Annotated in this window: 55 protein-coding genes and 1 pseudogene (1 of these 56 running past the window's edge); 41 read left to right on the top strand and 15 right to left on the bottom strand. The window is 36.0% G+C overall.

Annotated elements, in window-relative coordinates:
- From BJ095_RS08155 to BJ095_RS08145, 3 genes are all read right to left on the bottom strand, one after another.
- A protein-coding gene (locus BJ095_RS08155; protein ID WP_107934728.1) for a type III polyketide synthase crosses the window boundary here: on the bottom strand, nucleotides 1–471 show its 5' portion. The gene continues 612 nt to the left of window position 1, outside the view; only the first 471 of its 1,083 coding nucleotides appear in the window; the start codon lies at nucleotides 469–471; its stop codon lies beyond the left edge, outside the window.
- 123 nt (nucleotides 472–594) lie between these two features.
- Complete coding sequence (locus BJ095_RS08150; protein ID WP_107934729.1) at nucleotides 595–1,269, bottom strand: hypothetical protein; 675 nt, start codon at nucleotides 1,267–1,269, stop codon at nucleotides 595–597.
- 140 nt (nucleotides 1,270–1,409) lie between these two features.
- Entirely contained in the window at nucleotides 1,410–2,168 is a 759-nt protein-coding gene (locus tag BJ095_RS08145; RefSeq protein ID WP_107934730.1) for a MerR family transcriptional regulator, read from the bottom strand.
- Between the two features lie 239 nt (nucleotides 2,169–2,407).
- Between BJ095_RS08145 and BJ095_RS08140 the strand changes: the two genes are divergently transcribed.
- The 5 genes from BJ095_RS08140 (at nucleotide 2,408) to BJ095_RS08120 (ending at nucleotide 7,229) form a co-directional block, all read left to right on the top strand.
- Entirely contained in the window at nucleotides 2,408–3,040 is a 633-nt protein-coding gene (locus BJ095_RS08140; RefSeq protein ID WP_107934731.1) for a TrkA C-terminal domain-containing protein, read from the top strand.
- A 186-nt stretch (nucleotides 3,041–3,226) separates the two neighbouring features.
- The gene (locus BJ095_RS08135) at nucleotides 3,227–4,426 is read left to right on the top strand and encodes a quaternary amine ABC transporter ATP-binding protein (protein WP_107934732.1); all 1,200 of its coding nucleotides are present in this window, start codon (nucleotides 3,227–3,229) and stop codon (nucleotides 4,424–4,426) included.
- Nucleotides 4,419–5,267: an ABC transporter permease gene (locus tag BJ095_RS19170; protein ID WP_107934733.1), complete on the top strand. Its 849-nt coding sequence runs from the start codon at nucleotides 4,419–4,421 to the stop codon at nucleotides 5,265–5,267. The genes BJ095_RS08135 and BJ095_RS19170 overlap by 8 nt, the downstream gene beginning before the upstream one ends.
- A gap of 21 nt (nucleotides 5,268–5,288) precedes the next feature.
- A complete protein-coding gene (locus BJ095_RS19165) occupies nucleotides 5,289–6,200 on the top strand; it encodes a glycine betaine ABC transporter substrate-binding protein (RefSeq protein WP_404427238.1) in 912 nt (303 codons plus the stop codon).
- Between the two features lie 114 nt (nucleotides 6,201–6,314).
- The gene (locus BJ095_RS08120) at nucleotides 6,315–7,229 is read left to right on the top strand and encodes a glycine betaine ABC transporter substrate-binding protein (RefSeq protein WP_181418001.1); all 915 of its coding nucleotides are present in this window, start codon (nucleotides 6,315–6,317) and stop codon (nucleotides 7,227–7,229) included.
- 46 nt (nucleotides 7,230–7,275) lie between these two features.
- Here BJ095_RS08120 and BJ095_RS08115 read toward each other — a convergent pair whose 3' ends face one another.
- Complete coding sequence (locus BJ095_RS08115) at nucleotides 7,276–8,262, bottom strand: YeiH family protein (protein ID WP_107934734.1); 987 nt, start codon at nucleotides 8,260–8,262, stop codon at nucleotides 7,276–7,278.
- 123 nt (nucleotides 8,263–8,385) lie between these two features.
- Nucleotides 8,386–8,835 (bottom strand): hypothetical protein, encoded by a 450-nt coding sequence (locus tag BJ095_RS08110; RefSeq protein WP_107934735.1) that lies wholly within the window; start codon nucleotides 8,833–8,835, stop codon nucleotides 8,386–8,388.
- A gap of 415 nt (nucleotides 8,836–9,250) precedes the next feature.
- Between BJ095_RS08110 and BJ095_RS08105 the strand changes: the two genes are divergently transcribed.
- From BJ095_RS08105 to BJ095_RS08050, 12 genes are all read left to right on the top strand, one after another.
- Nucleotides 9,251–10,096: a manganese catalase family protein gene (locus tag BJ095_RS08105; RefSeq protein ID WP_107934736.1), complete on the top strand. Its 846-nt coding sequence runs from the start codon at nucleotides 9,251–9,253 to the stop codon at nucleotides 10,094–10,096.
- Nucleotides 10,097–10,427: 331 nt separating this feature from the next.
- Nucleotides 10,428–11,087 (top strand): nuclease-related domain-containing protein, encoded by a 660-nt coding sequence (locus tag BJ095_RS08100; RefSeq protein WP_235867617.1) that lies wholly within the window; start codon nucleotides 10,428–10,430, stop codon nucleotides 11,085–11,087.
- A gap of 206 nt (nucleotides 11,088–11,293) precedes the next feature.
- Nucleotides 11,294–12,550, top strand: coding sequence for an MFS transporter (locus tag BJ095_RS08095; RefSeq protein ID WP_107934738.1), 1,257 nt, complete (start codon nucleotides 11,294–11,296; stop codon nucleotides 12,548–12,550).
- 60 nt (nucleotides 12,551–12,610) lie between these two features.
- On the top strand, nucleotides 12,611–13,453 hold the full coding sequence (locus tag BJ095_RS08090) for a putative RNA methyltransferase (RefSeq protein ID WP_107934739.1): 843 nt from the start codon (nucleotides 12,611–12,613) through the stop codon (nucleotides 13,451–13,453).
- A gap of 42 nt (nucleotides 13,454–13,495) precedes the next feature.
- The gene (locus BJ095_RS08085; RefSeq protein ID WP_107934740.1) at nucleotides 13,496–14,092 is read left to right on the top strand and encodes a lysophospholipid acyltransferase family protein; all 597 of its coding nucleotides are present in this window, start codon (nucleotides 13,496–13,498) and stop codon (nucleotides 14,090–14,092) included.
- A gap of 174 nt (nucleotides 14,093–14,266) precedes the next feature.
- Nucleotides 14,267–15,121 carry a KPN_02809 family neutral zinc metallopeptidase gene (ypfJ, locus tag BJ095_RS08080; protein WP_107934741.1) on the top strand — a complete coding sequence of 285 codons (855 nt, stop codon included), beginning with the start codon at nucleotides 14,267–14,269 and terminating at the stop codon, nucleotides 15,119–15,121.
- 153 nt (nucleotides 15,122–15,274) lie between these two features.
- Complete coding sequence (locus tag BJ095_RS08075; RefSeq protein WP_107934742.1) at nucleotides 15,275–15,994, top strand: YebC/PmpR family DNA-binding transcriptional regulator; 720 nt, start codon at nucleotides 15,275–15,277, stop codon at nucleotides 15,992–15,994.
- A gap of 207 nt (nucleotides 15,995–16,201) precedes the next feature.
- Entirely contained in the window at nucleotides 16,202–17,950 is a 1,749-nt protein-coding gene (locus BJ095_RS08070; RefSeq protein WP_107934795.1) for a methyl-accepting chemotaxis protein, read from the top strand.
- Nucleotides 17,951–18,204: 254 nt separating this feature from the next.
- Nucleotides 18,205–19,902, top strand: coding sequence for a M3 family oligoendopeptidase (locus tag BJ095_RS08065; protein ID WP_107934743.1), 1,698 nt, complete (start codon nucleotides 18,205–18,207; stop codon nucleotides 19,900–19,902).
- A gap of 191 nt (nucleotides 19,903–20,093) precedes the next feature.
- Nucleotides 20,094–21,173 (top strand): AI-2E family transporter, encoded by a 1,080-nt coding sequence (locus tag BJ095_RS08060; protein WP_107934744.1) that lies wholly within the window; start codon nucleotides 20,094–20,096, stop codon nucleotides 21,171–21,173.
- Between the two features lie 120 nt (nucleotides 21,174–21,293).
- Nucleotides 21,294–21,752 carry a hypothetical protein gene (locus BJ095_RS08055; protein ID WP_107934745.1) on the top strand — a complete coding sequence of 153 codons (459 nt, stop codon included), beginning with the start codon at nucleotides 21,294–21,296 and terminating at the stop codon, nucleotides 21,750–21,752.
- 12 nt (nucleotides 21,753–21,764) lie between these two features.
- Nucleotides 21,765–21,944, top strand: a complete 180-nt coding sequence (locus tag BJ095_RS08050) for a hypothetical protein (protein WP_107934746.1) — start codon at nucleotides 21,765–21,767, stop codon at nucleotides 21,942–21,944.
- Nucleotides 21,945–21,986: 42 nt separating this feature from the next.
- On the opposite strand, the gene BJ095_RS08045 is transcribed toward BJ095_RS08050, so the two are convergent.
- From BJ095_RS08045 to BJ095_RS08035, 3 genes are all read right to left on the bottom strand, one after another.
- Entirely contained in the window at nucleotides 21,987–23,003 is a 1,017-nt protein-coding gene (locus BJ095_RS08045) for an inorganic phosphate transporter (protein ID WP_107934747.1), read from the bottom strand.
- A gap of 18 nt (nucleotides 23,004–23,021) precedes the next feature.
- On the bottom strand, nucleotides 23,022–23,642 hold the full coding sequence (locus BJ095_RS08040) for a DUF47 domain-containing protein (RefSeq protein ID WP_107934748.1): 621 nt from the start codon (nucleotides 23,640–23,642) through the stop codon (nucleotides 23,022–23,024).
- 245 nt (nucleotides 23,643–23,887) lie between these two features.
- On the bottom strand, nucleotides 23,888–25,054 hold the full coding sequence (locus tag BJ095_RS08035; protein ID WP_107934749.1) for a class I SAM-dependent methyltransferase: 1,167 nt from the start codon (nucleotides 25,052–25,054) through the stop codon (nucleotides 23,888–23,890).
- A 276-nt stretch (nucleotides 25,055–25,330) separates the two neighbouring features.
- Between BJ095_RS08035 and putP the strand changes: the two genes are divergently transcribed.
- From putP to zupT, 11 genes are all read left to right on the top strand, one after another.
- Nucleotides 25,331–26,821 (top strand): sodium/proline symporter PutP, encoded by a 1,491-nt coding sequence (gene putP, locus BJ095_RS08030; protein WP_107934750.1) that lies wholly within the window; start codon nucleotides 25,331–25,333, stop codon nucleotides 26,819–26,821.
- A gap of 226 nt (nucleotides 26,822–27,047) precedes the next feature.
- Nucleotides 27,048–28,334, top strand: a complete 1,287-nt coding sequence (gene hflX, locus BJ095_RS08025; protein WP_181417999.1) for a GTPase HflX — start codon at nucleotides 27,048–27,050, stop codon at nucleotides 28,332–28,334.
- 286 nt (nucleotides 28,335–28,620) lie between these two features.
- Entirely contained in the window at nucleotides 28,621–30,108 is a 1,488-nt protein-coding gene (locus BJ095_RS08020; RefSeq protein ID WP_107934751.1) for a peptide MFS transporter, read from the top strand.
- Between the two features lie 121 nt (nucleotides 30,109–30,229).
- Complete coding sequence (locus BJ095_RS08015) at nucleotides 30,230–31,084, top strand: DUF6612 family protein (protein ID WP_107934752.1); 855 nt, start codon at nucleotides 30,230–30,232, stop codon at nucleotides 31,082–31,084.
- Nucleotides 31,085–31,278: 194 nt separating this feature from the next.
- Nucleotides 31,279–32,235: an ABC transporter permease gene (locus BJ095_RS08010; RefSeq protein ID WP_107934753.1), complete on the top strand. Its 957-nt coding sequence runs from the start codon at nucleotides 31,279–31,281 to the stop codon at nucleotides 32,233–32,235.
- The gene (locus tag BJ095_RS08005; protein ID WP_107934754.1) at nucleotides 32,222–33,178 is read left to right on the top strand and encodes an iron chelate uptake ABC transporter family permease subunit; all 957 of its coding nucleotides are present in this window, start codon (nucleotides 32,222–32,224) and stop codon (nucleotides 33,176–33,178) included. Before BJ095_RS08010 ends, BJ095_RS08005 begins: the two co-directional genes overlap by 14 nt.
- Nucleotides 33,175–33,942 (top strand): iron ABC transporter ATP-binding protein, encoded by a 768-nt coding sequence (locus tag BJ095_RS08000; RefSeq protein WP_107934755.1) that lies wholly within the window; start codon nucleotides 33,175–33,177, stop codon nucleotides 33,940–33,942. Before BJ095_RS08005 ends, BJ095_RS08000 begins: the two co-directional genes overlap by 4 nt.
- Nucleotides 33,943–34,130: 188 nt before the next feature.
- Nucleotides 34,131–35,171, top strand: a complete 1,041-nt coding sequence (locus BJ095_RS07995; RefSeq protein ID WP_107934756.1) for a siderophore ABC transporter substrate-binding protein — start codon at nucleotides 34,131–34,133, stop codon at nucleotides 35,169–35,171.
- A gap of 66 nt (nucleotides 35,172–35,237) precedes the next feature.
- Entirely contained in the window at nucleotides 35,238–35,570 is a 333-nt protein-coding gene (locus BJ095_RS07990) for an antibiotic biosynthesis monooxygenase family protein (protein ID WP_107934757.1), read from the top strand.
- 161 nt (nucleotides 35,571–35,731) lie between these two features.
- Nucleotides 35,732–36,349 carry a phosphatase PAP2 family protein gene (locus tag BJ095_RS07985; RefSeq protein ID WP_107934758.1) on the top strand — a complete coding sequence of 206 codons (618 nt, stop codon included), beginning with the start codon at nucleotides 35,732–35,734 and terminating at the stop codon, nucleotides 36,347–36,349.
- A 178-nt stretch (nucleotides 36,350–36,527) separates the two neighbouring features.
- Complete coding sequence (zupT, locus tag BJ095_RS07980; RefSeq protein ID WP_107934759.1) at nucleotides 36,528–37,346, top strand: zinc transporter ZupT; 819 nt, start codon at nucleotides 36,528–36,530, stop codon at nucleotides 37,344–37,346.
- A 111-nt stretch (nucleotides 37,347–37,457) separates the two neighbouring features.
- Here zupT and BJ095_RS07975 read toward each other — a convergent pair whose 3' ends face one another.
- The 3 genes from BJ095_RS07975 to thrC form a co-directional block, all read right to left on the bottom strand.
- On the bottom strand, nucleotides 37,458–38,099 hold the full coding sequence (locus BJ095_RS07975; protein WP_107934760.1) for an NAD(P)-dependent oxidoreductase: 642 nt from the start codon (nucleotides 38,097–38,099) through the stop codon (nucleotides 37,458–37,460).
- Nucleotides 38,100–38,264: 165 nt separating this feature from the next.
- Nucleotides 38,265–39,182 (bottom strand): homoserine kinase, encoded by a 918-nt coding sequence (thrB, locus tag BJ095_RS07970; protein ID WP_107934761.1) that lies wholly within the window; start codon nucleotides 39,180–39,182, stop codon nucleotides 38,265–38,267.
- Nucleotides 39,179–40,231, bottom strand: coding sequence for a threonine synthase (thrC, locus tag BJ095_RS07965; protein ID WP_107934762.1), 1,053 nt, complete (start codon nucleotides 40,229–40,231; stop codon nucleotides 39,179–39,181). Before thrC ends, thrB begins: the two co-directional genes overlap by 4 nt.
- A 198-nt stretch (nucleotides 40,232–40,429) precedes the next feature.
- Between thrC and BJ095_RS07960 the strand changes: the two genes are divergently transcribed.
- The 3 genes from BJ095_RS07960 (at nucleotide 40,430) to BJ095_RS07950 (ending at nucleotide 43,973) form a co-directional block, all read left to right on the top strand.
- On the top strand, nucleotides 40,430–41,659 hold the full coding sequence (locus tag BJ095_RS07960; RefSeq protein ID WP_107934763.1) for an MFS transporter: 1,230 nt from the start codon (nucleotides 40,430–40,432) through the stop codon (nucleotides 41,657–41,659).
- Between the two features lie 254 nt (nucleotides 41,660–41,913).
- Entirely contained in the window at nucleotides 41,914–42,768 is an 855-nt protein-coding gene (locus BJ095_RS07955) for a MurR/RpiR family transcriptional regulator (RefSeq protein ID WP_107934764.1), read from the top strand.
- A 281-nt stretch (nucleotides 42,769–43,049) separates the two neighbouring features.
- Nucleotides 43,050–43,973, top strand: a complete 924-nt coding sequence (locus tag BJ095_RS07950; RefSeq protein WP_107934765.1) for a manganese-dependent inorganic pyrophosphatase — start codon at nucleotides 43,050–43,052, stop codon at nucleotides 43,971–43,973.
- 268 nt (nucleotides 43,974–44,241) lie between these two features.
- Here BJ095_RS07950 and BJ095_RS07945 read toward each other — a convergent pair whose 3' ends face one another.
- On the bottom strand, nucleotides 44,242–45,621 hold the full coding sequence (locus BJ095_RS07945) for an FAD-dependent oxidoreductase (RefSeq protein WP_107934766.1): 1,380 nt from the start codon (nucleotides 45,619–45,621) through the stop codon (nucleotides 44,242–44,244).
- Between the two features lie 197 nt (nucleotides 45,622–45,818).
- Between BJ095_RS07945 and BJ095_RS07940 the strand changes: the two genes are divergently transcribed.
- The 10 genes from BJ095_RS07940 (at nucleotide 45,819) to BJ095_RS18995 (ending at nucleotide 53,521) form a co-directional block, all read left to right on the top strand.
- Nucleotides 45,819–46,523 carry a DsbA family oxidoreductase gene (locus BJ095_RS07940; RefSeq protein ID WP_107934767.1) on the top strand — a complete coding sequence of 235 codons (705 nt, stop codon included), beginning with the start codon at nucleotides 45,819–45,821 and terminating at the stop codon, nucleotides 46,521–46,523.
- A 153-nt stretch (nucleotides 46,524–46,676) separates the two neighbouring features.
- The gene (locus BJ095_RS07935) at nucleotides 46,677–47,315 is read left to right on the top strand and encodes an FMN-dependent NADH-azoreductase (protein WP_107934768.1); all 639 of its coding nucleotides are present in this window, start codon (nucleotides 46,677–46,679) and stop codon (nucleotides 47,313–47,315) included.
- A 454-nt stretch (nucleotides 47,316–47,769) separates the two neighbouring features.
- Nucleotides 47,770–48,690 (top strand): UDP-N-acetylmuramate dehydrogenase, encoded by a 921-nt coding sequence (murB, locus tag BJ095_RS07930; RefSeq protein ID WP_107934769.1) that lies wholly within the window; start codon nucleotides 47,770–47,772, stop codon nucleotides 48,688–48,690.
- 84 nt (nucleotides 48,691–48,774) lie between these two features.
- Nucleotides 48,775–49,536: an exodeoxyribonuclease III gene (locus BJ095_RS07925; RefSeq protein WP_107934770.1), complete on the top strand. Its 762-nt coding sequence runs from the start codon at nucleotides 48,775–48,777 to the stop codon at nucleotides 49,534–49,536.
- A gap of 25 nt (nucleotides 49,537–49,561) precedes the next feature.
- Nucleotides 49,562–49,846: a late competence development ComFB family protein gene (locus BJ095_RS07920; RefSeq protein WP_107934771.1), complete on the top strand. Its 285-nt coding sequence runs from the start codon at nucleotides 49,562–49,564 to the stop codon at nucleotides 49,844–49,846.
- Nucleotides 49,847–49,999: 153 nt separating this feature from the next.
- Complete coding sequence (mntR, locus tag BJ095_RS07915; protein ID WP_107934772.1) at nucleotides 50,000–50,410, top strand: transcriptional regulator MntR; 411 nt, start codon at nucleotides 50,000–50,002, stop codon at nucleotides 50,408–50,410.
- Between the two features lie 38 nt (nucleotides 50,411–50,448).
- Complete coding sequence (locus tag BJ095_RS07910; protein WP_107934773.1) at nucleotides 50,449–51,303, top strand: CvfB family protein; 855 nt, start codon at nucleotides 50,449–50,451, stop codon at nucleotides 51,301–51,303.
- A gap of 161 nt (nucleotides 51,304–51,464) precedes the next feature.
- Nucleotides 51,465–52,379: a DUF1002 domain-containing protein gene (locus BJ095_RS07905; RefSeq protein WP_107934797.1), complete on the top strand. Its 915-nt coding sequence runs from the start codon at nucleotides 51,465–51,467 to the stop codon at nucleotides 52,377–52,379.
- A 93-nt stretch (nucleotides 52,380–52,472) separates the two neighbouring features.
- Nucleotides 52,473–52,754: a GNAT family N-acetyltransferase gene (locus BJ095_RS07900; protein ID WP_107934774.1), complete on the top strand. Its 282-nt coding sequence runs from the start codon at nucleotides 52,473–52,475 to the stop codon at nucleotides 52,752–52,754.
- A gap of 476 nt (nucleotides 52,755–53,230) precedes the next feature.
- Nucleotides 53,231–53,521: a hypothetical protein gene (locus BJ095_RS18995; protein ID WP_181417998.1), complete on the top strand. Its 291-nt coding sequence runs from the start codon at nucleotides 53,231–53,233 to the stop codon at nucleotides 53,519–53,521.
- Nucleotides 53,522–53,562: 41 nt separating this feature from the next.
- Here BJ095_RS18995 and BJ095_RS07890 read toward each other — a convergent pair whose 3' ends face one another.
- The 3 genes and pseudogenes from BJ095_RS07890 to BJ095_RS07880 all read right to left on the bottom strand — a co-directional run.
- Complete coding sequence (locus BJ095_RS07890) at nucleotides 53,563–55,371, bottom strand: LTA synthase family protein (protein ID WP_107934775.1); 1,809 nt, start codon at nucleotides 55,369–55,371, stop codon at nucleotides 53,563–53,565.
- Between the two features lie 191 nt (nucleotides 55,372–55,562).
- Nucleotides 55,563–57,083, bottom strand: coding sequence for a succinate CoA transferase (locus tag BJ095_RS07885; RefSeq protein ID WP_107934776.1), 1,521 nt, complete (start codon nucleotides 57,081–57,083; stop codon nucleotides 55,563–55,565).
- A 346-nt stretch (nucleotides 57,084–57,429) separates the two neighbouring features.
- A pseudogene (locus BJ095_RS07880) lies at nucleotides 57,430–57,576 on the bottom strand (LytTR family DNA-binding domain-containing protein); the annotation flags it as partial.
- Nucleotides 57,577–57,671: the final 95 nt, after the last annotated feature.

Genomic DNA, 57,671 nt, shown 5'->3' with positions numbered 1-57,671 from the left:
GTAATCAAATGCTCGACTGATCCCTGCAGCCCCTCCAGCACAACCAAGCCCCCAAATAGGTATACGCTTCATGCGATCTGAAAATTCTAGTTTGTTCATGATACGTGCGTCGATGCTTGGGGTGGAAATACCTGTACTGGATACAAATATAAATGCATCAATATCTTTCGTAGGAATGGTCTGCTCTAAAAAATGTGTATTTGAAAGACAGGCTTCGATGACTTTTACCCCATATTCAACAGCTAATTCAATATACAAATTATTACGTTCCTCAAAAGTATGCTGCTCTTTATGCCATTCTAAAGGAACACAAAAGTGACGCTGTTTTATTTCCCCGTTTGCAAATACCTTCAATAAACGCTCAAGTTGAGGGATTTTATCGGTAAAAAGCTCTTTTGTAAGCTGTTCAATGTTTTCTTGGTTTAATGTATGTGGAGGTTTGTATGTACTAATCGATGAAATTTTTGGCATAGTAAAACTCCTTTTTATAAGTATCTTCCCCTGGAGCATGCTAAATATGCACAATTTGCAAAGGAACTATAAAAGGGGATAATTAAAGGAGTTTGATTGGTGAATCAAACTCCTCACGTGCTATTAATCTGAAGTTTTTTTTGTTTCATTTAAAGTTAATGTTTTTAAAAGCAGCTCTAAATAGAGTAAGAAATAATCGATACAATCCTTCACAAGCTCGGAATATGCATAGAAGTCCGCATTCTTTTGGTAATGTAAATAATCATTTTTTAAAACCTCGAGCAACTTTTTAGAAAAAAGGTGAATATTAGTGGAATGAAATTGTTCAAGACAAGCAATAACATTGCAAAATAAAATAATATCCTCTGAATCAGGATGCTCCAAAATAGCAATATCCTTAAGTAAAATTTCTAGTGATTTGATATAACCGAAAAAGGCAAGGTCATAATAGCCCAAGAGCTCACAGTTAGTAGACTGAGTATATAGGTTTTGAAACTTATTGGATGTATTGTTAATTAATGAGCTCTCATTAAAGCTATACTTTGGAATGGATATCAGAAATTTTTGATTAGTAGTAGCTTCAAGTCGATCATCATTAAAGATAAAATAATCTTTTTTACATGAAGGGCAAGTTAAAGAAATGACACTTAATTTAAAGCTATTATTTTCAAATAAATACGTATTTTCTGTTGTAGGATGAATATCTAAATTGCAATGTGGACATTTATTTATAACTATGTATTCCTTATCGTCATGGTCATATTGTATTTTCTTTAGCTTTTTCTCATGTTTTTGCATTGTAAGATATTGCTCCTTTATAAGGCAGTTAAGTGTCTTTGGAATCGATTCATCTTTAGTATGAGCAATATAATCGGTAATTTTGCATATGAAGGGGAAATAAAAAAGAGGCAAGCAATTGCTTCCCTCTGTATAGCTAATTATTTATCTACATAGTTAATAATCGCATCTCTTAAAAACTCTGTAGCGCCCTTTGCCACCTTGTCGTAATATGCTTTAAAGCGTTCGTCGGCAACGTACATTTCTGCAAGCCCTTTGTGTGCTTCTTTTGAGTAGGAAGCCCATGAGAAGGTTAACCATTCTTTGTGTTTTTCAGCAAGTTCCTGTGCTATTTCTGAAGTTGGGTCACCAGTTGCGATAGCTTTAGGTAGCAAATCGAATATTTCATTTCCGAGCTTTTCCATTGCAGCATAATCTTCCTTAGACATCCCTCGAAGTTTTGCATTAGACTCATCGACAGTTTTGTCTCCGTATTTTTCACGTATTTCTTCACCATACTTCACTTCATTCTCGGCAATTAGGCTCTCTTTGAAGGCCTTGAATTTTTCTTCATTACTCATTACAATCTCTCCTTTTTGATGAGCAATTGTTTTGTCAATTGTCTCGATTAATTTATCTAGGCGGGCTCGTTTTTGGATAAGCTTATTTTGATGGTCCAATAGCGCGGAGAATTGATCAAAGCTAGACTCATTCATGATTTGAATAATAGTCCCTAGATCTACCTCTAATTCGCGTAAAAATAAAATTTGCTGTAATCGATCGATTTCCTTTTGACCATAAATACGATAGCCTGAGCTATTGATTCTAGATGGTTTTAATAGATTGATTTCATCGTAATAACGAAGAGTTCGACTACTTATGCCAGCTAATTTTGCTAATTTACTAATTGTGTACTCCATTGAAATCCCTCCTGATGGATTTATCATAAAGTGTAACGTAACGTGAAGGTCAAGAGTTAAAAAAATATTTTAAGGACGGTTGCTTTACCTCGGAGAAAATCATTAACTAGTCGGATTTAAAACGTGTTTACCTTTTACCAATAAAATAATAATAGCGAGATGTTGACACATGCTTTAATATAATCATATTGAAGAATACAAGCGATATTAATTTTGCCGTTTGAAAGGTAGTCACAATAATGGAAAATAAGAAGGTCCAAGTAAAGCAGCCGAAATACCAAAAGATAGCTGCCGATATAGCATCAAGAATTGTTGAAAAGAAATACTTGGTTGGAGAAAAAATCTATGCACGATCTTCCTTAGCAAGTCAATATAATGTATCCTCGGAAACAGCTAGAAGAGCAATTGCTGTTCTGCAGGATCTGGAAATTGTAGAGGCAACAAAGGGCAGTGGGGTAATGATTAAATCCTATGAAAAGGCTGCACAATTTGTCCATCAGTTTTTAGAGGTACAATCTGTTTATCAAGTCCAGCTAGAGATGCTAGAAAGTATTAAAAGACAAAAAAGTGAGCTAGAGGTTTTACAGGAAACAACAGAGCGATTGGTTAGTAGAACGGAAAGGTTTAAATCTGTTAATCCCTTCGTTCCATTTCAAGTAGAGATTCATGAGGAAACTCCATATATAACGCAAACCATTGGAAGCATTAATTTTTGGCAAAATACGATGGCAACGATTGTAGGAATTCGACGAGGAGTAGAGCTGATTATTTCTCCTGGACCGTATGCTACATTAGAACAAAATGATGTCATTTATTTCATTGGCAATGATGAATGCATAGAGCGAGTTCAAAAATTTTTATATCCGAAATGATTAGGGCATAGATACCGTTTAGGCGGTGTCTAAAGCCCTTTTTTTATTGAGAATAGGTATATCTCTACTACCAGATTCATAGAATGCTAAGTTGACATAAGTAACAACCTTTTGTTAGGATGAAGTTGTTGCTTTGTTGTAATCTAGTAAAATACAGATTTGAGAATTATAGGAAAGGAGAACTGTATGACGAAAATAAAAGTTGAAAATGTTACGAAAATTTTCGGTAAGCATATTAATAGTGCGCTTAAGCTTGTCGAACAGAAAAAAAATAAAACAGAGATTTTAAAGCAAACAGGAGCTACAATCGGTGTTAATGATGCTAGCTTTTCTGTCAATGAAGGTGAAATCTTTGTAATTATGGGACTTTCAGGTAGTGGTAAGTCAACATTAGTACGTCTACTAAATCATCTCATTGAACCAACCAGCGGAAGTATCTACATAGATGGTGAAAACATCTCCAAAATGAATAAACAACAGCTCAGAACAATTAGACGCGAAAAAATGAGCATGGTGTTTCAAAACTTCGGTTTATTTCCACAACGAACAGTCCTTGCTAATACCGAATATGGATTAGAAGTGCGCGGTATCCCTAAAGAAGAGAGAACAAAAAAAGCTGAGCAAGCATTAGAAAATGCAGGGTTATTACCATATAAAGATCAGTTCCCAAGCCAATTATCAGGGGGAATGCAGCAGCGTGTAGGATTAGCGCGTGCCTTAGCAAATGACCCGGATATATTGTTAATGGATGAGGCTTTTTCTGCACTTGACCCATTAATTCGAAAAGATATGCAGGACGAATTATTAGACTTACAACAAAAAGTAAGAAAAACCATTATATTCATTACACATGATTTAAATGAGGCTTTGCGTATCGGTGACCGTATTGCACTAATGAAGGATGGAAAAATCATTCAAATTGGTACAGGTGAAGAGATTCTTACAAATCCTGCAAACGATTATGTTAAAACATTCCTTGAGGATGTAGACCGTTCAAAGGTATTAACAGTAGAAAATGCAATGATTCGCCCAATTTCAGTGAATGTTGAAATGGACGGACCAAAAGTAGCGTTAAAACGTATGCGAGATGAAGAGGTTAGTGTATTGCTTGCGGTTGATAAAAGGAGAGAATTTAAAGGCTATATCACGGCAGACGATGCATTGGAGGCTTCAAAGCGTGGGGAAAAAGATGTGAATGGTATTTTAAAAGCCGACATGCCTGTAGTTCCTCCAGATATGTTAATCCAAGATGTGTTAGGTGTTATTTCAGAATCACCAACTCCGTTAGCTGTTGTTAACGAAAATAAATTAGTTGGTGTATTAATTAGAGGCGTAGTCATCCAATCTCTTGCTTCGAATACAGAGGAGGTGACTCGTGATGAGTAAAATATTAGATCGTATTCCGAGTCTGCCTGTTGCAGATTCAGTGGAATCAGTGATGGATTGGTTAACTGGTAATCTATCATCATTATTTAGCTTTATACAATCTGGTGGTAAGAATGCTATGAACCTTATTACAGATATGCTGGTTGCTATTCCACCGGTTGTATTTATTTTAGTGATTGCCCTTATTGCATTTATAGCAACGAAAAAGAAGCTTGGTTTAGCCATCTTCTCAATCGTAGGTCTGTTATTTATATATAACCAAGGCTTATGGGAACAACTGATGAACACAATAACACTTGTTATTTTTTCAAGTATTATTGCAATCATCATCGGGATTCCAGTAGGGATATTAATGTCAAAAAGTGCTGTTGCAGAAAATGTTATTAAACCGATATTAGACTTTATGCAAACAATGCCAGGGTTTGTTTACTTAATACCTGCGGTTGCTTTCTTCGGTATCGGTGTTGTACCAGGTGTGTTTGCCTCTGTCATCTTCGCACTACCGCCAACAGTTCGTTTTACAAACTTAGGTATACGACAAGTACCAAAAGAGTTAGTGGAAGCAGCTGATTCCTATGGTAGTACTGGCTGGCAAAAACTATTCAAGGTTGAGCTACCATTAGCTAAATCAACAATAATGGCTGGTATTAACCAAACTGTGCTGCTATCTCTATCTATGGTGGTAATCGCATCAATGATTGGTGCACCTGGTTTAGGGCGAGAAGTGTTATCTGCTTTGCAACGTGCTCAAGTAGGTAATGGTTTTGTTGCAGGACTTAGTCTTGTAATCTTTGCTATTATTGTTGACCGTTTAACGCAAAGCTTCAATAAAAAGAAATAAAAAATAGAAAGGAAGATTCGGGTGGATTTTAAAAGATTAAAAATGATGGGTTTAGCCCTAGGTATGGGTGCAATGCTTGCAGCGTGCAGTGGTACAGATGAAGGGGAAACTTCAACTGAAAACACAGGAGATTCAAACGGCTCTACAGCAACTGAGGAATCTAAAGAAATCAATTTAGCTTATGTTGAGTGGGATACTGAAGTTGCTTCTACACATGTAGTAGGAAAAGTACTAGAAGACTTAGGCTATGACGTAACTTTAACTCCATTAGATAACGCTATTATGTGGGAAGCTGTATCAAAAGGGGAAGCAGATGCAATGGTAGCTGGTTGGTTGCCAAATACACATGCTTCACAATATGCAGAATACAAAGATGGTCTAGTAGAGTTAGGTGAAAACTTAACTGGTGCTAAAATTGGCTTAGTTGTTCCTTCTTATATGGATGTGAATTCAATCGAAGAACTAACTGAAGAAGCAGACATGACAATAACGGGTATTGAACCTGGAGCAGGTGTTATGGGAGCAGCAGAACAAGCTATCGCAGAATATGAAAACCTAAGTGATTGGGAATTATTACCTTCATCTTCGGGTGCGATGACTGTAGCCTTAGGTCAAGCTTTTGAGAATGAAGAAGAAGTTATTGTAACAGGCTGGTCACCACACTGGAAGTTCTCATCTTATGATTTAAAATACTTAGAAGATCCTAAAGGTGTATTTGGTGGGGAAGAGACGATCAATACATTTGCTCGCCTTGGATTAGAAGAAGAATCACCAGAAGCTTATAAAGTACTTGATGCTTTCAATTGGACAACAGAAGATATTGAAGCAGTAATGCTTGATATTAACTCTGGCACTAGTCCAAAAGAGGCTGCTGAAAAATGGATTAATGACAATGCAGACAAAGTTGCTGAATGGACTGAAGGCGTAGAATAATTCTAAAGCTGGAGTACATTTAGTATGTGCATTGCAAAAAGTTGCTAAATTTTTTACAAAAGAAGGAGTTATCTTATACTGGATAACTCCTTTATATATAAAGGGGTTGTAATTTTGGTTAAATTAAAAACAATGGGTATTACATTTGGTTTATCAGCTTCGTTATTATTAGCTGCTTGTGGTAGTGATGAAGGAAATCAGGATAATGGGAATAACGCTGGAGAAACTGCTAGTATAGGTGAACAAATCGATTATACGATTACTGGAATTGAACCAGGGGCAGGAACAACAGAGTTAGCCCGTGATACTTTAGAGGAATATGAGAACTTAGAGGGTTGGAACCTTCTAGAAAGTTCAACTGCAGGCATGCTAGGTGCATTAGAAGAAGCCGTTAAAAATGAAGAACCAATTATTATTACTGGCTGGACTCCGCACTGGATGTTCACTGCATATGATTTGAAATTTCTAGAAGACTCCAAAGGCACATTCGGTGGCAGTGAAAATGTAAACACAATCGTAAGAAAAGGTTTAGAAGAGGATATGCCAAGTGCCTATACAATTCTTGACCGCTTTTACTGGGAACCTAAAGATATGGAAGCTGTAATGTTTGACGCACAAGAAGTGCCATTTGAAGAAGCGGCGACGAAATGGATAGAAGAAAATGCCGACAAAGTAGCAGAATGGGTTGAAGGTGTTGAGAAAGTAGATGGCGATGAAATTGAATTAGTTTCAACACCGTGGGATACAGAAAGAGCGTCAGGCTATGTTGTGAAGGCAGTATTAGAACAACAGGGTTATAATGTAACGTTGACACCAGTAGATCCTGCGGTTATGTTCCAAGCAATTGCTACGGGTGAAGGAGATGCCTCTGTTGCACCGTGGTTGCCTTCAACACATGCGTCCTTTTACGAGAAGCATAAGGAGGATTTAGTAGACTTAGGTGAAAACTTAAAAGGTACAGAAATTGGTTTGGTTGTCCCATCGTATATGGATATCGATTCAATCGAGGATTTGCAGCCTAAAGAGTAAAAATAAAGAGGAGAATTCCCGTAATCAGGGAGTTCTCCTTTTCGCGTTATAGAATTATCCACACAAAGACACTTAAAGCAACAGATGTCAAAATTAGAGTAAGAATAGGCTTTAATGCATTTTTACCAAATTTCTTTAAATCTACCGACATTCCTAATGCCGCCATTGCTACAGTTAATAAAAAGGTAGCAGCCTGAGCAACCTGGCTTTGGAACGAAAGCGACATCCAACCATTTTGTAAGGAGATTGTTCCGATAATAGAAAGGGCGATAAATCCTAATATAAAGTATGGAAACGATGCTTTTTTCTTGGATTCTTTATTTTGGAATGAAAGAAACACTATGATCAAGATGGTTACGGGAAAAAGTAAGAGTACTCTACTTAATTTGCTTAGTATTGCTGGTGTTAAAGAATCATCACCAAAGGAAGCACCGGCAAGAAGCGCTTGAGCAATCTCGTGTAGACTAAAACCAACCCATTGTCCATATAAATCGGGGGTCATATTGGTTATAGAAGCTATGAGAGGGGCAACTAATGCGAATATTGTTCCTAGCCATGCAATCATTCCAATTGCTATCGCTGTATCTTCTTCATCTGAATCAAGAATAGAGGAAACTGCTCCAATTGCTGCTGCACCGCAAATTCCAGTACCAGAAGCAAGTAAAAGCAAAAGTTTATAATCTACCCCTAACATTTTACCAATGAGAAATGTCATGAAAAGGGTAAATATAATAACGAGTGCCGCTCGGAAAATAAGGGGAAAGCCTTCATCAACAATCAATTTAATATTTAAACGAATACCATAGAGAATAATCGCAATCCGTAATATGATTTTGGCGGAGAAGTGAATCCCGCTACGCAAATTTTCAGGGTACTGAAAAACATTTCGATAAATAACAGAAATTAATATAGCGATTGCTAAAGGACCTATCAATGAAAGAAAAGGTAATAGACTTAAGCTATAGGCCAAAGCTGTAATGAAAAACATCGATAAAATTCCTATATAAAATCCAGCTGTTTTGTAAATCGTCATATATTAGCCTCACTTTCAACTGCTAGGATAATATGTAGTTATTATATATGTAGTCATTTATATTTCAAAACGCTAATTATTAAAGTAAGGTGATGAATGGGCCTTTAATTCATCACCTTACTCTTATTTATCTATTTTATCGTATCCGATTACCGTCCAAATTCCAGAGGCATCCTGGTTAACAAGTCTTTTTAAATAAACGAATTTGATGATAGTATCGGTATCATTAACTTCTACCACAGCCGTATCCTTTGTACTGTGCAAAAGCTTTATATTTCCTTCTTCTATCGGATATTCCCCTTCAATCCCCTTAGGCGATAGCTGTAAACTCACAAATACTTGTGTGGTTAATACGGGATCGATTCTCCACGGTGAGTGGCCTTCATCTACACTTTTTTGGGCAGTCTCTTCTTTCTTTAAATCATATGGTACCTCTACTTGTGGATTGATATCGTATTCTTTTGCTTGAACAGGGAAGATGATGTTGTTATATACATCAACACTTTCAAGCTCAACTATCAACTGAGTCGATTCGAGAAATGCAGGAATGGCATTTTCTTCTATAATGTCCACAGTAAAAACCTCCGTCTTTAAATAGGTATGTTAAGACATTACCGTTATTATTTACAAAAGATAATATTTTACACTAAAAAGGAATAATAAATTTTAGATGTCAAAAACTCTTTTAAGGTTAGTGGCGGCAATTTATTTTTCTAGTGATTAGATATTTGTTAAGTATGTTATCAATTAGCCGATTTATTCTTCTATATTCAAATTTTCAGGAGTAGATTTGTTAGTAATTTGTGGGAAAGTAAATGGGAAACTCCATATTATATATGTCTTAATGGAAGCTTATTTTAAAAAGTAGATATTTTTAAAATTCAATTCCTCATGTAAACATTCCTCCAAATGGACATTTAACCCAGAATAGTTATCAAATTAAACATACCTTACTTTTAGGTTTGAAAAGGGAGAGTGAATTTGAAGAATGTTTTATCATGTGAAGGAATTACAATATCATGCAAAGCCTGATAGACCAGATCCAGTCTTTGCAAGAATGCTTCAAGAGGTTTTAGGTGGACAATGGGGAGAAATCTCTGTTGCTTTACAATACTTATTCCAAGGCTGGAATGTAAGAGGAAATGAAAAGTACCGTGATTTATTACTTGATACGGGTACAGAAGAGCTTGCACATATTGAAATGCTTGCTACGATGATTGCTCGTTTACTTGAGGATGCGCCGCTTCCAACTTTAGAGGCAGCTGCAAAGGATCCAATCATCAATGCAATTCTTGGAGGAATGAATCCTCAGCATATTATTGTTTCAGGTCTTGGCGCAATGCCAGCTGATAGTAATGGGAATAGATGGACAGCAGATTATATTGTAGCAAGTGGAAATTTACTTGCGGATTTTCGTATGAATTTAACTGCAGAATCCCAAGGACGCCTTCAAGTAGCAAGACTTTATGAAATGACAGATGATCGAGGCGTAAAGGATATGCTTGCGTGGTTACTAGCACGTGATACAATGCATCAAAATCAATGGTTAGCTGCTATTAAGGAGCTGGAGGAAAAAGAAAATATCATTGTTCCAAGTACATTCCCTAGAGAATTAGAGCATCGTGAAGTATCTCATGTGTTATTTAATACATCAGCAGGCAATGCAAGTGCTAAAGGACGTTGGGCTCATGGTCCGAGCCTTGATGGTGAAGGGGAATTCAAGTATGTTGAAAATCCCGAGCCTTATGCTAGAAAGCCAAAATTAAAACCAGCCCCACCGAGCCTTCATAATACACCACCGGAAGATCCAAAGCCGAAGTCAAAACGTAAATAGTAATAAAAGAAGCTCTATTAAAAATGAGCTTCTTTTTATTGCAGAAAAATCGACGTAATTTCCCAGGAAATCTGTTTCTTTTTATAAAATCGACTTAAACCAATACTCTCTTTACGTAATCACCATTTATATGTGAAATTGTGCTCTTATTATGCCTTTGGAATCGTGTCTACCCAACTCATATAATTCACCTATAGAGAAATAATAAAACAAGATTATTGAATTTGGCTATTTAGTGCTTTCTTTGGGCAGCTTTTTATGTCATGTTAATAAATAAAGAACTTTGATAGAATGAAATGACGATTAAGTAATAGGGGGAAATTTTGTGGCAATGCTTGTCCTTTTCTTCATAGTATTCATAGGGATACTGTTCGCGGTAAGTATTTATGTATATGATAATAGTCAGTTTAGCAAAATCACTGGCCATTCATTTATATCTGTACAGACGAATAAAGAAGTTAGATTTCTATATAAATTAGCTAAAAACTTGAAAAAAGTAGATGGAGATAATCAGCTATTATTCAATATTGACCTTCCACAGAGTGAGTGGAAAATCGATTGTATTTTTCTTCATGAGTCTGGCATTTATGTCATCAATGCTAAATATTCTAGCGGGTGGATTTATGGGGATGACCAGGATATTAAATGGGCACAGGCACTAGAAAACGGTAAAATGAATAAATTTCCTAATCCAATTATTGAGAATAAACTAAAGATACAAGAAGTAAAAAAGGCAATTCCAGAAGTAAGAGAAGACCTATATCAATCATTGGTTGTCTTTAATAATGATTGCTCCTTTAAAAAAATTGAGCTGCATTCTGAGGATGTAGATGTACTGAAAATAGATGAACTAAAAGCCTTTTTTGAAAACCGAATAGACTCTGCTTTAACAAAGAATGAGATTATCTCAATCCACTCAAAGATAGAGCCTTATATGGTTAAAAAGCAGCCTAAAGAAAAAGCGGCATTAAAGGACGAAACCTTAAGCTAAACGAAAAAGGGATTATCTCTATAAGGGATAGTCTTTTTTTATTGATTTTCTCATGGAATGACTAAATAAGGTAAAACCTGATGATTTTAATTCCATGGATACCTCCTTTTTTGAACAAAAAATTTACCTGCATAAAAATGTGAATGTTCTATTAATATGGAAATCTACCATGTACAATATAGAAAAAGTATTTAAGGGTGGGGGAAATGCGGAAATTCCATTATAGCTGGGTCATTCTGGCTGTTACGTTTATAGCGATTATTGTAGCTGGTATTATCAGGTCATCCTCGGGGATATTTCTAGATCCTTTTGAGTCGGAGTTTGGCTGGGGAAGACCTACGATTTCCTTTGCATTTGCGGTTTGCCTATTTTTATATGGCTTCTCGGGACCGTTTATGGCAGCATTTGTTGAGGTGTTTGGATTAAAGCGAATGATGCTTTTTTCTATGGTCATTCTTTCAGTTGGTCTTGGTTTAACGTTTGTAATGACAACTGAATGGCAATTGATATTAATCTGGGGAATTATGTTGGGAATCGGTTCAGGATTATTCTTAACGGTTTTAAGCACTCAGGTAGCGAATCGCTGGTTTGTAAAAAGACGTGGGCTAGCTGTAGGTATTTTAACTGCTGCAACGGCTACAGGACAGTTAATATTGCTTCCGGTATTAGCAAACTTTGTGGAAAATTATTCGTGGCGTTCTGCTATTTTATTAATATTTGTGTTAAGTGTTTTAATGTTACTTGTCATAGGGATCTTTATGAAAAGCTGGCCAAGGGATATCGGACTTGCCCCATATGGACAAGAGGCAATGCAGGTGGAAGAGGCACAGACATCTCAAACTCGCAACCCCTTTAAAATGGCCATTTCTTCATTATTAGAAGGAATAAGAGTAAAAGAGTTTTGGCTTCTAGCAGGTAGCTTCTTTATATGTGGCCTTTCGACTAGTGGGTTAATCGGAACCCATTTTATATCCTATTGTATCAGCTTTGGTATTCCGTTAGTTACTGCCGCTGCCATGTTATCCTTTATGGGTGTGTTTGACCTAATCGGAACAACGATTTCAGGCTGGTTATCAGACCGTTATGATAATCGATGGTTATTATTTTGGTATTACACATTACGTGGCATATCACTTCTCTTTTTACCCTTTGCACTAGCTGAAGGTTCATACACCTGGCTTGTTATTTTTTCAATCTTTTATGGGTTAGATTGGATTGCGACTGTCCCACCGACAATTGGCTTAACAAGGCAGAAATTTGGAATTGAAAAAAGTGCGATGATGTATGGATGGATTACGGCAAGTCATCAGGTTGGAGCAGGAGTGGCAGCTTATACGGGAGGTATAGTATTTAATGTCTTCGGTTCGTATATGTGGGCTTTCCTATTAGCTGGTGGTTTTTGTTTGTTAGCAAGTCTATTTGTTATTTTACTTAAAAAACATAATCCAAAAGAACTTGTTTAGTTTTTCAATCTCTGTGAATAGATGATATGATACTTACAGCAAACAAAAAGGAGTATGAGTGTGGGAAAGGTATCAAAAAGAGTTGCAAGTATTTTATATATGAAAGAACATGAAACACTTTTTTCCTGTCCTCTATGTAAAGAAAGTATGCATGTTACAGAAGATGGTCACGTAACATGTGGCAATCGTCATTCATTTGATATTGCAAAACAAGGCTATGTGAATTTCATGATTAAACCTGCTACATCGATGTATAGTAAAAGTTTATTTGAATCACGTCAGGAAATAATTAATAGTGGTCTATATAATCCACTGCAACAAACAATAGCAAAGCATATTGGAAGCGAAGTACGAACGATATTAGATACAGGCTGTGGAGAGGGTTCTCATCTAGAGAGAATTGGCAATCTATTAACACAGGACATTGTAGCTGTAGGAATTGATATCTCAAAAGAAGGGATCCAGTCAGCTGCGAAATTTTATGAGCAAAAAATCTGGTGTGTAGGAGATTTAGCGAATAGTCCCTACAAGAAGCAATCGATTGACTGTATCCTAAATATCTTGTCGCCTGCTAATTACGAGGAGTTTAGCAGGCTGTTAAAGCCAAAAGGTAAGGTTATTAAAGTGGTGCCTCAATCTGATTATTTGAAGGAAATTCGTAAACAAGCCTTTGCTAATTCCGAAAAAGAGAGTTATTCAAATGAACAGACAGTACAGCGGTTTAAAGAGCATTTTACGAATGTGTTGCAGGAACGTATTACATACACAATGCCACTTGAGCCAATGCTAGTACCAAAGCTTCTTGAAATGACGCCTCTTGGCTGGCATTTAGAAGAAGGCATTTCGTTAACTGAAATTACGATTGATTTGGACGTATTAGTAGGCGAGCTATCAAAAGTATAAATCAAGAAAAAACAAATAGTATATAAAGGTAGGAATGTAACGGTGTTATATGATTTTGCTGCAAGATTAGTTAAGGTATTTTTAACTTTAAATGGTTCAAAGGCGAAGATATATGGGAAAGAACATTTACCAAAAGAGGGCGGCTATATTATTGCTTGTACTCATAATGGATATGTGGATATTTTGAATTTAGGCGTTTCTTTATTGCCTCGTCATATTCATTTTATGGCGAAAAAGCAGCTGTTTGATATGAAGCTGCTTGGTCCACTAGTTTCTAATTTAAATGCATTTCCTGTAGACAGAGAAAATCCAGGACCTAGTGTTATCAAAATTCCGAGACAGCTGATTAAAGAAGGAAAAGTTGTCGGGATATTCCCTAGTGGAACGCGTTCAACGGAAAACACAGAGTTAAAGCAAGGTGCGATTACGATTGCTCAGCTATCAAAGGGACAAATTGTTCCGGCCGCTTACGTAGGCCCTAGAAATGTTGGCGAAGTAATGAAACGACAAAAAGGCTATTTAATTTATGGTGAGCCCTTCACAGTTGGGGCTGGAAAAGAAGCTCGTGAAGAAGCAACACAGCATCTGGAGAAGGAATTACTTCGTTTAACAGAAGAGTTGAAAGCAAAAACTAAATAAAGAAACTAACACTTTCCTTTGGGAGAGTGTTTTTTTTTAGGGAATTTTTCCGGTAGCAATTGATGTAAGGGGTGGCTTGGTTAACTGATTGAGGACTCTTTCGCCTTAAATGTACTGTGCTACTAAAAAACAGGGTAATACTAAAGTAAATGATACATTTTTTGGAGGAGAGCTATGGAGACAAAAGGCAGAAGAAAAAGCAGTAATGTAGAGGATCGTCGAGGGATGAGCAAGGGTGCTATAGGTGGCGGAATTGGAGGTGTAGGGATTATTATCGCTATTATCTTCACGCTATTTAATGGAGGAGACGCTGGGGATGTATTAAATCAAATAAATCCAGGACAAATTCAAAGTGGAAGCAATACAGAATATGTGCCGACTGCTGAGGAAGAAGAGCTGGCGGAATTTGTTTCTGTTGTGCTAGCTGATACGGAGGATGTTTGGCAGCAGTTATTTCAGGAGCAAGGCTTAACCTATGAAAACCCGAGCCTTGTATTGTTTACAGATAGCGTCCAATCTGGTTGTGGTGTTGCTGGTGCAGCGGTTGGTCCCTTTTACTGTCCAGCTGACCACAAACTATATATCGATTTAAGCTTTTACCAGGAGCTTAAGAACCGCTTTGGTGCGCCAGGAGATTTTGCAATGGCTTATGTAGTAGCCCATGAAGTAGGTCACCATGTACAAACATTATTAGGTACCTCCCAGCAGGTGCATGCTTTAAATGAGAAGGTCAGTCAGGAAGAGTACAATGCACAAACTGTAAGACTAGAGCTGCAAGCAGATTACTATGCAGGTGTATGGGCAAATCATGTACAGGATGCCGGTTATTTAGAGGCTGGTGATGTTAATGAGGCACTGACTGCAGCAAATGCAATCGGGGACGATACTCTTCAAATGGAAGCTCAAGGTTATATAGTACCAGAAAGCTTTACCCATGGTACGAGTGAGCAACGAGTAAGATGGTTTAAAAAAGGATTTGATAGTGGCACAATTGAGGGAGGAGATACGTTCAATGCAAGGGAGTTATAGTTCTTCCTTAAAACTTTATTTCACTACGAGCCATCTTTCACCTTTTTCTTTAATAATAGAATAGTGTATAATATTACAGTCGCATTTACTTTATAGGGTTTGCTTTTAAACCTTCATTTATATTTAACAATAACGGAAAAGAGAGTGAAATTAATGGGTCGTAAATGGAATAACATTAAAGATAAGAAAGCCGAAAAAGACAAAAATACTAGTCGTATTTACGCTAAATTCGGTACTGAAATTTATGTAGCAGCTAAAAAAGGCGAACCAGATCCAGAGTCAAACTCAGCATTAAAGTTTGTTCTAGAACGTGCTAAAACTTACAACGTACCAAAGCATATTATCGACAAAGCAATCGATAAAGCAAAAGGTGCCGGTGGAGAAGACTTTGACGAATTACGTTATGAAGGCTTTGGTGTAGGCGGAACAATGGTTATCGTTGACGCTTTAACAAACAATGTAAACCGCACTGCTTCAGACGTTCGTGCTGCTTTTGGTAAAAACGGAGGAAACATGGGTGTATCAGGATCTGTTACGTATATGTTCGACTCAACTGCTGTGTTTGGTATCGAAGGAAAAACTGCTGATGAAGTATTGGAAATCCTTCTAGAGGCTGATCTTGATGCACGTGATGTTTTTGAAGAAGAAGACAATGTTATCGTTTACGCTGAACCAGATCAATTCCATGCAACACAAGAAGCATTCAAAGCTGCAGGAATCACAGTGTTTACAGTTGCCGAGCTAACAATGCTACCTCAAACAGAAGTAGCGTTATCTGGAGATGATGCAGCTAAATTCGAAAAAATGATCGACGCTTTAGAGGATTTAGAGGACGTTCAGCGCGTGTATCATAATGCTGACTTAGGCGAGTAATAATACGAAATAATATGTAATAACCCAGTAGTTTTCAATTGCTACTGGGTTTTTCTTATTAATCTTGAATGGTACAAAAGTTCTAAAACGGATAAACTCCTCTTGATTATATTAATGAAAAATAAGAAAAAAGACATTTAAAAATTCAAAAGATGTCATTTTTTGTCGATATATAAGATTAGAAGTTTATAAAGGAGTGAATAGATGATGAAGAAGGAAAAAAAGCTATCAAGGCAAATACTTTCCATCATTGTGATTATATTTATTTTCCTATTAGGAATGTATGTTTTTACAATGAACTACAACTCCAAGGAATCTGTTAAGGCAACTATTGGAGACCGAACGATTGAAATTGCAGAGAACATGCTCAATTTCATAGATGAAGAACAATATCAAGAGCTTGCAGATAACCCTGTGGAAAGCGAGTTGTATTGGGAGCTAAGAGAGCAGCTAAATGAACTGCGTGAAATAAACGGCGTGCTATATGCTTATACATATGCAGTGCCAAAAGAAGGCGAAGAGGTTACGTTTTTAGTAGATGGTATGCCGGCAAATGATACTGAAAATGCGGCTGCCATAGGGGATACATCTGTTTCTACAACCTATGAGCATCTTCAAAAGGTTATTAAAAACGGTTCCTTCTATTCGGATTTACTAAGCAGTGACTATGGAGAATACATTTCTGGAACAATTCCTATGAAGGATGCAAGTGGAGAGGTAGTTGCATTTTTAGGAGTAGATATCGATGCTTCTTATGTTGATGAAGTAAGCTCTGCCGTTGCAATGGATATTGTACCGAAAGTAAGTATCATTTTCTTACTTATTGTTTTAGTTGGCTTGTTCATAACATATCGCTATGTAAATAAATCCTTAAAACCATTAAATGTACTAAAGGACGCTTCTGAGCAGCTTGCTGAAGGTGATTTGAAAGGTGTAAACGATACACTTTCATCATTAAATTTAAAGAGTAATAATGAAATAGCTATCTTCTCAAAAACATTCTCAAATGCGCTGAATAGCTTGTCAAATTCGTTATTAAACATTCATACGAAATCTAAAAACCTGGAACAAGCAGTAGCAGATATAGATTTGACGGCTACAGAGGTGGCAAATTCTAATAATATCATTGCTTCAAGTATTATAGAAATTGCCTCAAGTAGTGACCAACAGGAGGCAAGTAATAACGAAGTTACCCTGGCTATGAATGAAATGTCGGTAGGAATTCAACGCTTAGCGGATTCAACATCAGATATGGCTGAAGCTTCAACTGATATGACAAATTTAGTTGAGACAAGTGTTGACCATGCAAAACGTGTAGTCTCCCAAATTCAAAATGTAGAGACATCTGTGTTACATACAGAAGGGTATGTACGCGAAATGAGTGATAAATTCAAGTCTATCAAAGACATGGTATCTGTCATTACAAGTATTGCAGATCAAACTAATCTTTTAGCTTTAAATGCTGCGATTGAAGCTGCACGTGCAGGAGAAGCAGGTAAAGGCTTCGCTGTAGTAGCTGATGAAGTGCGAAAGCTTGCAGAAATGTCTAGAAACTCTGCAGACGAAATTCAAACATATCTTGAAAACTTCTTATTAATTAGTGAAAAAGCTTTAGTAGAGATGGATAACAGCACAGAAGAAGTAAAAGCTGGTAATCAATCCGTTATAGAAATCGGAGAAAAGTTAAGTCAAATCTTAACGGTAGTGGTTGATGTGAATGCTAAAATTCAGGATGATTCTGCAGTAATTGAAGAAATGTCTGCAAGCTCTGAAGAAATTCTAGCTTCAACTGAGGAAATGCAAAAATTAGTTATCAACACTACAAGCCAAACGAAAGAAGTGGCAGGCTCTTCAGATGTTCAAGTAGAGATGGTCCATAAATTAGAGGATGTTGTTCAGCTACTTGATACAACTTCTAAAGAAATGATTGAAGAAATTAGTAAGTTTAAATTTTGAAATTAGAAGCACATTCACCGAGATTGGTGGATGTGCTTTTTTTGATAGAGTGTGACAATGAAAGCTAGTGGTGGTTTGCAAGAAGCGATACCCAGGACAACAAAGAGTTTAAATGCATAATTTACCCCAAAATCTTAAACTCTAAACTATTAAATTACAAAACAATTATCAGAATAGTTGCTCTTTTGGTAAAAATCGTTAATAATAGAATGGTAAACTTCGAATTGCTAAATATGGAGAGGTGTGTAAGAAAAATGGTAACTTTTAAAGATTATGAATATAATAGACCAAACTTAGACGAAGTAAAGGATAAAGTTAGAGCATTAATTGAACAATTTAAAAATGCAGATTCTGTTGAAGCACAAAGTGAAGTAATCGAGAAAATCAATAATTATCGCAACGACTATTCAACACAAGCAAATCTTGTATATATTCGAGCTTCAATCGATACAAATGACGAGTTTTATCAGAAGGAACGAGATGTTTTAGATGAAATCGATCCACAATTTGAGGAGCTTCTTTTTGAATACTATACTGAGCTAGTTAAAACACCTCATAGAAGTCAGTTAGAAGAAAAATGGGGAACACAATTATTTGCTTTAGCTGAGAACCAAATTAAAGCATTCTCTCCTGAAATCATCGAGTTAATGCAGCAGGAAAATAAGCTGGTTTCTGAATATAGCAAGCTTGTAGCGTCTGCACAAATTGAGTTTGATGGCAAAACATTAACTCTTGCTCAGTTAACTCCATATGGAGAGTCAACTGATCGCAATGTACGTAAAGAGGCTATGGAAGCTCGCTTTAACTTCTTTAGTGAACATGGTGCAAAGTTTGACGACATTTACGATCAGCTTGTAAAACTTCGCCATAAAATTGCAACAACATTAGGCTACAAGAATTATGTTGAATTAGGCTACGTTAATATGAACCGTATTGACTATAATGCAGAAATGGTTGCAAACTTTAGAGACCAAGTGCAAAAGCTAATTGTGCCACTTGCAACGAAACTATATGAACGCCAAGCAAAACGTATTGGTGTGAGTGACTTTAAATATTATGATGAGGGGTTAAACTTCTTAACTGGCAATGCTAAGCCACAAGGTAGCCCGGAGTGGATCGTAGCGAACGGTAAAAAAATGTATGAAGAGCTTTCACCTGAAACAGGAGAGTTTTTCAACTATATGATTGACCGTGAACTAATGGATTTAGAAGCGAAGAAAGGGAAAGAAAGTGGTGGCTATTGCACATTCATCGATAATTATGATTCACCATTTATCTTCTCTAACTTTAATGGTACTTCTGGTGATATTGACGTACTGACACATGAAGCAGGACATGCATTCCAGGTGTACTCTAGCCGCAATATCGGAATTCCTGAATATCTGTGGCCGACATATGAGTCAGCTGAAATTCACTCTATGAGTATGGAATTCTTCACATGGCCATGGATGGAATTATTCTTTAAAGAAGAAACAGAGAAATACAAATTCTCTCACTTAGCTAGTGGATTATTATTCTTACCTTATGGGGTTGCAGTAGATGAGTTCCAGCATGTAGTTTATGAACATCCTGAAATGACACCTGCAGAGCGTAAGCAAGCGTGGAAAGAAATCGAAAACAAATACTTGCCACATCGTGATTACGATGGCTACGAATATTTAGAGGCGGGCGGCTTCTGGCAACGCCAAGCACATATTTATGCAAGTCCATTCTATTACATCGATTATACACTTGCTCAAGTTTGTGCATTCCAATTCTGGAAGCGTTCAAGAGAAGACTTTGATTCTGCATGGAAGGACTATCTTCACCTTTGTGAATTAGGTGGTTCTATGCCATTTACTAAGTTAGCTAAAGAAGCTGGTTTAATTTCACCATTTGATGATGGCTGTGTAGAATCAGTAATTGGAGCTATTGAAGAATATTTAAACTCTGTAGATGATTCAAGCTTATAATATGAAAAACTCTCGGGATATTCCGAGAGTTTTTTTATGTGATAGGATATAATAAAAAATAGAATGAATTCTCTAAATTAGAAAAATATAGATAAGCAGCTCTATATACATAGAAGAAAATTAAAATTAGTCTATCATGGATGAATAGGAAATAATTATCAATGCAACAATATGGAAAGAGGTGATGTTTGGTGACAAAAAAAGTCTGGTTCCAAGTAGGAATTGGTATGATTATTGCGCTATTAATAATTAAATATATAGTTGAAATTCATTGGATATTTAATCCGCTTTATATTATTATCAAAACGATTTTTATCCCCTTATTATTAGGTGGAGTTCTATATTATATTTCTGAGCCATTACAGAGACTAATGGAAAAGAAGGGTGCTCCTAGATGGGCAAGTATGTTAACGATAGTCTTATTGTTGGCGGGAATTGTTACAGGGATTTTGCTGATGATAGGTAATCCAATCTCCCAACAGGTTAATAATTTAGTGAAGAATGCACCAACTATAGAAGACAATATTATGGATGCTGCAAATTTTGTATTCGATAATAAAGAAAATCTTCCACCACAGGTTGAAGAATTTGTAGATTCTGTTTCAAGCTCGATTCAAAATATAATGATGACGGGTAGTAAATACATTGTAAGCATAGTCAGTGGAACAGTAACAGCGACCTTTACATTGATTCTAGTCCCATTTTTCTTTATATACATGCTGAAGGACCATGAAAAATTTGCACCCAATATTTATAATATCTTTACAGGAGAAAAGCGTACTTGGGTAAAAGAAACATTAGCTGATATTGATAATGTTCTAAGAAATTATGTACAGGGCCAGGTGCTTATCAGTCTTATCCTTGCGACGATGATGTATTTGGGGTACATGATAATTGAATTGGAATATGCATTATTACTAGCGCTGTTTGCTTTCTTTATGAACATGATTCCATTTATAGGGCCGTGGATTTCTTTAGCTCCTGCACTTGTCATTGCGATTATCCAGGACCCAATATTGGTAGTATGGGTAGCTGTTATTACACTCGTTGCCCAACAGATAGAAAGTAACTTAATCACACCAAATATTATGGGGAAATCCTTAGATGTCCATCCATTAACGGTAATTACAATTGTATTGGCGGCAGGAAACATCGGAGGCTTTTTATTCATCATCATTGCAATCCCGACCTATGCTGTTATTAAAGCCATTGTAATTAATATATATGAAGAACGAAAAAAGATTAAAGAGGCTGCAAACAAAACAGTTTAATAAGAATGAAACGAATTGCAGTATACCTATTAAGGTGTACTGTATTTCATTTTAGTGTATTGTAGAACTAGTAAAGTAAAGATCGTCACTATTAGAAGCATAAAGGAGTTCATTATATACATGTTAACATTTGAACAAAAACAAGCAATTATCGAATCATTCCCAGAGCTAACAAAAAAAGAAATATCCATGAAGAGAGTAAACTATCATTTTGAAGAAAGTTTATATGAAAAAACAATTGTAGTTGAAAAGTTACATCCTAATGGAAATGGTTTTGTATATATAGGGGATTTATTAAAATACGAAAAAGTGGCAAATGACAAAGGATTAGTCAATATAAGAGACTTTAGTGAGGCGGAATTGCGTGAAATCATTCGTGACGCAATTGATTTTTTATCGGAAGACCGAGATATACCAGTTGTCGAGAAATGGACATCCCGTGAAGGGGTTACATTAGAGCTAAGACATCATCAAAGGGACTGGAATATTTATTTCCAAGAAAATTTAGAAGAGACTTTTGGTGCTCGCGAAGAAGCGGTAGCATATTTACTAGAAGAAGGATTTAAGCTGAAAAAATAAAGGAGTAGCTTTATGAATGGAAAAAAGGTAGCAATATACTTTGTGGGATTCATTATCTTGGTTTGTGTATTAATTGTCGTAGCAATGCAAATATTCTTTAAGACATATGAGCCTAAAACGAATAATGAGGAAGACTCAGTTTCAATTAAGATCCCTGAAAGTGAAGGGACTCAACATTTAGATATAGCATAAATAATAAAAACCAAACGAAAATTAATTCGTTTGGTTTTTTACTTAAAAGAACAGATTTAAAACTAAGAAAATAATTCCCGCCATTACAGCTGAAATTGGCATAGTAATTAACCAAGTTAGAACGATTTTACGTGCAACGCCCCATTTAACGCCTTTAACACGCTGTGCAGAACCTACACCCATAATTGCTGAAGAAATTACATGAGTTGTGGAAACTGGTAAATGGATAACTGTCGCCCCGAAAATAATGGAAGCTGATGCTAAGTCAGCTGCCACACCATTTACTGGACGAATCTTCATAATTTTACCACCGACAGTTTTGATGATTTTATAACCACCGATTGAAGTTCCAAGCCCCATTGCGATAGCACAGGCAACTCGTACCCAATCTTGAACCTCATCTGTTGTTTGTAAACCGGCTGCAATCAATGCCATAGTAATAATCCCCATTGCTTTTTGAGCATCATTTGTACCATGGGTAAAGGATTGGATTGCCGCAGTAACAATTTGCACTGAACGGAAGCCTTTGTTCGTTCGGTAAAGATTTAGATTTTTAAACAGTACTTTGAATATCGACATAAATAAAAATCCGATGGCTAAGGCTAAAAATGGTGAAGCGATTAACCCGATTAAGATATTCGTAAATCCACCATAATTTAAAATGCTAAACCCAGCTGCAGCAATAGCAGCACCAGCAATTGAGCCGATTAATGTATGAGAAGAACTTGATGGAATACCGAAGTACCATGTAAGTAAGTTCCAAGTAATAGCAGACAGTAACGCCGCTAAAATAACGATAGTTCCAGTTGTATCATCGGCAGTAGCATTTAATGCGAATGGGTCAACAATATCCTTGGCGATTGCCTTAGCTACACCAACAAAAGTAATTGCCCCAATAAAATTCATAACAGCAGCTAATAATACAGCAACGCGTGGTGGCAATGCACGAGTAGAAACAGAAGTAGCAATTGCATTTGCTGTATCATGGAAACCGTTAATAAAGTCGAATGCTAAAGCAAAGATTACGACTAATATTGTTAGTATTAATATAGTATCCATTTATAAATTCTCCTGATCTTACGCGTTACGCATAATAATTGTTTCTAATGTGTTTGCAACATCTTGACATGAGTCTGCAATTTCTTCAAGCTGGTCGTAGATATCACGCATTTTAATTAAACGAATAGGATCCTTTTCATTTAAGAATAATTGCTTTGTTGATGAACGAGAAATTTCATCGCATTCACGCTCATAATCCTTGATAAGGATAATATGCTTACGCATTGCAATTAAATCCTTCTTGTTTAAAAGGTCAGTAGCCGCAACAATTTCATCTGCACTTCTTGAAATGTATTCAAAGAATTTTCTCATTGAATCATCAATTTCAGTGAATGAGAACATTTCAAAGTGTGCTACACAATGCTCTGCTCCATCTAAAACGTCATCCATTTTATTAGCTAATGCTAAAATGTCTTCACGCTCAATAGGAGTCATGAACGATTTATTTAACATGACGATTAACTCATGAATTAAATGGTCACCATCAGTTTCATATTTTTTCATTTTAACGCTTAGCTCTTTTAAATCAGCAACTGATTCAATTTTGAAGTCTCTAGCGTAATGTACAGCTTCTCTCATATTTTCTGCGATCTTGTGTAAAGATAAGAAAAATGGATCTGGTTTTCTTGAACTAAACATGGAATTGCCCCCTGATATACGTGTGATTAAAAAAGTTAAATTAAACCTAAATCATCATAACAAACTATTTGCAAAATCAGTACAAAAATTTAACGCGAAGTCTATAAAATTTACATTGCCGTAATATTACCTAGTGTTCAATTGTATTATTTGTAAAATAAAGGAAAATGAAAGGAGGTAAGTATATTTTGAATAAGAAACTTCTTATTTAATATACTTACCCATTTATTTTATTTTATGAAGGATTATTTCTTTAAATAATCTTTCAGCTCATTTTCTAAAAAAGGCTTTGCAGATAAGAACTGTGTAAAGGCATGATATCTTTCTAGTTGAGCAGTAGATGGCTTTTTACCAGTAAAATATGCACGAATTAAAATGTTCTTGGGTGTATGCTCAATATCGATAAATTCTAAAATTTGAGTAGAATAGCCAACAAGTGTTAGCAGCTCGGCTCTTATGGAGTCAGTAGCTAAAGAAGCAAATCGTTCTTTTATTAAGCCATGCTGAGTCATAATTTCCAAGGCTGGCGACTCCAGCTGACGATTCAGCTCATGCTGACAACAAGGCACACTTAGAATAACTTTTGCTCCCCATTTAACTGCACGTGCTAAGGCCATATCAGTTGCAACATCACAGGCATGCAAAGTCACGACCATATCTACTGAATTCTCATCATTATAATCATTGATATCTCCAACTAAAAATTCAAGTTGCTCATAATTTAAGTCCTGAGCAATCTGGTTACATTCCTCGATAACTTCCTTTTTCAAATCTAGCCCAGTAACTCGGATATCTAATCCCTTTTCAATCTTCAAATAGTGGTAAAGTGCAAAGGTTAAATAAGATTTACCTGAACCAAAATCGAGTATTCTTATTTGTCGATTTTTTGGTAAATGCTCTAACGAGTCATGGATGAATTCAACAAACCGATTGATTTGTCGGAACTTATCGTACTTTTGCTTTTTAACTTTTCCCTCTTCTGTTTGCACACCCAGGCGAATCAAAAATGGGTAAGGAGTAGATTCGTCTAAAAGATATTGCTTTTTTCGATTGTGAGAGAAATTGATTTCTTTAGCCTCGTTTAGCTTTTCGGTTTTCCATAAAACCTTATTTTTTTTGGATAATTGAATATGGATATTTTGATTTTTAAATTGTGCATGTATTTGACGGAATTGTGGTAATAATATATCGAAGGAATCCGAGAAATGCTCGAGTATAACATTTTCGTGCTTTAAGATTCGCTCATATTGATATTCAATTTGAATATGATACACACCCTTAAGCTCGAGAGGCTTCAGTTTTACACGCTTCAAATCATTTGACTTTTGTCGTGGTTGACTAATTGTGGCGTTTATAAGTTCCTTACTATTTATAAGATTTAAAAATTCTGTTTTCATTTGATCGAAATCCATAGGTATCAGCCTTTTCTAATAAATTGTTGGCATTAGTTTAACATAGCTGCGTTTGTAAGTGTTAAATTCTCACTTCAGTGATTGCTTCATTATTAGGAGCGAAATGACGATGGGGGATTGAAATATTATTTTTTTCTAAATTATTAAATACTTTAAAACGGAAATATGTTAAATTAGATTCAACGAAATAGAGTTATTTCTTAATAATAACTTTAATTTACTTCATTAACAGACTCTATTAAAAAAATACATAATTATAAATTAGGGGGATTAGGGATGTCAGATCAAGCGTTTCAATTGTTGGCAATTGTGATTTACTTGCTTGCTATGATTATTATTGGATGGTTTGCGTATAGAAGAACGAAAAGTTTAAACGATTATATGTTAGGTGGACGAGATTTAGGTCCAGCTGTCACTGCGTTAAGTGCAGGGGCTGCGGATATGTCCGGCTGGTTACTCATGGGGTTACCGGGGGCAATTTATGCAACGGGTTTAGTTGAGGCATGGATTGCAATCGGCTTAACAGTGGGTGCTTGGTTAAACTGGTATTTTGTTGCACCACGTTTACGTGTGTACACACAAATTTCGAAGGACTCTATTACAATACCGAGTTTTTTAGATAATCGCCTACGTGATAATACAAAGTTAATCCGTATTGCAGCGGGTATTGTTATATTAGTTTTCTTCACTTTCTATGTATCATCAGGGATGGTATCTGGAGGGAAGTTCTTCCAAAGCTCATTTGGATTTGACTATCACACAGGATTGATTCTTGTAAGTGTTGTTACGGTTGGTTATACATTATTTGGCGGCTTCTTAGCCGTTAGTTATACTGACTTTTTACAGGGTCTAATCATGTTTTTAGCTTTAATATTAGTACCGATTGTCGGGATCTTCTTTACAGGTGGTATTGGTGAAACAGTTGATACTATTACAGCGATGAAACCGGAACACTTTAATTTATTTGCTTCAACTGCAACTGTTGCAGGTGTTATTTCATCTGTTGCTTGGGGGCTTGGTTATTTTGGACAACCCCATATTATCGTTCGATTTATGGCTATTAAATCTGTAAAAGAGACAAAGCAAGCTCGTCGTATTGGTATTGGTTGGATGATTTTAAGCTTAATAGGTGCAACATTAACGGCACTTATCGGGTATGCTTATTTCCAGCAAAACGGTCTAACACTGGATGATCCTGAAACAGTATTTATCGTAATGGGTCAAATCTTGTTCCACCCATTCATTGCAGGGATTATGCTTGCTGCTATCCTAGCTGCGATTATGAGTACGATTTCTTCTCAGCTAATCGTAACTTCTTCAGCATTAATCGAGGATATGTACAGAGCATTATTTAAAAAAGAAGCATCAGATAAGCATTATGTTACTGCAGGGCGAATTGCTGTTCTTATTGTTGCAATTGTCGCAGCTATATTAGGATGGAATCCAGAGAACTCTATTTTAGACTTGGTAGGGTTTGCGTGGGCTGGTTTTGGTGCTGCCTTTGGACCAACGATTTTACTTGCTTTATATTGGAAGAAGCTTACGAATATAGGGGCATTAGTAGGGATGGTTGCCGGAGCTGTAGTAGCCTTTGTATGGGGACAAAGCGAGACACTATCAGGAATGCTTTATGAAATCGTACCTGGCTTCATTATAAACTTAATCTTAACAGTCATCATTAGTTTATTGACTTATAAACATAACGCTGAAATTGAAAAAGAATTTGATGATACGTTAGAGCTATTGAAATCAGACAAAGAAAAGTAAAAATTGTGTCTCAAAAGTTGAATGATGACTTTTGAGGCATTTTTTATAGTGAAGTGTTGAATGACTTGATTTAGGGAAGAAGCGTAATTGAAATGGATTTTAAGCATATACTATATGATACGATAGATTGAAATCTATAATGGATATATTACATCCAAAGAAAAAGAAGGATATTGAACGCTTATTACTATAGATAAGCTGTGTTTTCAAACGGGGAGGTATATTAGTGACAAATTTGCAAGAAGTGGAAACAATCATTGAAAGAGCAATTTTAGTAGGTGTCAATTTACAAAACGATCGCAATTTTGCCTATTCAATGGAAGAATTAGAAAGCTTAGCAGAAGCACTAGAGGTTGAAGTAATCGGAAATGTCATTCAAAATTTAGAAAGGGTAAATCCTTCTCACTATGTAGGAACAGGTAAAATCATCGAAATTAAAAATTTTGTTGATGAGTCTGAAGCAAACCTTGTTATTTTTAATGATGAACTATCACCTTCTCAAATTCGCAACCTAGAGCGTGATTTAGAATGTAAGGTAATTGATCGTACGATGCTGATCCTTGATATTTTTGATCGACGGGCAAATACGAGAGAGGCGCAAATGCAGGTAGAGTTAGCTCAGCTGCAATATATGTTGCCTCGACTAGTTGGGCTACATGCTTCACTATCACGTCAAGGTGGTGGTACAGGTGGAGGATTTAGAAACCGTGGTGCTGGGGAAACAAAATTAGAATTAGATAGACGAAAAATTGAAGACCAAATCGCCAAATTGCGTAAGGATCTTGAGGTTGTAAAAAATATTAGGGAAACGCAAAGAAAGCAACGACGTAAAAATGAGGTGCCAGTTGTATCCCTTGTTGGTTATACAAACGCTGGGAAATCCACAATCATGAATCGTCTTCTTAAGAAAATCGGACAAGAGGACAATAAACAGGTATTTGAAAAGGATATGCTGTTTGCGACACTTGATACATCTGTTCGTAATATCGAATTACCTGATAAAAAGACTTTTTTACTAACAGATACTGTTGGATTTGTAAGTAAGCTTCCTCACCATCTAGTTAAAGCCTTCCGTTCCACTTTAGAAGAAGCGAGAGATGCTGACCTTTTATTACATGTGGTGGATGTATCAAATGAACAACATCCATTTATGATGGATGTTACGAACAAAACATTAAGTGAGGTTGATGTTGAGGGAGTTCCTACCATTTATGTTTATAACAAATCTGATTTAGCAAATGTGAAGTACCCATTAGTGAGTGGAGATAATATTTGGATTTCAGCACAAGAAGATGAAGGATTAGATGAACTAATCGAATTGATTCGTCAGCATGTCTTTTCAGACTATGTGGAGTGTGAAATGCTCATTCCATTCGATCGAGGGGATGTTGTATCGTACCTGAATTCAAATGCGCAAGTAAAGGATACAGAATATGAAGAGCTAGGGACAAAGCTTCTAGTGGAACTGAAAGATGTTGATTTGAAAAAATATGAGCAATATGTAATAAAATAAGCAGAGTGGGTAACGATGAATATATCGTTACCTTTTTTGATTTTCTAAAAGCTTGAGGGATTATTGGTGATAGGTATTTGAAACTATATTGATATACCAAACAAAAGCGCGAATTAATTAAAAAATAATGAAAATAGAGAAGAAATTGAAATTTCTAACTTTTTTATAATATATTGAAAAAACTTTCATTATGATTTAATGTAGTAAAATGCACTTTTGACAGCTGAAGGGGTATAACTTAAATTGTCAGAAGATATGAACAATAAACGGAAGAGGGTAAATCTTTATGTATAGTAAAGAAGAAATAGTCAAATCCGTTCCTCAAAAAGGGTTTTTTGGACATCCTAAAGGATTATTAACATTATTCTTTACAGAATTTTGGGAGCGATTCTCATATTACGGAATGCGTGCCATTCTTATCCTTTATATGTACTATGAGTTACATGAAGGCGGATTAGGATTAGATCGAGGAACAGCAAACTCACTTATGGCTCTATATGGGTCGTTAATTTATATGTCTAGTATTATTGGTGGTTGGTTTGCAGACCGCATTTGGGGTACTCGTAAAACAGTATTCTATGGTGGCGTACTCATCATGATTGGGCATATTGCTTTAGCATTCCCAGGCGGACTTACAGCATTATTAATCTCGATGGCATTTATTATCATCGGTACAGGGCTATTAAAATCGAATGTATCCACAATTGTGGGAGATATGTATGCAGAAGGCGATAACCGTCGTGATTCTGGTTTCAGTATCTTCTATATGGGTATTAACATGGGTGCTTTCATTTCTCCACTTATTATTGGATGGGTTGGAGAAAACTATAATTTCCATTTAGGGTTTGGTATCGCTGCTATCGGTATGCTACTTGGATTAATAGTTTATTACGTAACACAAAAGAAATTTTTAGGTTTAGCGGGTCTTGAAGTTCCAAACCCATTAACACAACAAGAGAAAAAGAAAACAATACTTCGTGTTGCAATTGGTATAATTGTAATTTTAATTATTGGCCTAATTTTATATACAACTGGCAATTTAACGATGGCAATCTTCAGTTTAATCATTACGACACTTGGTGTATTAATTCCAACGATTTTCTTTATCGTTATGTATCGTAGTCCTAAAACTACAAAGGACGAGAAATCTCGTGTATTAGCTTATATTCCATTATTCATTGCTGCGGTTATGTTCTGGGCGATTCAAGAACAAGGGGCAACAATTTTAGCAACATATGCTGATACTCGTACAAACTTAATGGTTGGAGATTTTAAAATTCCTGTTTCATGGTTCCAATCTTTAAATCCATTATTCATCATTATGCTTGCACCTGTGTTTGCATGGTTATGGTTGAAGCTAGGAAGTCGTCAACCATCTACACCTAAGAAATTTGCTATCTCACTATTCTTTGCAGGTGCTTCTTTCTTAGTAATGATTATTCCAGCTTCAATGTCTGGCGGTACAACGCTTGTTAGCCCATGGTGGTTAGTTCTTTCCTTCTTCTTAGTAGTAGTAGGGGAATTATTATTATCACCAGTTGGTTTATCGGCTACAACAAAACTTGCCCCAGCTGCATTTGCTGCTCAAACAATGTCTTTATGGTTCTTAACAAGTGCTGCAGCCCAAGCCATTAATGCTCAGCTAGTTCGAATCTATGAGGCTGTTACAGAAATTACGTACTTCGGTACACTTGGTGGTATCTCTATTGTAATTGGTGTGCTTTTATTAGTATTAACGCCTATTATTTCCAAAGCGATGCGCGGAGTAAATTAATGAAAAAAGAGGTGTGATTTTATTCACGCTTCTTTTTTTATTTATTTTCAGGAAAAAAATGACACCTTTTCCAATTCTCATCCGTTAATTATATATACCCTAAAAGAGAGGATGAGAAACTATGAAAAAATGGGGAATTGCTTTTTTAGCAAGTTTAGTTGTTTTGGTATTGGCAGCTTGCAATGACTCGGCGGTACCTACGAAGGGATCCGAAAATAATAGTGAGCTAACACTAGAGGAGGTCTATCAAAAGGCATTAGAGCGTCAAAATGAATTAGAAAGCGTTTCGGCAATTGTTGACATGGAACAAGAAATGTCTTTTGGTTCGGGTGAAGAGGCAATAGAAATTAATTCGAAAAGCGATATGAAGATGGACATGATTACAAAACCGTTATCAGTATATATGGAAGGAACAATTGGAACGGGAGATCAAGAAGCCGCGGAAGAATTGAATATGAATTTAAAAATGTATATGACAGAAGATGGTTTGTATATGCATGACGGGTTAGAGGCGTATTGGACAAAGCTCCCAACGGATGATTTTGATGCAATTCTTGTGCAAACAGCAGGGCAAGTGAACGCAGCAGAGCAGCTAGAACAAATGAAAGAATTCATAAGTGACTTTAAATTCGAACAAACTGACTCAAGCTTTATACTGAAATTGGATACTTCGAGTGAAAAATTCAATGAATTTATGCTAGGGCAGTTAAATCTAAATGAAATGCTTGCAACGGAAGAAACACAGCAACTTCTTCAAGATACGAAGTTTGAAAAAGTAGGTTATGAAATCACGATAAATAAGGAAACATTTGATATTACTGAAATGGTAAACAATATCAACTTCACTATGAATATTGAAGGAGAAAGTATTTCAACAATTTCTAATTCGAAGATAAGCTTCAACAATTTCAATGGTGTAGAGGAAATAACAATTCCTCAAGAGGTAATTGATACTGCGCAAGAAATAGAATATTAATATAAAACTTGGCTTGATATAATCGAGTCGAGTTTTTTTATGGAAATTGTTTTACAAAATGTATCATTTTCAACGATTCTCATTCTCATTTAGTATTGATTTTTGAAATTTTAGTCCTTATAATTAAAGACGTACTCGAGGCTGAGAATCATTTTCATTACATACTTGAGAATAAAAAGAATATGGGGATCAAAATGAGACTGTGGATGTTAATAATCGCAGCAATCATCCTGTCGTTTATTTCGCTATTTATAGGTGCGATTGATATAAAACCAAGTCATTTGCTGGATTGGGACTCACGAGAAATGAAAATTTTCTTAATCAGTCGTGTACCGCGTTTAATTGCGATTATTCTAGCAGGTGCAGGGATGAGTATTGCTGGCTTAATCATGCAAAGCTTAAGTCGAAATAAATTCGTATCCCCAACAACCGCAGGAACATTAGATGCTGCAAAGTTAGGGATTCTCATTTCGATGTTGTTCTTTACTAATGTAACGTATACACAGCAGGTTATTTTTAGCTTTGCGTTTGCATTAATTGGAACTTTAGTTTTCATGCAAATTTTAGATCGTATTAAATTTAAAGATGTGATTTTCGTACCGCTAATCGGGATAATGTACGGGAACATTTTATCTTCAATTACAACATTTTTTGCATATGAAGCAGACTTGCTTCAAAATATTAGCGCATGGTTAATGGGTAGCTTTACCTTAATCATTGCAGGACGTTATGAGCTCCTTTACCTGAGTGTACCAGCCGTTATTTTAGCCTATCTTTATGCTAATAAGTTCACAGTTGCCGGTATGGGAGAGGACTTTGCAAAAAACCTGGGCTTAAGCTATAAATTTGTCCTTAATATTGGACTAATTCTTGTAGCAATTATTGCAACTACTGTTGTACTGACAGTCGGAGTTATACCATTTTTAGGGCTAATAGTACCAAACATTGTTTCTTTATATATGGGAGATAACTTGCGTAAAACCATTCCACATACCGCTGTATTAGGAATCGTTTTCCTATTAATCTGTGACATTATTGGACGAGTGATAGTTTATCCATTTGAAATACCTGTAAATGTTACTGTGGCTGTTATTGGCAGTGCCATCTTCTTAATTATGTTATTTAGGGGGAGAGCATATGCGAAAAAATAGTACGAAACTAATTATTTTAGCTATAGTAGCCGTGATCTGTATACTATTGTACGGATTTTACGATATTAAAGGCGGTTTTGACTATGCCTTTCCTCGACGCATGATGCGTGTCGGTGCGATGATAATCACAGGTTTTGCAATTGCCTACTCGACTGTAGTGTTCCAAACCATAACTCACAACCGTATTTTAACACCTTCCGTGATGGGCCTTGACTCAATGTTTGAAGTTGTTCAGACTCTTATCTTCTTCTTTGCAGGTTCAATTTCTATCTGGGTAGTCAACCAATATTTAAATTTTGCAGCATCTATTGTAGCGATGGTATTGTTTGCAATTATATTATATCGATTACTTTTCCGTGCCGATAAATATCCAATATATTTATTATTATTAATCGGGATGATTATAGGGACCTTCCTTGGTAGCCTTGTCTCCTTTTTACAGGTTCTTATTGATCCGGTCGAATATTTAAGCCTACAAAGCAGATTATTCGCAAGCTTCACGAATATAAAAGTAGAGCTGCTTTATATTTCATTAGCAATCCTTTTACTGGCATTTGCTTATGGCTATCGTATTTTAGGCCAATTAGATGTCATGTCATTGGGTCGTGAAAATGCTATCAATCTTGGAATCAATTATGATCGAATCGTTTTGAACGTATTAATTTTATCGTCAGTTCTAATTGCAACCTCAACAGCATTAGTTGGACCGATTACGTTTTTTGGTTTAATTATTGCTAATCTTTCTTATCAGTTTTTAGTCACATACAAACATTCTGTTCATATTTTAGGAGCCGGCTTAATGAGTGTCATTGCTTTAGTCGGTGGGCAGTTTATTGTAGAGCATATTTTTGAGATGAATACGACATTAAGTGTCATTATTAACTTTGTCGGCGGTATTTACTTTATTTACTTACTCTTAAAGGAAAGTAGGGCAGCAGGATGATTGAAATCAAAGGGTTAACTAAGAGATTTGGTAACAAACCTGTTGTAGAAGACGTTTCCATTAAAATTCAATCTGGGGCTATTACGTCCTTTATCGGCCCGAATGGTGCTGGTAAATCTACACTATTATCAATGGTTAGTCGTCTGCTAGATGCTGACACGGGTGAAGTATTACTAGATAAAAACAATGTAAAGCAGTGGAAGTCCGATGAATTTGCAAAGCGGGTCTCCATTTTAAAACAGGCAAACTTTTTAAATGTGCGTTTAACCATACGCGAGCTTGTTTCTTTTGGCCGTTATCCTTATTCAAAAGGGCGTTTGACAGCTGAGGATGAACAATTTGTAGATCAAGCTATTGAATATATGAATTTGAAAGATATGGAAGATAAGTTTTTAGATGAGTTATCTGGTGGGCAGAAGCAACGTGCTTTTATTGCAATGGTAATTGCTCAGGATACTGAATTTATTTTGCTAGATGAACCTTTAAATAACTTAGATATGAAGCACTCTGTTCAAATCATGAAGATTTTACGCAAGCTTGTTGATGATCTTGGTAAAACTGTCGTAATTGTATTGCATGATATTAACTTTGCTTCGGTCTATTCAGATTATATTGTTGCTTTAAAAAATGGCAAAGTCGTAAAAGATGGCACTACAAATGAAATCATTAACTCGGATGCATTACGTGAGATATATGATATGAATATTCCTGTACAGGAGCAAAATGGATGCCGGATATGCGTGTACTTTAATTCGCATTCATAATGATTAATGATTTAGAGAAGTATGTAGTAAAACACACTTTTCTAAATCATTTTTTGTAAACATTGGAAAAAGTTTAAAAAAAGTGTTGACCTTTAATTTCTAGGTGATATAATTTCAATTAATTAGTTGATAACGATTATCATTATCAATATCGTTATTGAAATAGAAGAATAGGGAGAGAAAGAGAAATGAAAAATTGGAAATTACTAAGTGTAATTTTAGCAAGTTTATTATTTGTTCTAGCGGCATGTGGTGGAGCTGATGAATCAACTGCACCAGAAAAAGACACAGCTTCTGAAGAGCAAACAGCTTCAGAAACACAAACTGAAAATGCAGAGGGTCCAGCTTACCCAATGACTATATCTCCAACAATTGCTTCAACTGAAAGTGAAGAAGCAGGAACTATCGCTTTTGAAGATGTTACTTTAGAAGAAATGCCTAAAAAAATGGTTGTATTTGATTATGGTTTCTTAGATACATTAGATGCAATTGGTGTTGAAGGTATCGTTGGTGTAGCAAAGGATTCTACTTTACCAGCTCACCTTTCAAAATATGCTGGAGATGAATACGCAAGTGTTGGTAACTTAAAAACACCATTACTTGAAGATATCGCAGCTCTAGAGCCAGACGTAATCTTCATCTCTGGTCGTCAATCAGCTTTCTATGATCAGTTAAAAGAAATTACTCCAAACGTAATTTTCGTTGGTACAAACCAAGATGATTACTGGAACACATTCTTAGCATCAACTGAAATTGCAGCTGAAATGTTCGGTAAAGAAGCTGAAGTACAAGAGCATATTTCTAAAATCGATTCAGCAATCGAAGAAGTAAAAGCATTAGGTTCTAATTACGAAACTTCATTAGTAACAATGTACAACGAAGGTAAATTATCTGGTTTTGCTAAAGAATCTCGTTTTGGTTATATTTATGATATCTATGGTTTCACACCAGTAACAGATGATATCGCATCATCTTCACATGGTTCAGACTTTGGTTTCGAAGCAATCTTAGAGTTCGACCCACAAGTATTATTCGTTATTGACCGTACAGCAGCAACTGGTGGCGAGTCTAATATCGAAAAAGATATGGAAAATGATATTATTAAAGAAACAGAAGCTTATAAAAACAGCAAAATCGTTTACTTAGATGGTCCACTATGGTATTTAAGTGGAGGCGGCTTACAATCTGAGCTTGCTAAAATCCAAGAAATTTTAGACGAATTAAAATAATAGAATCTTAAAGAAGGCTATCTCAAGTTTGAGATGGCCTTATCTTAAATATTAGGAGGAATACTCATGTTTGTTCAAATTCGTAAATGGACGATTACTGAAGGGAATTCAGATAAGATTTTAGAGCGTTTCAAAAAGAAACCAGGTCAAGGCCCAACTTTAATTGAACAAAGAGAAGGCTTTATTGGCCGTGAGCTTCTTGTGAAAAATGTACGCCGTGGTGAAGAAGAAGTCATGATGATTATCCGTTGGGAATCTGAAGAAGCTTGGAAGGCATGGGAAAAGAGTCCTGAGCACATTGCTGGTCACAAAGAGAAGATTAAAGAGCATGGTGGTAAACCACCAAAGCCAGAATTCGTTATTAACATGGAGCATGGTAGCTACACAGTAGTTGAATAAGTACTAATCCCAATGGTTTGTCATTAAACAAGCTATTGGGATTTTTCTTGGATTTTTTCAGCTAAGGGTGCTAGTGGCTTTGAGTTTTAAAGCATAAAACTTACTAATAAATAATAATGAATAATATGGTAATATGTTTTGAAAATGGAAGGAGATTCAATGTGAAAAAAGTTTCGTATATTATTGCACTTTTTACTTTATGTTTATTTTTACTTATGCTAGCTAATTTCGAAAAGACGTCCTTCGTTCAATTTGATAAAGCTATGTCTGATACTCTATTTGGAAATGACTTGATAACTAGTTTTCATATTCTTGGAGAAACAACTGCCATAGCTACTATTGCTCTTATTCTTTTGTTCGTTTTATGGTTCAAACAACGAAATTATCGTGGAATGCTTTTTGTTTTATTAACAATTGGGATGGGAAGAGTATTGAACCAGCTTATCAAAAACTGGATTGATCGTCCTCGACCGGAATTAGCTAATGATGTCACTTCATTTAGTTTTCCATCGGGACACGCTATGATTGGCTTACTTTACTTATTTACAATCGCTTACTTATTGTCTGAGGCTTTGGCAAACAATAAAAAAGCGCTTATTGTGTGGGCTACTGCAATCATTTTAACATTACTAATAGGTCTTTCAAGGATTGCAGAAAGTCATCATTATGCCACAGATGTCATTGCGGGCTGGTGTATAGGATTCACTTGGTTCGTCATTTGTGTATTTTGGTATGAACAAAGGAAGCGTAAGATTAATAATATAGCGAATAACACCTAGAAATTGGGTGTTATTTTTTTATAGATTGGATATGTGCAAAAAGGATTGATGACTTAATTTTGTATATTCTGAAAGTTTTCCTCATTCACAAGATGTAACTTAGGTAAAAAAAGTTGCACAAAGGAAACTTCAGGGTATATAATACTAGTATCATATAAAAAGAGGAGACTAAACACTAATGGAAGGTAATGTACTTTTAGCTTTAGGTTTAACGTTATTTGCAGGCTTGGCTACTGGGGTAGGGGCATTAATCGCTTTCTTCACTTCGCGAACGAATAAGAAGTTTCTTTCTGTTGCTTTAGGCTTTTCCGCAGGTGTTATGATTTACGTCTCTTTAATTGAAATCTTTGTGAAGGCCAAGGATGCATTAGTTGCAGCACATGGAGAATCACAAGGATATTGGCTGACGGTTATAGGGTTTTTTGGAGGAATTATATTCATCGCTTTGATTGATCGTTTTATTCCAACAAAGAATAACCCTCATGAGGTAAAAACGGTAGAAGATGTGCATGCTGCAGAATCGAATGCACCTAATGTGGATGAAGATAAACTGATGAAGATGGGGATGTTTACAGCATTAGCTATTGCTATTCACAATTTCCCTGAAGGTATAGCTACATTTATGTCTGCTATGCAAGATCCGAGCGTGGGAATTGCCATTGCCATTGCAGTTGCCATTCATAATATTCCAGAGGGGATAGCCGTTGCAATACCAATTTTCTTTGCAACAGGAATCCGTAAAAAGGCTTTTAAGCTTTCGTTTTTATCCGGCTTAGCTGAACCTGTTGGAGCAATCGTAGCCTATTTAATATTAATGCCGTTTTTAACTGATACGATGTTTGGTATTGTTTTTGCTGCTGTAGCAGGGATTATGGTATTCATTTCGTTGGATGAACTTTTGCCAGCTGCCAAAAAATACGATGAAACACATCTATCGATTTATGGATTAATAGCAGGTATGGCTGTCATGGCTTTAAGTTTGTTGCTACTAACATAGGACCGAATTGTTAATATTAAATTGAAAATGCCCTTAAAGACAGAAGATGACTTTAAGGGCATTTATTTATAGTCAATTGACCTTTAGACATTTGTCTTATATGGGTTGTTTTTACGAGCTACTAGTGGCGTTTTCAGAGGCGACGGTAAAACGTGCATTCTCATGAATGGGACTTTCGATTTCGTCTAGCGCAGCTACGGCATAATCAGCATAACTGACATAGCTAATATGTTGGGAGTTCAATAAGAGATGGTCTTTACCTAAAATGTAATGGCCCGTTCTTGGTCCGTCGGAATCGAACAAGGCAGAAGGACTTAAAAATGTCCATTTAATAGAGGAATTTTGTAAATCGACTAGGTTTTGTAGCTGTTGAATAGCTATTTCTCTAAATTCTTTTGGGTAGTCCGGAATATCGATTAATCTGGTTTTCCCATCAATAAATAAACTTCCAGCTCCTCCAACTACAAATAATTTCGTTCTGCTACCTTCTAAAAGGCTGATTAGAAAGCGTCCGAACTCAACGTGTAGATGTTCCTCTCCAGGTTGAGAGCCAAAAGCATTTACAACAACATCAAATTGATGTAAGTCTTGACGCGTTAGGTTAAAGGCTTCTTTTTCTAGTATTTTGACAGGCTGTGAACTAACGCTATCCCGATTGCGTACGATAGCAGTTACATCATGATGTCGCATCCTGGCCTCGGTTAAAAGTGTATAACCCGCTTTACCAGATGCCCCAATAATCCCAATTTTCATTTCGATTCCCCTTTCTAATCGTTATTAAAACATCCCCTTGACTCTCTTATCCCCTAGTTTGAACAAAGTGAAACATAGGTTGGACAGCTTGCTTTCACAAAATGAGCATGAAAAAAGATGTCCAATAGTTATATATATGAACCATTGGGCATCTTTATTAATCATTTATGTTAAAACATCATTTAGAACCTCTTTAACGTAGATACCACGACTGTCTGGCTGCGTTAAAAGTATTTCGTGTGTAGGGAAACGTTTTTTCATGGTCAAAACAAACTGTTCAGCAATTTCATTAGGAAGAATCGAAATAACGGTTGGTCCAGCTCCACTTAGTGCTGTACCAAAAGCACCTGCTTCTTTTGCAGCAAGGTGTATCTCGTCAAAATACGGTATAAGCTTTGAACGGAAGGGCTCATGGAATAAATCAGATTCCATGTAACGTCCTATTCGTGTATAGTCTTTTGAGATTAGTGAAGCGGCAAGCATATTTGCATTAGCGCTAGCACGTACTGCATAGCCGCGTTCAAATTGCTCTGGTAAAACCTTTCGAGCCACAGAAGTTTTCAATTCTACAGCTGGAATAAACACAACAAAAGAAGCATCTAAATCTTTTACATGGATGGTATCAACAACGCCTTGCTCATCCATTTGTGAAATTGTTAAGCCACCTAGTACTGAAGCGGTTGCATTGTCTGGATGTCCTTCAATTTGTGAAGAGATATTTAATTTATCCTGCGTTGTTAAGTTTAAATCACAAATTAGGTTCGCCAGCTCGATAGCAGCAACGATAGCAGCAGCGCTACTGCCTAGTCCACGTGCATAAGGCAGCTCACTACGCATCTCGATTCGACAAGGTGGTAGCTGCTTATCAAAACGAGCCGCAGTTTCTTTCGCAATATTATAGATTAAGTGTTCTTCAATAACGATATCATGTGGAAGGTGATCTGATAAATGGATAATTTCCCATTGGTCTGTTAAGGTCACTGTTAAATCTAAATAAAGGTTTAAGCTAAGTCCAATGGAATCAAATCCAGGTCCTAAGTTAGCTGTACTACCAGGGACTATGATTTGCCATTTTTTACTCATAGAATTCCCTCAATATAGTGGCGGATATCATTTTCATCGTTTTGAAGTGAAACTAAATCAACTGTTGAAACCTTCATAGCAGTATCTGGATCTTTTAATCCATTCCCAGTAAAAACAGTTACAACTCGGCTGCCTTTTTCAATTCCCCCATTCTTAACAGACTTAATAACGCCTGCTAGAGAGGCAGCAGAACCAGGTTCAACAAAAATCCCTTCAGTACTTGCTATTAACTTATATGCTTTTAGGATTTCCTCATCTGTAACCGAATCAATAATACCGCCTGACTCGTCACGTGCTGCTTCTGCCAAAATCCAGCTAGCAGGATTTCCAATTCGAATGGCTGTCGCAACTGTTTCAGGGTTTTGAATTTTTTCACCTTTTACGATAGCAGCAGCACCTTCAGCTTCGAAGCCAAACATTTTAGGCAGGCCAGTATTTTTCGCTTGGTGATATTCTCTGAATCCTTTCCAGTAAGCTGTAATGTTACCAGCATTTCCTAAAGGAATACATAAATAATCGGGAGCTTGTCCTAAACTATCTACGATTTCAAATGCAGCAGTTTTTTGGCCTTCAATGCGATAAGGATTTACGGAGTTCACTAATTTTACAGGAGTTGTTTCACTAACTTTGCGAACAATAGAAAGGGCATCATCAAAATTGCCATCAATTTCTATGATTTTGGCTCCGTACATACAAGCTTGCGCTAATTTGCCAAGAGCAACTTTTCCTTTTGGAATGACAACAATTGATTGAATGCCTGCACGTGCAGCATAAGCAGAGGCAGCAGCAGAAGTGTTACCAGTTGAAGCACAAATAACACATTTTGCTCCATCTTCAAGAGCCTTAGCTACAGCAAAAACCATTCCGCGGTCCTTAAAGGATCCAGTTGGGTTAGCTCCTTCAACTTTACCGTATAATTCAATCCCTAATTCTTTAGATAGGTTAACAAGATGAATAAGAGGTGTATTACCTTCGTTTAAAGTTAGAGCAGGTGTATTTTCAGTAACGGGTAAAAATTCTTTATATTCTTCAATTAGACCTTTCCACATAACAGATTAGCTCCTTTTGTTCACACGGAATGAACAGTTGTTTGTATATAAGAGACATTTTAACTCAAACAAGCGGTACTTTTCAATAGCATTTACTAAATTAACAGTTTACACATATAAAATTTAGCTTGTCACATAATTGAAATAAATGTATGGTAAAGATATGTAAATTCAAGTGTAAAGACAGGTGGGTACTAAATGAGTAAAAACACAGATACAGCACCAATTTCTCGTAATAAGCTATTAAGAGTAGCAGGTGTTGGATGGATGTTTGATGCAATGGACGTGGGGATTCTATCCTTCGTTATTGCTGCATTAGCAGTAGATTGGAATTTAACCTCCTCTCAAATGGGGTGGATAGGTAGTATTAACTCCATCGGTATGGCAGTAGGAGCATTAATATTTGGAGTATTTGCAGATAAAGTCGGACGTAAACAGATTTTTATGTGGACCTTAATAATCTTCTCTGTTGCAAGTGGCTTGTCTGCTTTAACGACAACATTTGTAGCCTTTTTAATATTAAGGTTTTTTGTTGGAATGGGCTTAGGTGGGGAGCTACCAGTTGCCTCTACATTGGTTTCGGAAAGTGTTGAAGCAAAAGAACGCGGAAAAGTCGTTGTTCTTTTGGAAAGCTTTTGGGCAGGAGGCTGGCTAATAGCTGCCATCATTTCATATTTTGTTATCCCGGCAGATTTTTGGCCAATTGAAGGCTGGCGAGTGGCTTTAATATTAACAGCTCTTCCAGCTTTGTATGCTGTTTATATCAGAATTCATTTACCGGATTCTCCACAGTTTACTGCGAAGCCAGAAACAAAAAATCGCTCAATCCTGCAAAATATCGCAGGGGTTTGGGAGAAAAAATATTCCCGTTCAACGCTCATGCTATGGATTTTATGGTTTACAGTAGTATTTTCTTATTACGGAATGTTTTTATGGCTACCAAGTGTCATGGTAGGAAAGGGCTTCGATTTAATTTCCAGCTTTAAATATGTCCTGATTATGACATTGGCACAGCTCCCAGGTTATTTTACAGCTGCTTGGTTTATTGAGAGATTGGGAAGAAAATTCGTTCTTGTCACATACTTAATAGGGACAGCGGCAAGTGCATTTGTTTTCGGAAATGCAGAATCGATTGCTGTGCTACTTACTTCCGGAATCTTATTATCCTTCTTTAACTTAGGGGCATGGGGTGCACTTTATGCGTATACTCCTGAGCAGTATCCTACAATGATTAGAGGAACAGGTGCTGGAATGGCGGCAGCAGTTGGTCGTATTGGCGGTATCTTTGGACCGTTATTAGTTGGTTATTTATTAAATGCTGGCTATGATATTGGCTATATTTTTGCCATCTTTTGTGTCTCAATATTAATTGGTGCAGCAGCAGTGTTATTTTTAGGGAAAGAAACTAAACAAACTGAGTTAGAATAGATAATTTATAGCTGATTCAAGTTTTTCATAAAACTTGAATCAGTTTTTTTATTTGCGTATAATCGTAATTTATCGATAAAACATAACTGGATTAACTAATTTTGACAAAATTTCGACTTTTTCGGTTTAGTGCGTTGAAGTTTTTTCTGAAAAATCATTGTATTCAATTAATCTTAGTGATAATATCAGTTATTAAATTAGTATATGTATGTTAACTATTTATTAATAAATAAATAGAGGAAGTGGGGGCTAAAATGAGCTTTTGTAATCAAATAAAAAAAAGGTTTATTCGTCTGTCTAGAGGTCAGCGTAAAGTAGCTCAGTTTATTATTGACAACCCAAATGTTATAGCTACTCATATAGCTTCTGATGTTGGAAAGCTAATAGGGGTTAGCGAATCTACAGTTATCCGATTCTGTTATGCAATGGAATTATCGGGATTTTCAGAGCTACAACAAAAAATTAAAGCAGACCTAACAGGAGAAGAAATTACAGTTGAAGAGTCAAATCAGAAAGCTGCTAAGAAGAATGTAAACCTGCTAAATGAGGTAATGAACCGAGATGTAGCCTGTATATTAAATACCATTAATCTGACAAATGAAGAACAATTTGATCAAGCAATTAAATTATTGCACCAATCAACTTCTCTTTATGTACTTGGTTTAAGACAATCTTCACCTTCAGCAAGCTTCTTCACCTGTACATTAAGCAATTATCGAAAGCATGTGAAGCAAATTCAGCCAGAACCAGAAAACATAGTGAAGCAAATCGGCACTATGGAAGAAAATTCATTACTATTTGTTTTAGCGCTTGAAGAACTTGACGAAGATGCTTTCAAGATAACGAAATGGGCAAAAAGTAGAAATGTAAAGGTAATTGCGATTACTCATTCAAATATCTCAGCAATTAGAGACTATGCAGACATCATGTTTACAGTTGGGGCACAAAAAAATGCACTAGCAGAAACAATAACTGCCGCACATTCATTAATCCATGCATTAGTCGAAGGAATGGTAGCCCAAAACAAAAAGGAATATAAAAACTTCCAAAAAGCAAACGCACAATTCGATAATAATTACCTCTATCTAGAAAAAACACTGTATATTTAAATACACTGCACAGAGCGTATTCGTAAATTGCGGGGGCATTTACGAATGCGCTTTTTTACAGAGGAAGTCAGCCAAAGAACGCTGCATCGTGCAGCAAAGGCTGACTGACCCACATCGTGTGGGCCCAAGTGAAATGGGCTCGTCCAGCTCCGAAAATAGCGCCAAGTCAATAAGTGGGAAAAACTAGAATAATAATCAACTTCATTTTTCTATTCACAATATTGTGTGATAAAATAAACTCGAAATAATTGAACTTTAGGATTAATGGGAGGCCACATTTAATGAGCAAAGTATTAGTTTTCGGACACAAAAATCCAGATACAGACACAATCACATCAGCAATTGTTTATGCATATTTAAAACAACAGCTAGGTGTTGATGCAGAGGCAGTAAGATTAGGTGAGGTAAATAATGAAACATTATATGCATTAGAGAAATTCGGTTTCGATTCACCTCGTTTAATCAGTAATGTGGCAGGCGAAGCAAGTGAAGTAATTTTAGTGGACCATAACGAGCGTCAGCAATCTGCTGATGGCATCGAAGAAGTAAAAGTGACGGAGGTAATTGACCACCACCGTATCGCAAACTTTGAAACATCAGATCCATTATACTATCGTGCTGAACCAGTTGGTTGTACTGCAACAATCATAAATAAAATCTTTAAAGAAAATAATGTTGAAGTACCATCTAATATTGCAGGGCTAATGCTTTCTGCAATCGTTTCAGATACTTTATTATTCAAATCACCAACTTGCACAGAGCAAGATGTACAAGCTGGAAAAGAACTAGCTGAAATCGCGGGCGTTAATGTAGATGAATACGGTTTAGCTATGTTAAAAGCAGGTGCTGACCTTTCAGATAAGTCGTTAGAAGATCTACTTTCACTAGATGGAAAAGAGTTTACTTTTGGTGAAGCAAAAGCCGTTATCGCTCAGGTAAATGCAGTAGACGTAAATGACGTATTAAACCGTAAAGATGAATTAGTTAGCTTATTAAATAAAAACATTGAAGAAAATGATTTAAGTCTATTCTTCTTTGTTGTAACAGACATTCTAAACAACAATTCAACAGCTGTAGTAGTAGGGAAAGTTGCTGAAGCTGCTGCAAAAAGCTTCGGAAAAGAATTAGTAAACGATTTAGTAGATTTACCAGGTGTTGTATCTCGTAAAAAACAAATCGTTCCTGTATTAACTGAAGGACTATAAAAATAAAAGGTTGACCCAAAAGTCGTTGGAAAATAACTTTTGTGGTCAACCTTTTTTATTAGAAATTTCATCAAGGGAATGAACAGCATAGTGGGAGCGGAATAGAACTGGAATGCATTTCATCGAACAAATGAACAGCATTATGCAAGCAACCCAGCATCTCAACGAGTTTCACCAACCAAATGAATTGCATCGCCAAGTAAAACTTTTCCCAAGTGCATTTCATCAATCAAATAAGTCCCCTGACACCTCCAAATCATTTTCACTGTTATTTCTTAAGCTTCAACGGGTAAACGGCTGGACCTTCAATTACGTTCCCTTCCTTATCAAAGCGGGAACCATGGCATGGGCAGTCCCAAGTTTCGTCCCCTTTATTCCAACGCGTTTTACAGCCTAGATGTGTACATTTTGGAGCTTCCATTCTTGTTAAATAGCCTTCTGCTAAATTGGCTGTGACAAAGCCAATGGTACTTAACCCTTTTAAGAGATTCTTGCCAAATTGATCCCGTGTTGGACTATATAGTTTTGCTGCTTTGTGATTTTCGTGGGTGATTAAACTCGATAATATTTCTCCTGCAACAAGGGAGTTTGAAAGTCCCCATTTTCTGTAGCCAGTTGCAATATAAAGGTCGGGAGTGTCCTCGGAAATCTGCCCAATATAAGGAACTAAATCTGGAGTATTAGGGTCTTGCGCACTCCAAAGGAAAGGGGGCTCCGATAAATTAAAGGTAGTCTCCATCTCCTCCTTTAATGTTTCGTAATAGACCTCTGTATCTTCAACCTCTCCCGCAGTGTGACTACCGCCCCCGTAAATAAGGTAAGGGGTATCGCCAATTAATGCAGTCCGGACAGTATGTGAAGAGCTTTCAACTGACAGGTACTGCCCCTTTAGTAAATCGGTAGTTTTAGAGGCCATTAAATAGGAACGGTCGATTGAAAGCTTTGTTGTAATTAGTCCTTTGATAGACTCGATTGGGTAGTGCGTGCATAACACTAATTTTTTGAAGGAAACCTTCGAATCGTTGTCGGTTAATACGAACTTCTCATCAATTTCAATCTTTGTTACGCGACTATTTGCATAGACTGAAGCACCGTTCTCTATTGCCAGATTTAAAAAATGGGTGGCAAACTTAGTTGGATGAATTTGTGCCGTGTTCTCCATTTTAAGTGCAGAGGTTACATCGAACGGTAGCTCTGTTTCTGTTGTTTCAACACCTGGGATATTTAACTCGTTATAGGCATATAACTCTTTATCAATCGTTTGCTTACCGGAAGCCGTTGTAGCATATAAATAAGAATCCACTCGTTCAAAGGTATCCTCTGAAGCAACCTCTAATGCGGAATCGATTGCATTTTTATTTGCCTCATAATAGGTAAAGACCTCCTCAGTAGAAAAGTATTTTATTAGCTTCGAAAAAATAACTCCATGCTGAGGCGTTAGTTTACCAGTAGAATGTCCAGTCGTGCCAAAAGCAAAAGCTGGCTTAGCCTCGAGTAAAACAACATTAACTCCTTTTTTTGCAAGGAGATATGCCGTGTAAATTCCGGACAATCCGCCCCCAACAACACATACATCACAATTTATTGAAGCCGATAAAGTAGGTAATATAGGTGCTTCAACATTTTTTAACCATAGAGAATTTTGCATACTTGCCTCCAGTTTATTTATATTTGTACAAAGAAAAGCTTGAAACGAATAATATAAGGCAACAAATTTTACTATTATGGTGAAATTGGTCATTTTCATAAAGTATTGGAAAAAATCAATAACTATATTCAATGAGCACTTTGATTGTGGGAAAATTATTTCACACTTAAAATGAAGGAAAGAGGAGGAGTTGCATAGTGAAAGTAGAAGTATGGTCAGATTATGTTTGTCCATTTTGTTATATAGGAAAACGTGAATTAGAGCGATCAATTAAGGATTCTGGGTATGAAGGGCAGATAGAGGTAGAGTTAAAGAGTTTTTTACTTGACCCTACTACACCTGTTGATACAAACAGATCCGTTTATGCTAGCTTAAGTCAAAAATTTAATATATCAGAAGAGCAAGCTAAAGAGATGACGAAAAATGTGAGCGAGCGTGCAAAAGAAGTTGGTTTAGATTACAATTTCGATATTATGAAGGAAGCAAATACAACTGCGGCGCATCGATTAGCAAAATGGGCCGAAACAAAAGGGAAAGGCTCGGACTTAAGTGAGAGACTTTTACAGTCATACTTTTTAGAGGGTGGCGCAATTGGTAAACCGGATGTATTACTAGGCCTGATTGAAGAAGTAGGACTTAATCTTGCAGAGGCACGTGAAGTGCTAGAAAGTAACCAATATAGCGATGAAGTAGAAAATGACATCGAAAAAGCACAAAGCTTGGGTGTTCGTGGTGTTCCATTCTTTGTCATTGACAACAAATATGGGATTTCGGGTGCTCAGCCAAAAGCTATATTCGACCAAGCAATTTCAAAGGCTGCAGAAGAAGCAGGTTTAAAGCCGAAATTAAAAATGGTTGGGGAAAATGGAATTATTTGCACCGATGGGCAATGTGATATATAGAAGTTACATTTTCTTCTAATTATTATAGTTCTGTAATATAATATCATTCAAAAGTATGAGATAAATTATCTTGAAATAGCAATTCAACTCCTTTAACATTATTCCTAGATCTTTATTTTTAGATAAAGAATAAGATTAAAGGAGTTTTTTATTATGACAAATGTATTAGTAATCAAAGCAAATAACCGCCCAGATGGCGTTTCAACTAAGATGTACGAAGCATATATAGAAGAAGCAAAAAAAGTAGAGGGTGTAGATTTAACAATTTACGATTTATTTAAAGAGGATACACCATATTTTGGACAAGAATTATTTGATGCTTTTGGTAAATTGCAGGCAGGCGAGGCATTGACGGAAGTTGAATCTAATCTATTAGCAGCAAAACAAAAAGCGATGGATGCAGTAACTGCAGCTGATGTAGTGGTGCTTGCTTTCCCACTTTGGAACTTGACAATTCCAGCAAAATTACAAACGTTCATCGATTATGTTTACTCGGCAGGATTTATGTTTAAATATTCTACGGATGGACAAATGATTCAGTTATTAACAGACAAAAAATTTGTAGTATTAAATGCTCGCGGAGGTTTCTATTCTTCTCCTGAAGCACAACCGATGGAAATGTCAGTTAACTACATTAAAAACGTATTTGGTGGAGTTGCAGGAATGACATTGCTTGATGAAGTAATCATTGAGGGACATAATGCAGATCCAGGCAATGCCCAAGAAATTATTTCTGAAGGTATTGAACGCGTAAGAGCTTCAGCACAAAAATTAGCTACTGTAAATGTGTAATCTTTTGAAATCCCCCGCCTACTAAAAGGCTGGGGATTTTTCATTTTACTAAAATGAATAGAATCATAAGTAACTTCATAAAATCTTGAAGTGAAATAGCCTTGGCTGCTGATGTATTACTAATAACCTTTGTATGTAAAGCTGCGCTTACCATTTATATCAAAATATAGAATGGTACATTAATCCTGGTATGGGCATATACTAATTTCATTCGGAACTTTATAAGTATATTGTACTGCTTTAGTTAAGGTTGGGGAAAGGAAAGTCCAAACCGAATACCTGTTCGTGGTCAATGCTCTTTTTAAAGAGATAGGAGAATCGCTGGAGAAGAGTGCTACATGAAGTTGAGAAATGGTCACAATGTTGAAGAAAATAAGGTCATGTATCACTTGTCAAAAAGCTTTTAATTACCCATACTAAAAAAGAGTATGTAGTAGAAAGGAAATTTGCTTTTATGACAATTAAGCGATGGGCAGAAGAGTTAGCTCAAATAGTTAATCCTAGTAATATTAAGACCAATGAATCTTTAAAAACATATACAATGACTAAACTTGGGGGCAGTGCAGATGTATTTGTCCTACCTGAAACAGAAGAAGAAGCAGCGGCAATTGTAAAATATGCACACCAAAATGAGGTTCCTCTATTAATGTTAGGGAATGGTTCTAACATGGTTGTGCGTGATGGCGGTGTACGTGGAATTGTTATTTCATTTACTAAGCTCGATGAAATCCGTATAGACGACGAGAAAATCTATGCACAAAGCGGTGCACTCATTAAAGAAGTATCTAGACTAGCAGCAGTAAATAGCTTAACAGGCTTCGAATTTGCATGCGGTATACCTGGCTCAGTTGGTGGAGCTATGGCTATGAACGCCGGAGCATATGGCGGAGAGATTAAAGATATCATTATAGACTGTACGGTTTTAACTAAAGAAGGCGAACGAATTGTTCTCTCTAAAGAAGAACTAGAGCTTAGCTATCGAAAAAGTATTATTGCAAAAAAAGAGTATTTTGTATTATCTTCAAACTTCCAGCTTAAAAAGGGAGACCAAAAAGAGATTGATGAATTAGTTGCTGATTTAACATATAAACGAGAATCCAAGCAGCCTTTAGAATACCCATCAGCAGGTAGTGTGTTTAAACGACCACCAGGATACTTTGCAGGCAAATTAATTCAAGATAGTGGCTTGCAAGGTAAAGGCGTTGGCGGTGCGGAAGTATCAACAAAGCATGCAGGATTTATTATTAACAAAGGAAATGCAACTGCAACTGACTATATTGAGACAATTGAGATGGTTAAACGTACCGTTAAAGAGAATTTTGATGTAGAGCTAGAATTAGAAGTGAAAATTGTTGGTGAAGATGTAACAAATTAAGATTATGAAGGCGCCTCTCAATGTTGGAAGGCGCTTTACTTCATTCAAAAACATATTAGAACATATACATAGTGAGGTTTGTAAATGAAATTTATATCATGGAATGTTAATGGCATCCGTGCCTGTGTAAAAAAAGGCTTTAACGAATATTTTAATGAGGTCGATGCAGATTTTTTCTGTATTCAAGAGTCGAAATGTCAGGATGGACAAATTGAATTACCGTTTGAGGGGTATCATCAATATTGGAATTATGCTGAGAAAAAGGGCTACTCGGGGACTGCAATTTTTACAAAGCATGAACCAATAACAGTTAGCTATGGTGTTGGAGAAGAAGAAAGTGAATCAGAAGGACGTATTATTACATTGGAATATAACACATTCTATATAGTAAATGTATATACACCTAACTCTCAACGCGATTTAGCTAGATTACCAAAACGTCTTGATTGGGAAGATAGGCTTTCTCAGTATTTAAAGGAATTGGATACTAAAAAGCCTGTTATTTATTGTGGAGATTTAAATGTTGCCCACGAAGAAAAGGATTTGAAAAATGCAAAATCGAATATTGGAAATTCGGGTTTTACTTTTGAAGAACGGGGTAAAATGACAGAGTTACTTCAATCCGGGTTTACGGATTCGTTCCGCTATTTTAACCCTAAAAGAGAAGATGCATTCACTTGGTGGTCTTATATGAGTAAAGTACGTGAACGTAACATTGGTTGGAGAATCGATTACTTCATCATTTCAAATCGACTAGTGGATCAGGTTCTTAAAACAGATATTCATGGACATGTATTAGGGAGCGATCATTGCCCGATACTATTGGAAATAGAGCTTGATTTATAAAAATATATGTAGGTAGGCGAAATCTTTGTCAAAGCCAATATTATTAAATGTAACAGAAGAAATTGTGCAGGGTCTTGTAAGGTTTTTGTTACATAGCCCTGACTATCAAACATTTTGCGATTGTGATTTCTGTCAAATGAATATTTCGGCAGATGCTTTAAATCATTTGCCGACTTATTATGTATCAACTAGTGCTGCTAGAGAAGAAGCGTATCTTACATTAAAAACACCCGAGCATATCGAGTTAATAAATAAAAAAATAATCGTAGCAATCCATACAGTTGGAAAAAAACCTAACCATACAATCTAAAATGTCCAATTAGTCCTTCAAAGACTTTTTGGACATTTTTCTTCAAGTTTAATTTAAATACAAGATAACCCCCCTGCTTATTGTTTTAAGTTACCTTTTTAGGGAGTGTTGTAGTAAAATTAAACTGATATTTTGAAAGTGAGGAGACTTGTTATGCCAACACCTAGTATGGAGGATCATATCGAGCAAATTTATTTGTTAATCGAAAATAAAGGATATGCGAGGGTGTCGGACATAGCTGAAGCATTATCTGTTCTTCCTTCCTCAGTAACAAAAATGGTGCAAAAATTAGATAAAGACGGATATTTAATATACGAAAAATATAGAGGACTTACATTAACATCAAAGGGTGAAAAACTAGGTAAACGTCTTGTTAAAAGACATGAATTACTTGAGCAGTTTTTAAGGCTAATTGGCGTAGATGAGGAACGTATATATGAGGATGTTGAAGGAATCGAACACCATTTAAGCTGGAATTCAATCGATCGAATAGCTGACCTAGTCCAATTGCTAGAAGAAGATACACAACTAGTTAAAAGATTAGAAGCAATGAAAGAACAATAAAACACTTCAGGATTTAAAAGTGGAAAGGAAAAACAAAATTGAGCGAATTACAATCAGGTCAAGTTGTTGAGTTAACAGTATTAGAGGAGCAAGGGTCAAAGTGGATATTAACAGATGGTCATGTAGAAATCCCTTTAAATAGTTCTGATATATTAACGCCTCTAGTGGCAGGCGAACGAGTAAAGGTTTTCTTATATGCAGATCGTCGTGGCAATTTACAAGCAACAACAGCTATTCCAGCGATCCTACAGGGTGATTATGGCTGGGCTCGAGTTATCAAGGTAACGAAAGAGGGAGCATTTGTTGACATCGGTTCATCTCGAGAAGTTTTAGTAAAAGAAGAGGATTTACCTCCATTAGAAAGTGTATGGCCAGAGGTTGGAGACCATCTCTATTTAACATTACGTACAGATCGCAATGGGGATTTATTTGGCCGTTTAGTAACAGAAGAAAAGGTGAACGAAATATATGAAGGCGCCTATGAAGAAATGCATAACAAAAATATCAAGGCACGCCCTTACCGTTTATTACCTGTAGGAGCTTTCTTACTTGGAACGGAAGAACCATATCGAATTTTTGTTCATAATACCGAAATGGAAGCTGAGCCAAGACTTGGTGAAGAAGTAGAAGTACGAGTTATCGCGGTAAAAGAAGATTCATCATTAAACGGCTCTTTACTTCCTCGAAAGCATGAAAGACTAGGACAAGATGCCGAGGCGGTATTTGCATACTTACAAAGCGTTGGTGGGAAAATGCCATTTGGTGACAAGTCTGCACCAGAAGAAATAACTGAAATGTTCCATATGAGTAAAGGTGCCTTTAAAAGAGCGCTAGGGACGTTGATGAAGGCCGGTAAGGTTAAGCAACAAGATGGTTGGACAGAAATTTTATAGAGAATAAGAATAAGCTGTGGCCAGTCATTAATATTGTGTCACAGCTTACTTTGTTCATAAAGCTAATGTTTACAATTTGAAATCAAGAGAAGGACGGATTGGAACCTTTTACTTTTTTTTACGTACTAATTGTTGAAAAACATAAAAAGGGGATGCTTGGGATGAAACAAAAGTATTTATCGATTATCACAGCATGGTTATTTATAGTTTCAATTATTATGCCAATGAGTGCCTTGGCTGCTGATAATAATAGCCAAAATGCTATAAATGAAAAATTAGGAGTACCAATTGTCGTTTACGGAGCAAATTTATCCGAGGAAGAAAAAGCAGTTGTAAAAGATGCGCTACAAGTAGACAAGGATCCAGAGGTAGATGAAATCACAGTTTCTGGTGAGGATTTAGTTAAATATATTAGTGCTAGTAACCCAAGTTCGAGAATGTATTCTTCTGCAAAAATCACTCGTGAAGAAAAAGGAAAAGGACTTATCATTAGTATTGTTACACCAGATAACATTACTCAAGTAACATCTGAAATGTATGCTAATGCAATGCTAACGGCGGGAATTGAAGATGCAACAGTGGAAATTGCTGCACCCAAAGCTGTAACTGGTCACTCTGCACTTGTTGGTATATACAAAGCTTACGAGGTAAAAACAGGTGAAACATTAGATACAGAACGTACAGATGTAGCGAATGAGGAGCTTTCTGTAGCAACTCAAATTGCCGAAAATGCGAATATAAGTGATGAACAAATCGCAGAATTATTAACAGGGATTAAACAACAAATTGCTGAGTTAAATCCTGCTACAAAAGAAGAGGTAGAACAAATCGTTGTAGATCAATTAGCAAAGTTAAATATTGAATTAAGTGAGCAAGATCGTCAAATATTAGTGGACCTAATGAATCGTATTAGTCAGCTTGATATTGACTTTTCAAAGCTATCAGACCAATTATCTGATTTAGCAACAACATTTCAAGATAAATATGGAGAGCTACTTCAAGATGAAGGCTTCTGGAACGGTGTGAAGGACTTCTTTAATAAGTTAATTGATACAGTTTCATCGTGGTTTAAGTAGTATTAAGTATGAGGGAATTTGTGTTTGAATAAGCGAATCATTACCATTAGTTACCTAACTATGATATATTTTTAGCAAATGGGAGGGATGAACATGGATTTTAAACTAATTGAAAAAAGTCCAAAACATTTTGCGTTTGAGTATGTACAAGAAGGGGAAAAACTAGCTGAAATTGAATGGGTAGAGAATAATCATATTATGGATATGAACCATACCTATGTTTCAAATGCGTTGCGAGGTCAAGGGGTAGCAAAAAAATTGCTAGACAGAGCAGCTGATTATGCTAGAGAGAATGATTTGAGGATGAATGCTATCTGCTCATATGTAGTGTCTGCATTTGAAAAAAGTGAAGCTTATAATGATATTAAAGCATAATAAAAAATGAGTACCTAATTGTAGCTTTACTACAATTAGGTACTTTTTTGTACAGATAAAAGTAAAAACAAAAATAAGCTTAATCGCATTTTATAACGATTAAGCTTATTTAAAAGGGGCAATTTAATAAAAAAAAGTAAATCCATAAATAAATGTAGTTAGAAGTGTTGAGGCAACAATAAGTGAAGTGACCTCTTTCCAATCATAAGTAATTTCTTTGTTATTCATCAGCAATATTTCCTCCTTAAATTATATTTTGGTTTTAAACTATATCTTAGGAGCGTACACTAGTTTGAATATTGGTAAATAAACTTTTAACTATTAATATTAGATATTCATCAAATCCAAAATTATTCATTTTTGAGCTTTGAATTTTATTCTTTCCACATTTTGATAGAATCTAAACAAGAAAATAAAGTTTAAATGAGCTATTTTAGGGAAATATAAACTATAACACTTTTATGGAGGGGATAATGATGGCAAAGCTTAAAGGAAAAGGTGTTGTAATGACAGCATTAGTCGCTGGTGCAGCTTCATTTTTAAGTAAAAAGAAAAATCGTGATTATACGGTTAAATTTTTAAAAGACATGAAGGCACAATTCTTTGGTTCGCATACAAATAATAAATATAACTCATTAAAAGAAATTGCAGAAACAGCAGCAGGCCCTACATCTACAAAAATCCGAGAAAACAACTTTATCTCTGAAGGTGGAGGACAAACCGCTCTAGCCTATTACAATGAAAGCGATCAAAAGCAGGTTCATTAAAATAGAAAAAACGACAACTATTTTGGTTGTCGTTTTTTCTTTTAATCGAAAAGGTATTTTTTTGAGTATTGTTTGCCGAATAGTAAATCGTATTGTATCATCTCATACATTTCTTCCAATTCTCGCATATCGGCAGGGGTTTCACTAAATAATTCACCGTTTTTATCAACCTTCACTGAATTAATATAGCCGGGTAATTGTGTAGCATAATTTTTTAAGAACTGATAATATTTTGGCATTTCTAAACCAGCATTTTCAAAGATAAAAGGAGATAGAAACGCAGGGCTTAATAGTTCTGGTATTTCAATCGAATGTCCAAAATTTCTCCAAACTAATAATGGTGTCTGCCTCGTAAGGTACTGTCCTTCCAAGAACGAGCTTTCTTTATTAAGGTAGCCGGTTTCGTTGTATACAGCCATTTCTGTACCTAGTGAAGGGAGATGATCTCCAAACAGAACAATAAGAGTGGGCTCCTTGCTATTGTTAAAATAATCAATCATTCGACTTAATTCATAATCTGAGTCAGAGATGCCGGTTGCATAGGTTTCAATCATCCCTTTGGTACTGTCAGAGAATTCATTTTCCACTATTATAGAATTTTCTTCATATAGATCCGTAACATAAGGACTATGGTTTTGCATAGTCACAGCATATACAAAAATTGGCTCTTCTTTCTCCTCAACTTTACTGATGATTTCATTAGTAATGGTTGCATCTCCGATATATTGGCCTTTAATAGGTGAGTCTGCTAAATCCTCACCTGATATGAAATCGTCAAATCCTAATAAATCATAGACATTTTCTCGGTTCCAATACCAGCCGTGATATGTGTGTAGAGCAAATGGATAGTATCCTATATTTTCAAAAACACTAGCCATAGAGGGTGTTTCTTTCTTGATGTATTGCTGATAAGCACTAGAGCCACTAGGTAAAAATACATTCGATAGACCTGTTAATGCCTCGAATTCTACACTTGAAGTCCCACCGCCAAAAGTAGGGGATAGAAGTGTACTGTTCATATAGTGACGAATGGTAGGAAGTGGATCTTTATTAAATTCAACTGATTTGAGTTTAGTAATATCAAAAAGAGATTCACTCATAACAATAATTACATTGGGCTTTATATTGTTTACAGGATTTACATCTATATCGATAGAATCTGCAATTTCTTTAATGGCTTTTTCTGAATAGCCCTTTGGTTTTTCGATAAACACATCAGGCATGTATAAAACAAAAGATAAGATTAAGCCATTTATCGTTACATTAGTTTTAGGGGTAGAAAGGGCATTGCTGATTCCATACTTTGCAAATACTTGCTTAGTTGGAGCTTTGTCATTCAGTGTAAAGCCGACTATGACTAGTAAAGAACAAATAAGCAAAATGACTCTTGGTATCCACTTGGCTTTATAGTTAGGCATAAATTTACAGAATAGAACTAACAGAGCTATTAAAATAATTAATAAAAATAGGTATTTTAAATCTACAACCTTCGCTACTAAGGGAAGTAAGTCTACTAGTTGTTCGTATAAGAATAAATCCCAAGGGTATAGAGGTTCATTTAATATTTGGAGCTTATAATAATTGACTACATTCATCAAGGTGAAAACTATGAATGTAATGGACAAAGAGATGGAAATATTATTGAAAACACTATAAATCAATAATTGGACCGACAAAATTAGTAGATAAGTAAAGAAGATTACCCAGAATTTATTATTCCCTAGCCATTGAAGTACAACGGCTAAATCTCTTGAATATAAATATTGAAAGAGAATAATTTCTATAGCTGGTGCTAGAAGGAATAACACTACTAATAAAATAAGAAGCCAATGTTTTTTGATAACAGTCAATAATATCAACTCTTTTCCTCAATTAACGTATTAATTGTAAATAGGTTATTTTCTAAAATTAACAAAATATTAACAATTTTTAAGATATTATAACATTAATGTAAATTTTGGTATATGTAAAGTTAGAGTGGAAAGCTTTTATATTAAAAAAAGGGTAGCCTCACATAAGTGAAGCTACCCTTTAAATGCAATTAAGCTTTTGTAATTTCTTTTTTCATTGTTTTGTTTTTAGCAAGGTTTACATGCCAAGAAAGAGCTTCCTCTAAAATGTGAGGAGTTTGAGCATTGTTTGTTGCTTCAACTGCGCGGTTGTAGTAATCCCATAATTGCTCTTTGAAATCTGGGTGTGCACAGTTTTCAATGATTAAAGGTACACGTTCTTTTGGAGCTAGGCCACGTAAGTCAGCAATACCTTGTTCAGTAACGATAACATCCACATCATGCTCAGTATGGTCTACGTGAGATACCATTGGTACGATTGATGAAATAGCGCCACCTTTAGCATAAGACTTAGTTACGAAAATACCTAGTCGAGCATTACGTGCGAAATCTCCTGAACCACCGATACCGTTCATCATACTAGTTCCACTAACATGCGTTGAGTTAACATTTCCATAAATATCTAACTCTAAAGCAGTGTTGATAGAAATTAAGCCGAGTCGACGGATAACTTCTGGGTGGTTAGAAATTTCTTGTGGACGTAAAACTAATTTGTCCGCATATTTTTCAAGGTTTCCGTAAACTTTTTTCTGAAGCTCTTCAGAAATTGTAATTGAAGTAGCAGCAGCGAAGCTTACTTTACCAGCATCGATTAAATTGAATACAGCATCTTGAAGTACTTCAGATGCAACAACTAAATCTTCAAATTCTGAGTTGGCAAATCCGTCTAATACAGCATTTGCTACAGAACCTACACCTGATTGAAGTGGCATTAATTTGTTAGTTAAGCGACCTTCTTTAATTTCGTTGCGGAAGAAGTCTAATAAAATGTTTGCCATATCTTGAGTTTCTTCATCTGGTGGTACGATTAGTGAAGGAGCATCTGGCTCTTCAGAAATAACGATTGCTTTAATTTTAGCAGGATCAACTTTTATACCGATATCACCAATACGTTTAACAGCATCAGTCATTGGGATTGCTTCACGCTCTCCTTGTGGTCCTGGTACATAAATATCGTGAATACCGATTAAGCTCTCTGGATGAGCAATATTTAGCTCGATAATAATGTTTTCTGCATACTCAGCAAAAATTGGTGAGTTACCTACTGAAGTTGTTGGAATGATTAAACCATCTTCAGTAATTGCAGCAGCTTCTAAAATTAAATGCTTGATTGGTCCGATAATACCTTGGCGAACTAATTCAGCGTTGTGAGAAAGATGAGCATCTACATATAGAATGTCACCAGTGTTAATTTGAGTACGGATACCTTTATCGCCTTGGAAAGGTCCGCGCTTGCGAATAACTCCAGCTCCAGCTAAGAAGTTATCCACTTCTGGTCCAAGAGAAGCACCAGTATATACATCAATTTTGAATTTTTCATTTTTTGCACGTTCAACTAACGCCATTGGGACAACTTTCGCATCACCAGCGCGAGTGAAACCACTCATACCAACTACATCACCATCATTAATAAGTGCAGCAGCTTGTTCTGCAGAAACTACTTTATTTAATAATTCTTTCAAACCTAAACGTTTTTCAACACGTGGATCCATAAAAAAAATCCTCCCCTATATTAGAAAGTAAAGAGAAAACTGTTTGTTATTTTCTATTAACTTAGTTGAAATAAATTTCAACTTGTATAATGTATAATAGCATTGAAATGTCACAAAATCTCCATAAAACGCATGAAAGTGCTTAAAAAATGTTTTTTCGAGAAAAATATAGATATTTCGATTGATATAGAAACCCGTAAGAGAAAAAAGAGAAATTAGACGGTGTATAAATATACAAATGACCTTTGCACAATGTGCAAAGGTCGATATAATAAAAAGTTTATAATCTTATATTAAAATAATTTAAAGCTGTGCTAATAAAAGCCCATAAATTAAAAAACTGTTATTAGAAGCCTAGAGAACGGCGGAAATAGCTAGCATAACGCTGACTCACCGGAATTCTTGTACCATCCTTCATAATAAGTAGGAAAGTTGAATGTGAATCTGGTTGAATTTCATCAATATAGTCAATGTTCACAATGTAAGAGCGGTGTGTTTAGTGCAAAATAGAAGTACAGAGTTTTGAAAAGGAAAAGTACATAACGTTGCAACTCAAGTTTCAACAAAAAAAGGCTTGCCAGCCTCACA

This window comes from Ureibacillus chungkukjangi (assembly GCF_003217295.1).
In the GTDB taxonomy this organism is placed as follows: domain Bacteria; phylum Bacillota; class Bacilli; order Bacillales_A; family Planococcaceae; genus Ureibacillus; species Ureibacillus chungkukjangi.
The sequence above is the reverse complement of the archived record's forward strand: the minus strand, read 5'-3'. Positions and strand labels throughout refer to the sequence as shown.

Bases quoted from the DNA above. Each gene is read 5' to 3' on its own strand.
- BJ095_RS08150 (WP_107934729.1), bottom strand. From the start codon at position 1,269: ATGCAAAAACATGAGAAAAAGCTAAAGAAAATACAATATGACCATGAC.
- BJ095_RS08145 (WP_107934730.1), bottom strand. From the start codon at position 2,168: ATGGAGTACACAATTAGTAAATTAGCAAAATTAGCTGGCATAAGTAGT.
- BJ095_RS08140 (WP_107934731.1), top strand. From the start codon at position 2,408: ATGGAAAATAAGAAGGTCCAAGTAAAGCAGCCGAAATACCAAAAGATA.
- BJ095_RS08135 (WP_107934732.1), top strand. From the start codon at position 3,227: ATGACGAAAATAAAAGTTGAAAATGTTACGAAAATTTTCGGTAAGCAT.
- BJ095_RS19170 (WP_107934733.1), top strand. From the start codon at position 4,419: ATGAGTAAAATATTAGATCGTATTCCGAGTCTGCCTGTTGCAGATTCA.
- BJ095_RS08115 (WP_107934734.1), bottom strand. From the start codon at position 8,262: ATGACGATTTACAAAACAGCTGGATTTTATATAGGAATTTTATCGATG.
- BJ095_RS08105 (WP_107934736.1), top strand. From the start codon at position 9,251: ATGTTTTATCATGTGAAGGAATTACAATATCATGCAAAGCCTGATAGA.
- BJ095_RS08100 (WP_235867617.1), top strand. From the start codon at position 10,428: ATGCTTGTCCTTTTCTTCATAGTATTCATAGGGATACTGTTCGCGGTA.
- BJ095_RS08095 (WP_107934738.1), top strand. From the start codon at position 11,294: ATGCGGAAATTCCATTATAGCTGGGTCATTCTGGCTGTTACGTTTATA.
- ypfJ (WP_107934741.1), top strand. From the start codon at position 14,267: ATGGAGACAAAAGGCAGAAGAAAAAGCAGTAATGTAGAGGATCGTCGA.
- BJ095_RS08075 (WP_107934742.1), top strand. From the start codon at position 15,275: ATGGGTCGTAAATGGAATAACATTAAAGATAAGAAAGCCGAAAAAGAC.
- BJ095_RS08070 (WP_107934795.1), top strand. From the start codon at position 16,202: ATGAAGAAGGAAAAAAAGCTATCAAGGCAAATACTTTCCATCATTGTG.
- BJ095_RS08065 (WP_107934743.1), top strand. From the start codon at position 18,205: ATGGTAACTTTTAAAGATTATGAATATAATAGACCAAACTTAGACGAA.
- BJ095_RS08055 (WP_107934745.1), top strand. From the start codon at position 21,294: ATGTTAACATTTGAACAAAAACAAGCAATTATCGAATCATTCCCAGAG.
- BJ095_RS08050 (WP_107934746.1), top strand. From the start codon at position 21,765: ATGAATGGAAAAAAGGTAGCAATATACTTTGTGGGATTCATTATCTTG.
- BJ095_RS08045 (WP_107934747.1), bottom strand. From the start codon at position 23,003: ATGGATACTATATTAATACTAACAATATTAGTCGTAATCTTTGCTTTA.
- BJ095_RS08040 (WP_107934748.1), bottom strand. From the start codon at position 23,642: ATGTTTAGTTCAAGAAAACCAGATCCATTTTTCTTATCTTTACACAAG.
- BJ095_RS08035 (WP_107934749.1), bottom strand. From the start codon at position 25,054: ATGGATTTCGATCAAATGAAAACAGAATTTTTAAATCTTATAAATAGT.
- putP (WP_107934750.1), top strand. From the start codon at position 25,331: ATGTCAGATCAAGCGTTTCAATTGTTGGCAATTGTGATTTACTTGCTT.
- BJ095_RS08020 (WP_107934751.1), top strand. From the start codon at position 28,621: ATGTATAGTAAAGAAGAAATAGTCAAATCCGTTCCTCAAAAAGGGTTT.
- BJ095_RS08015 (WP_107934752.1), top strand. From the start codon at position 30,230: ATGAAAAAATGGGGAATTGCTTTTTTAGCAAGTTTAGTTGTTTTGGTA.
- BJ095_RS08010 (WP_107934753.1), top strand. From the start codon at position 31,279: ATGAGACTGTGGATGTTAATAATCGCAGCAATCATCCTGTCGTTTATT.
- BJ095_RS08005 (WP_107934754.1), top strand. From the start codon at position 32,222: ATGCGAAAAAATAGTACGAAACTAATTATTTTAGCTATAGTAGCCGTG.
- BJ095_RS08000 (WP_107934755.1), top strand. From the start codon at position 33,175: ATGATTGAAATCAAAGGGTTAACTAAGAGATTTGGTAACAAACCTGTT.
- BJ095_RS07995 (WP_107934756.1), top strand. From the start codon at position 34,131: ATGAAAAATTGGAAATTACTAAGTGTAATTTTAGCAAGTTTATTATTT.
- BJ095_RS07990 (WP_107934757.1), top strand. From the start codon at position 35,238: ATGTTTGTTCAAATTCGTAAATGGACGATTACTGAAGGGAATTCAGAT.
- zupT (WP_107934759.1), top strand. From the start codon at position 36,528: ATGGAAGGTAATGTACTTTTAGCTTTAGGTTTAACGTTATTTGCAGGC.
- BJ095_RS07975 (WP_107934760.1), bottom strand. From the start codon at position 38,099: ATGAAAATTGGGATTATTGGGGCATCTGGTAAAGCGGGTTATACACTT.
- thrB (WP_107934761.1), bottom strand. From the start codon at position 39,182: ATGAGTAAAAAATGGCAAATCATAGTCCCTGGTAGTACAGCTAACTTA.
- thrC (WP_107934762.1), bottom strand. From the start codon at position 40,231: ATGTGGAAAGGTCTAATTGAAGAATATAAAGAATTTTTACCCGTTACT.
- BJ095_RS07960 (WP_107934763.1), top strand. From the start codon at position 40,430: ATGAGTAAAAACACAGATACAGCACCAATTTCTCGTAATAAGCTATTA.
- BJ095_RS07955 (WP_107934764.1), top strand. From the start codon at position 41,914: ATGAGCTTTTGTAATCAAATAAAAAAAAGGTTTATTCGTCTGTCTAGA.
- BJ095_RS07950 (WP_107934765.1), top strand. From the start codon at position 43,050: ATGAGCAAAGTATTAGTTTTCGGACACAAAAATCCAGATACAGACACA.
- BJ095_RS07945 (WP_107934766.1), bottom strand. From the start codon at position 45,621: ATGCAAAATTCTCTATGGTTAAAAAATGTTGAAGCACCTATATTACCT.
- BJ095_RS07935 (WP_107934768.1), top strand. From the start codon at position 46,677: ATGACAAATGTATTAGTAATCAAAGCAAATAACCGCCCAGATGGCGTT.
- murB (WP_107934769.1), top strand. From the start codon at position 47,770: ATGACAATTAAGCGATGGGCAGAAGAGTTAGCTCAAATAGTTAATCCT.
- BJ095_RS07925 (WP_107934770.1), top strand. From the start codon at position 48,775: ATGAAATTTATATCATGGAATGTTAATGGCATCCGTGCCTGTGTAAAA.
- mntR (WP_107934772.1), top strand. From the start codon at position 50,000: ATGCCAACACCTAGTATGGAGGATCATATCGAGCAAATTTATTTGTTA.
- BJ095_RS07905 (WP_107934797.1), top strand. From the start codon at position 51,465: ATGAAACAAAAGTATTTATCGATTATCACAGCATGGTTATTTATAGTT.
- BJ095_RS07900 (WP_107934774.1), top strand. From the start codon at position 52,473: ATGGATTTTAAACTAATTGAAAAAAGTCCAAAACATTTTGCGTTTGAG.
- BJ095_RS18995 (WP_181417998.1), top strand. From the start codon at position 53,231: ATGGCAAAGCTTAAAGGAAAAGGTGTTGTAATGACAGCATTAGTCGCT.
- BJ095_RS07885 (WP_107934776.1), bottom strand. From the start codon at position 57,083: ATGGATCCACGTGTTGAAAAACGTTTAGGTTTGAAAGAATTATTAAAT.